At 47.1% G+C, this 50,239-nt stretch carries 55 protein-coding genes, 6 tRNA genes and 1 other RNA gene (1 of these 62 running past the window's edge); 50 read left to right on the top strand and 12 right to left on the bottom strand.

Features of this window, described 5'->3' with window-relative positions; genetic code table 11:
- The 3 genes from GWI56_RS16415 to GWI56_RS16405 form a co-directional block, all read right to left on the bottom strand.
- Window positions 1–76 (bottom strand) — tRNA-Asn (locus GWI56_RS16415).
- A gap of 57 nt (window positions 77–133) precedes the next feature.
- Window positions 134–209, bottom strand: a tRNA-Asn gene (locus GWI56_RS16410).
- Between the two features lie 745 nt (window positions 210–954).
- Window positions 955–1,698, bottom strand: a complete 744-nt coding sequence (locus GWI56_RS16405; RefSeq protein ID WP_198573511.1) for a helix-turn-helix transcriptional regulator — start codon at window positions 1,696–1,698, stop codon at window positions 955–957.
- A gap of 289 nt (window positions 1,699–1,987) precedes the next feature.
- Between GWI56_RS16405 and GWI56_RS16400 the strand changes: the two genes are divergently transcribed.
- From GWI56_RS16400 to GWI56_RS16275, 26 genes are all read left to right on the top strand, one after another.
- Entirely contained in the window at window positions 1,988–2,215 is a 228-nt protein-coding gene (locus GWI56_RS16400; RefSeq protein ID WP_041411143.1) for a hypothetical protein, read from the top strand.
- Complete coding sequence (locus GWI56_RS16395; RefSeq protein ID WP_198573510.1) at window positions 2,208–4,424, top strand: DNA-binding protein; 2,217 nt, start codon at window positions 2,208–2,210, stop codon at window positions 4,422–4,424. Before GWI56_RS16400 ends, GWI56_RS16395 begins: the two co-directional genes overlap by 8 nt.
- A 60-nt stretch (window positions 4,425–4,484) precedes the next feature.
- Complete coding sequence (locus GWI56_RS16390; protein WP_012089134.1) at window positions 4,485–5,207, top strand: AAA family ATPase; 723 nt, start codon at window positions 4,485–4,487, stop codon at window positions 5,205–5,207.
- Between the two features lie 5 nt (window positions 5,208–5,212).
- Window positions 5,213–5,749 (top strand): hypothetical protein, encoded by a 537-nt coding sequence (locus GWI56_RS16385; RefSeq protein WP_076500566.1) that lies wholly within the window; start codon window positions 5,213–5,215, stop codon window positions 5,747–5,749.
- A complete protein-coding gene (locus tag GWI56_RS16380; RefSeq protein WP_131524989.1) occupies window positions 5,746–6,261 on the top strand; it encodes a hypothetical protein in 516 nt (171 codons plus the stop codon). The genes GWI56_RS16385 and GWI56_RS16380 overlap by 4 nt, the downstream gene beginning before the upstream one ends.
- A 1-nt stretch (window position 6,262) precedes the next feature.
- Window positions 6,263–6,475, top strand: coding sequence for a hypothetical protein (locus tag GWI56_RS16375; RefSeq protein WP_063884365.1), 213 nt, complete (start codon window positions 6,263–6,265; stop codon window positions 6,473–6,475).
- A 1-nt stretch (window position 6,476) separates the two neighbouring features.
- Entirely contained in the window at window positions 6,477–7,112 is a 636-nt protein-coding gene (locus GWI56_RS16370) for a DUF3164 family protein (protein WP_198573509.1), read from the top strand.
- A 19-nt stretch (window positions 7,113–7,131) separates the two neighbouring features.
- Window positions 7,132–7,431 carry a hypothetical protein gene (locus GWI56_RS16365; RefSeq protein ID WP_198573508.1) on the top strand — a complete coding sequence of 100 codons (300 nt, stop codon included), beginning with the start codon at window positions 7,132–7,134 and terminating at the stop codon, window positions 7,429–7,431.
- 11 nt (window positions 7,432–7,442) lie between these two features.
- Window positions 7,443–7,515: hammerhead ribozyme type II (locus tag GWI56_RS16360), an RNA gene on the top strand.
- A gap of 16 nt (window positions 7,516–7,531) precedes the next feature.
- Window positions 7,532–7,753 (top strand): hypothetical protein, encoded by a 222-nt coding sequence (locus GWI56_RS16355; protein ID WP_131524992.1) that lies wholly within the window; start codon window positions 7,532–7,534, stop codon window positions 7,751–7,753.
- The gene (locus GWI56_RS16350; protein WP_198573507.1) at window positions 7,747–8,358 is read left to right on the top strand and encodes a regulatory protein GemA; all 612 of its coding nucleotides are present in this window, start codon (window positions 7,747–7,749) and stop codon (window positions 8,356–8,358) included. Before GWI56_RS16355 ends, GWI56_RS16350 begins: the two co-directional genes overlap by 7 nt.
- The gene (locus GWI56_RS16345; protein ID WP_198573506.1) at window positions 8,351–8,806 is read left to right on the top strand and encodes a Mor transcription activator family protein; all 456 of its coding nucleotides are present in this window, start codon (window positions 8,351–8,353) and stop codon (window positions 8,804–8,806) included. Before GWI56_RS16350 ends, GWI56_RS16345 begins: the two co-directional genes overlap by 8 nt.
- Window positions 8,807–8,887: 81 nt before the next feature.
- Window positions 8,888–9,139, top strand: a complete 252-nt coding sequence (locus GWI56_RS16340) for a hypothetical protein (RefSeq protein ID WP_198573505.1) — start codon at window positions 8,888–8,890, stop codon at window positions 9,137–9,139.
- 49 nt (window positions 9,140–9,188) lie between these two features.
- A complete protein-coding gene (locus tag GWI56_RS16335) occupies window positions 9,189–9,746 on the top strand; it encodes a hypothetical protein (protein WP_198573504.1) in 558 nt (185 codons plus the stop codon).
- 35 nt (window positions 9,747–9,781) lie between these two features.
- Window positions 9,782–11,110: a P-loop NTPase fold protein gene (locus GWI56_RS16330; RefSeq protein WP_198573503.1), complete on the top strand. Its 1,329-nt coding sequence runs from the start codon at window positions 9,782–9,784 to the stop codon at window positions 11,108–11,110.
- Window positions 11,111–11,192: 82 nt separating this feature from the next.
- Window positions 11,193–11,504 carry a hypothetical protein gene (locus tag GWI56_RS16325; protein ID WP_198573502.1) on the top strand — a complete coding sequence of 104 codons (312 nt, stop codon included), beginning with the start codon at window positions 11,193–11,195 and terminating at the stop codon, window positions 11,502–11,504.
- Complete coding sequence (locus tag GWI56_RS16320) at window positions 11,494–12,096, top strand: lysozyme (protein WP_198573501.1); 603 nt, start codon at window positions 11,494–11,496, stop codon at window positions 12,094–12,096. The genes GWI56_RS16325 and GWI56_RS16320 overlap by 11 nt, the downstream gene beginning before the upstream one ends.
- Window positions 12,074–12,619 (top strand): hypothetical protein, encoded by a 546-nt coding sequence (locus tag GWI56_RS16315; protein WP_198573500.1) that lies wholly within the window; start codon window positions 12,074–12,076, stop codon window positions 12,617–12,619. Before GWI56_RS16320 ends, GWI56_RS16315 begins: the two co-directional genes overlap by 23 nt.
- A 135-nt stretch (window positions 12,620–12,754) precedes the next feature.
- The gene (locus tag GWI56_RS16310; protein ID WP_168825182.1) at window positions 12,755–12,979 is read left to right on the top strand and encodes a hypothetical protein; all 225 of its coding nucleotides are present in this window, start codon (window positions 12,755–12,757) and stop codon (window positions 12,977–12,979) included.
- Window positions 12,976–13,314 carry a DUF2730 domain-containing protein gene (locus GWI56_RS16305; protein WP_012197073.1) on the top strand — a complete coding sequence of 113 codons (339 nt, stop codon included), beginning with the start codon at window positions 12,976–12,978 and terminating at the stop codon, window positions 13,312–13,314. The genes GWI56_RS16310 and GWI56_RS16305 overlap by 4 nt, the downstream gene beginning before the upstream one ends.
- A complete protein-coding gene (locus tag GWI56_RS16300) occupies window positions 13,314–13,610 on the top strand; it encodes an ArsR family transcriptional regulator (RefSeq protein ID WP_198573499.1) in 297 nt (98 codons plus the stop codon). The genes GWI56_RS16305 and GWI56_RS16300 overlap by 1 nt, the downstream gene beginning before the upstream one ends.
- A gap of 2 nt (window positions 13,611–13,612) precedes the next feature.
- Window positions 13,613–13,867, top strand: a complete 255-nt coding sequence (locus tag GWI56_RS16295) for a hypothetical protein (protein WP_198573498.1) — start codon at window positions 13,613–13,615, stop codon at window positions 13,865–13,867.
- Window positions 13,857–14,426, top strand: coding sequence for a DUF3486 family protein (locus GWI56_RS16290; RefSeq protein ID WP_006087223.1), 570 nt, complete (start codon window positions 13,857–13,859; stop codon window positions 14,424–14,426). The genes GWI56_RS16295 and GWI56_RS16290 overlap by 11 nt, the downstream gene beginning before the upstream one ends.
- Window positions 14,426–16,018, top strand: coding sequence for a terminase family protein (locus tag GWI56_RS16285; protein ID WP_198573497.1), 1,593 nt, complete (start codon window positions 14,426–14,428; stop codon window positions 16,016–16,018). Before GWI56_RS16290 ends, GWI56_RS16285 begins: the two co-directional genes overlap by 1 nt.
- Entirely contained in the window at window positions 16,018–17,619 is a 1,602-nt protein-coding gene (locus tag GWI56_RS16280; protein WP_198573496.1) for a DUF935 domain-containing protein, read from the top strand. The genes GWI56_RS16285 and GWI56_RS16280 overlap by 1 nt, the downstream gene beginning before the upstream one ends.
- The gene (locus tag GWI56_RS16275) at window positions 17,612–18,946 is read left to right on the top strand and encodes a phage minor head protein (protein WP_198573495.1); all 1,335 of its coding nucleotides are present in this window, start codon (window positions 17,612–17,614) and stop codon (window positions 18,944–18,946) included. Before GWI56_RS16280 ends, GWI56_RS16275 begins: the two co-directional genes overlap by 8 nt.
- A gap of 25 nt (window positions 18,947–18,971) precedes the next feature.
- Here the strand turns inward: GWI56_RS16275 and GWI56_RS16270 are convergent.
- Window positions 18,972–19,046: transfer RNA gene (locus GWI56_RS16270), tRNA-OTHER, on the bottom strand.
- A 55-nt stretch (window positions 19,047–19,101) separates the two neighbouring features.
- Here GWI56_RS16270 and GWI56_RS16265 point away from each other — a divergent pair.
- From GWI56_RS16265 to uvrB, 19 genes are all read left to right on the top strand, one after another.
- Window positions 19,102–19,554 carry a phage virion morphogenesis protein gene (locus GWI56_RS16265; RefSeq protein WP_198573494.1) on the top strand — a complete coding sequence of 151 codons (453 nt, stop codon included), beginning with the start codon at window positions 19,102–19,104 and terminating at the stop codon, window positions 19,552–19,554.
- A gap of 212 nt (window positions 19,555–19,766) precedes the next feature.
- Window positions 19,767–20,444: a hypothetical protein gene (locus GWI56_RS16260; RefSeq protein ID WP_198573493.1), complete on the top strand. Its 678-nt coding sequence runs from the start codon at window positions 19,767–19,769 to the stop codon at window positions 20,442–20,444.
- Between the two features lie 8 nt (window positions 20,445–20,452).
- Window positions 20,453–22,465: an AAA family ATPase gene (locus GWI56_RS16255; RefSeq protein ID WP_198573492.1), complete on the top strand. Its 2,013-nt coding sequence runs from the start codon at window positions 20,453–20,455 to the stop codon at window positions 22,463–22,465.
- Between the two features lie 79 nt (window positions 22,466–22,544).
- Window positions 22,545–23,702, top strand: a complete 1,158-nt coding sequence (locus GWI56_RS16250; RefSeq protein WP_198573491.1) for a phage protease — start codon at window positions 22,545–22,547, stop codon at window positions 23,700–23,702.
- Window positions 23,702–24,622, top strand: coding sequence for a Mu-like prophage major head subunit gpT family protein (locus GWI56_RS16245; RefSeq protein ID WP_198573490.1), 921 nt, complete (start codon window positions 23,702–23,704; stop codon window positions 24,620–24,622). The genes GWI56_RS16250 and GWI56_RS16245 overlap by 1 nt, the downstream gene beginning before the upstream one ends.
- 82 nt (window positions 24,623–24,704) lie before the next feature.
- Window positions 24,705–25,229, top strand: coding sequence for an HI1506-related protein (locus GWI56_RS16240; protein WP_198573489.1), 525 nt, complete (start codon window positions 24,705–24,707; stop codon window positions 25,227–25,229).
- A gap of 2 nt (window positions 25,230–25,231) precedes the next feature.
- Window positions 25,232–25,687, top strand: a complete 456-nt coding sequence (locus tag GWI56_RS16235) for a DUF1320 domain-containing protein (RefSeq protein WP_198573488.1) — start codon at window positions 25,232–25,234, stop codon at window positions 25,685–25,687.
- Window positions 25,687–26,127 (top strand): hypothetical protein, encoded by a 441-nt coding sequence (locus GWI56_RS16230; protein ID WP_173497609.1) that lies wholly within the window; start codon window positions 25,687–25,689, stop codon window positions 26,125–26,127. The genes GWI56_RS16235 and GWI56_RS16230 overlap by 1 nt, the downstream gene beginning before the upstream one ends.
- A 20-nt stretch (window positions 26,128–26,147) precedes the next feature.
- The gene (locus GWI56_RS16225) at window positions 26,148–26,894 is read left to right on the top strand and encodes a hypothetical protein (protein ID WP_076500516.1); all 747 of its coding nucleotides are present in this window, start codon (window positions 26,148–26,150) and stop codon (window positions 26,892–26,894) included.
- Between the two features lie 111 nt (window positions 26,895–27,005).
- The gene (locus GWI56_RS16220) at window positions 27,006–30,932 is read left to right on the top strand and encodes a tape measure protein (RefSeq protein WP_198573487.1); all 3,927 of its coding nucleotides are present in this window, start codon (window positions 27,006–27,008) and stop codon (window positions 30,930–30,932) included.
- The gene (locus tag GWI56_RS16215; protein ID WP_131525971.1) at window positions 30,929–31,294 is read left to right on the top strand and encodes a hypothetical protein; all 366 of its coding nucleotides are present in this window, start codon (window positions 30,929–30,931) and stop codon (window positions 31,292–31,294) included. Before GWI56_RS16220 ends, GWI56_RS16215 begins: the two co-directional genes overlap by 4 nt.
- Before the next feature lie 12 nt (window positions 31,295–31,306).
- Window positions 31,307–33,802: a hypothetical protein gene (locus GWI56_RS16210; RefSeq protein WP_198573486.1), complete on the top strand. Its 2,496-nt coding sequence runs from the start codon at window positions 31,307–31,309 to the stop codon at window positions 33,800–33,802.
- A gap of 12 nt (window positions 33,803–33,814) precedes the next feature.
- On the top strand, window positions 33,815–34,759 hold the full coding sequence (locus GWI56_RS16205; protein WP_198573485.1) for a hypothetical protein: 945 nt from the start codon (window positions 33,815–33,817) through the stop codon (window positions 34,757–34,759).
- Entirely contained in the window at window positions 34,752–35,057 is a 306-nt protein-coding gene (locus GWI56_RS16200) for a hypothetical protein (protein ID WP_198573484.1), read from the top strand. The genes GWI56_RS16205 and GWI56_RS16200 overlap by 8 nt, the downstream gene beginning before the upstream one ends.
- Window positions 35,054–36,841, top strand: coding sequence for a hypothetical protein (locus GWI56_RS16195; RefSeq protein WP_198573483.1), 1,788 nt, complete (start codon window positions 35,054–35,056; stop codon window positions 36,839–36,841). The genes GWI56_RS16200 and GWI56_RS16195 overlap by 4 nt, the downstream gene beginning before the upstream one ends.
- Entirely contained in the window at window positions 36,838–37,059 is a 222-nt protein-coding gene (locus GWI56_RS16190) for a hypothetical protein (protein ID WP_198573482.1), read from the top strand. Before GWI56_RS16195 ends, GWI56_RS16190 begins: the two co-directional genes overlap by 4 nt.
- A gap of 145 nt (window positions 37,060–37,204) precedes the next feature.
- On the top strand, window positions 37,205–37,966 hold the full coding sequence (locus tag GWI56_RS16185; RefSeq protein ID WP_173244974.1) for a DNA adenine methylase: 762 nt from the start codon (window positions 37,205–37,207) through the stop codon (window positions 37,964–37,966).
- 263 nt (window positions 37,967–38,229) lie between these two features.
- The gene (locus tag GWI56_RS16180) at window positions 38,230–38,382 is read left to right on the top strand and encodes a hypothetical protein (protein ID WP_158497640.1); all 153 of its coding nucleotides are present in this window, start codon (window positions 38,230–38,232) and stop codon (window positions 38,380–38,382) included.
- Between the two features lie 305 nt (window positions 38,383–38,687).
- Complete coding sequence (uvrB, locus tag GWI56_RS16175) at window positions 38,688–40,694, top strand: excinuclease ABC subunit UvrB (protein ID WP_105252447.1); 2,007 nt, start codon at window positions 38,688–38,690, stop codon at window positions 40,692–40,694.
- 77 nt (window positions 40,695–40,771) lie between these two features.
- On the opposite strand, the gene rrtA is transcribed toward uvrB, so the two are convergent.
- Both rrtA and queC read right to left on the bottom strand, forming a co-directional pair.
- Complete coding sequence (gene rrtA, locus GWI56_RS16170) at window positions 40,772–41,368, bottom strand: rhombosortase (protein WP_105252448.1); 597 nt, start codon at window positions 41,366–41,368, stop codon at window positions 40,772–40,774.
- Entirely contained in the window at window positions 41,365–42,087 is a 723-nt protein-coding gene (queC, locus tag GWI56_RS16165) for a 7-cyano-7-deazaguanine synthase QueC (protein ID WP_198573481.1), read from the bottom strand. The genes rrtA and queC overlap by 4 nt, the downstream gene beginning before the upstream one ends.
- 171 nt (window positions 42,088–42,258) lie before the next feature.
- Here queC and queE point away from each other — a divergent pair, with 171 nt between their 5' ends.
- Window positions 42,259–42,927, top strand: coding sequence for a 7-carboxy-7-deazaguanine synthase QueE (gene queE, locus GWI56_RS16160; RefSeq protein WP_198573480.1), 669 nt, complete (start codon window positions 42,259–42,261; stop codon window positions 42,925–42,927).
- 112 nt (window positions 42,928–43,039) lie between these two features.
- Here the strand turns inward: queE and GWI56_RS16155 are convergent, their stop codons facing one another.
- The 4 genes from GWI56_RS16155 to GWI56_RS16140 all read right to left on the bottom strand — a co-directional run bounded on the left by GWI56_RS16155 (window position 43,040) and on the right by GWI56_RS16140 (window position 44,881).
- Window positions 43,040–44,185, bottom strand: a complete 1,146-nt coding sequence (locus GWI56_RS16155) for a PLP-dependent cysteine synthase family protein (protein ID WP_198573479.1) — start codon at window positions 44,183–44,185, stop codon at window positions 43,040–43,042.
- A gap of 228 nt (window positions 44,186–44,413) precedes the next feature.
- Window positions 44,414–44,498, bottom strand: a tRNA-Tyr gene (locus tag GWI56_RS16150).
- 142 nt (window positions 44,499–44,640) lie between these two features.
- Window positions 44,641–44,725 (bottom strand) — tRNA-Tyr (locus GWI56_RS16145).
- 71 nt (window positions 44,726–44,796) lie between these two features.
- A tRNA-Tyr gene (locus tag GWI56_RS16140) sits at window positions 44,797–44,881 on the bottom strand.
- Window positions 44,882–45,006: 125 nt separating this feature from the next.
- On the opposite strand from GWI56_RS16140, the gene GWI56_RS16135 reads away from it, so the two are divergent.
- The 3 genes from GWI56_RS16135 to GWI56_RS16125 all read left to right on the top strand — a co-directional run bounded on the left by GWI56_RS16135 (window position 45,007) and on the right by GWI56_RS16125 (window position 48,419).
- Window positions 45,007–45,495 carry a VC2046/SO_2500 family protein gene (locus GWI56_RS16135; protein ID WP_198573478.1) on the top strand — a complete coding sequence of 163 codons (489 nt, stop codon included), beginning with the start codon at window positions 45,007–45,009 and terminating at the stop codon, window positions 45,493–45,495.
- Between the two features lie 208 nt (window positions 45,496–45,703).
- Window positions 45,704–45,991 carry a DUF406 family protein gene (locus GWI56_RS16130; protein WP_113939682.1) on the top strand — a complete coding sequence of 96 codons (288 nt, stop codon included), beginning with the start codon at window positions 45,704–45,706 and terminating at the stop codon, window positions 45,989–45,991.
- A gap of 244 nt (window positions 45,992–46,235) precedes the next feature.
- On the top strand, window positions 46,236–48,419 hold the full coding sequence (locus GWI56_RS16125) for a GGDEF domain-containing phosphodiesterase (protein ID WP_198573477.1): 2,184 nt from the start codon (window positions 46,236–46,238) through the stop codon (window positions 48,417–48,419).
- A gap of 171 nt (window positions 48,420–48,590) precedes the next feature.
- On the opposite strand, the gene GWI56_RS16120 is transcribed toward GWI56_RS16125, so the two are convergent.
- Window positions 48,591–49,109 carry a YchJ family protein gene (locus tag GWI56_RS16120; protein WP_198573476.1) on the bottom strand — a complete coding sequence of 173 codons (519 nt, stop codon included), beginning with the start codon at window positions 49,107–49,109 and terminating at the stop codon, window positions 48,591–48,593.
- A gap of 104 nt (window positions 49,110–49,213) precedes the next feature.
- Entirely contained in the window at window positions 49,214–49,789 is a 576-nt protein-coding gene (locus GWI56_RS16115) for a nuclear transport factor 2 family protein (RefSeq protein WP_198573475.1), read from the bottom strand.
- Window positions 49,790–49,907: 118 nt separating this feature from the next.
- Here GWI56_RS16115 and smrA point away from each other — a divergent pair, with 118 nt between their 5' ends.
- Window positions 49,908–50,239, top strand: partial view of a DNA endonuclease SmrA gene (gene smrA / locus GWI56_RS16110; RefSeq protein ID WP_198573474.1) — the 5' portion only. 259 nt of this gene lie beyond the right edge of the window; the window shows 332 of its 591 coding nt (coding positions 1–332); its start codon is at window positions 49,908–49,910; its stop codon lies beyond the right edge, outside the window.

The following is a 50,239-nucleotide window of genomic DNA, read 5'->3' as shown; positions in this document are numbered from 1 at the left end:
TGGCTCCCCTGACTGGACTTGAACCAGTGACATACGGATTAACAGTCCGCCGTTCTACCGACTGAACTACAGGGGAATTGTTTACAACTTATCTTACTGCTTGTTCTAACTCATTTTTATCATGTGCTTAAAGTGGCTCCCCTGACTGGACTTGAACCAGTGACATACGGATTAACAGTCCGCCGTTCTACCGACTGAACTACAGGGGAATCGTTTCACACAATCGTAGCGACTCGTTGAGAACGGAGCGCATAGTAAAACGCTCTGTTGGATGAGTCAACTCGAGTTACTAAAAAAAGTGTAATTATGCTGTTAAGTGCTCATCTAATGTGCATCGTGGTGCAGAATTCGACATTTTTCGTGAAAAACCACTTAACAATTCGCAATATAGCCATAATTGAGTCCATCGTTTTTAAGCGGTGATTCTATGAAATTGAAATCATTCGCTAAATAATCGACACTGTTTTTGGTACTTGGTCGAGTACTTAAGACTCAAACCGCTCAAAAAGGATCTCAGGTGGGGTAATGTGAATTTACTCAGTTCTTTATACCGATAGAAAACGTGGGTTATCTTTTCGCCGTTAAAGTCTGTTTTTCTGTTTTAACAAGTTTGCTGTTGTTGATGGAGGTGTTAATTGAGGCTTTATCGAATTAGCGTGAGCTGTTTTTCAAATGAAGTGATGCACTTCACTATAAGTTGTGGCACCAGATGCGCGACTACAGCTCGCGTTAATTACATGTAACCAGTCAAATGGATTGACAATAAGTGAGAACAGCCGAGATTAGTTGAAACTAGGCGGGAGGCCTTGGTGTACAAGAGTTGTACGAGTGGTGAGTTAAGTCGGAAGTGATTCACTAGGATTGATAAAAACAAAGCTGGCGCCAAAATGGTTCGCCAGCTTTGAAAAAGAATCACAGCTCATCAAGATTGATAAACTCGGAACTTTTAAAGATTTAATCGAGGTTTTTACCCATCCAAACGACTTTGCCAATAATTTGCAGCATTGGCAGTTCGCCTGCAGAGACAATCTGAGATTTATACTCCTTGTTGTCACTGAGTATCTCTATGCCGCCATCAAACAGTTTCTGTAAGCGCTTGGCGTAAAGATCGTCGCCCAGGCGTAATACGAAGATACAGCCGTCTTCTAGCGTCGTTTTGCTGATATCAACCAGTAGGCTATCCCCGCTGTGTATGGCGGGCTCCATCGAATTGCCTTTGGCATAGACGACTTTGAGATTCTCGGGCTTTAAACTACGATATTTAAGCCAGTTTTTTCTAAACGGCAGCCGTCTGCGTACACCTGTTTCATCATTAAACGCACCATGCCCAGTGCTTACCACCACGTCATAGCCTTCAATCAAGAAATACTCTTCATTGAATTGGTCTTGGTGGACGTAAACAACACCTTCCTGGGAAATTTCATCGCGTTGGCGATTCGGGTATTTAGGGCCATTGCCAGTTGCAAGCCAACGAATGCTCACGCCAGCCTCTTCTGCTATACGTATTGCCGTATCTAACTTAGGTTCTCCACCTTTGATTAGATTACGTAGGGTGCCTTCAGATACGCCAATTTTAATGGCGAACTCTCTAATACTGTTTTTCCCAATTGCTTCCGAAATACGGTCAGCAAGAGTGCCGACTTCAGTTGTGGAAGTCGGATCTAAAGTTGGATCTGAATGTAAGGCTTCCGACTTCATTATTTTCCTCGAACCAAAATCTATTTAACGCTCAAGAGAGCAATAGTTATTACTTAAAAACTACCGAATTAGTAATGGTTTACTGAATATGCAACCGAAACTACATCAATCTTTTGCGCACTAAAATAACTTTATTGCGTAATTTTCTGCGCAAAAAAGCAAAAAGCTGTTGATTTGTGCCTAACTCGGATCTATATTCGCAATACGTTACGCAGTGCGTAACGTATTGTAGTTAAACTGCGTTCGTTCGCAATGCGAACGTAATCAAAATATTAGCACGGTAATTCTTATGAAGATAGAAAGCGCTCGTCATATACATGCAGCCTTGCTCGCAAATGGACAAAGCTGCCGTGCGTGGGCGATTACGCATGGATATAACCCAAGGACGGTTCAGAAGTGCGTTCAATGGTTTGCACCCAATACAGGTCGTAAACCTAAACGCTTAAAAGCCATCAAGATCATGGCTGCTTTATCTGAATACCTTGGTGTTGATTTAGTGGGAGAGCACCATGACTAAGGAATGGTTTAGCACTGTAGAAATTGCAGAGCTATTGGATGTCGGGGATAGACGCGTCCGTGATAGGGCAAAACATGAAAACTGGCAAAAGCAAAGGCGACAAGGGCTAGGTGGTGGATTTGAATATCACCTAAATAGTTTACCCCTTGAGGCTCGTCAGAAGCTGGCAAAACAGGAAGCGGAGAAGATAGCAAAATCTCCAACGTCCTTGATGCGTGCGGGATCTGCTGTTGCCAAACTGCAAATGCCTGCAGTGAGTCAAACAGAAAAAGCCAAGAGCATTCAGCAGTTTATAAACCTACCTGATAAAGCGCAAAAGCGGGCTGATGCAAAGATGCTGATCGTCAATGCTAAGGCTAAATTTTGCATGCCTTACCTTGAGGTTCGCAAGCTCGTTGATGGTGAAAAAGCATTCTGCAAAGCATATGCCCAGCGTTCGATTGCACTACCGGACTGGGTATTCTCAATTATTAGCAGCGTTTCTATTGTAACGATCCGCCGTTGGGAAAAGATTTTAGCAAAAGATGGCGTTAGCGCACTCGCTGGTAAATATAAAGTTGAGCGTCCTTGTCTACTGAATGACGAGCCCGACTTAGCTGACTTCCTAAAAGGGCTGATCACTGCTAAACCGCATCTGGCAGGCAAGGCAAAGCAGCTTAAAAAGCTAGCCGAGATCTATGCGATAAAAACCGACATGCCTTGGCAGATCCCAAGCATCTCCAGCATTCGCCGCTGGGTGAATAAATGGATAAGCCAGAATCAAGCGGCTTTTACATTCACCACAAACCCTAAAAAATTCAACGATAAATACCGCACTGCGGTTGAGCAAACCTATCCATGGATGGCTGCGCCAAACGATGTATGGGAATTTGACTCAACCCCAGTCGATGCCATGTTGAAAGAAGGGCGACACACCATTATTGCGGTGATCGACTGCTTCACACGTCGCGTCAAACTGCTTGTTTCGCCCACTTCATCAAGCGAAGGCATTTGCCTTTTAATGCGTAAAACCTTGCTGGCTTGGGGAGTTCCAAACCAAGGCGGCTTAATGCGTACCGATAACGGCAGCGATTATGTCAGCCAGCGAACCACGAGCATCTATCACTTACTCGACTTAGAACAAAGCCGAGCTAACCCATACTCAGGTTGGGAAAAGCCCTTTATCGAACGTTTCTTTAAGACGCTCAGCCATGATCTTATTGAGTTACTGCCTGGCTACATTGGCCATAACGTCAATGATCGCGAGGCTATCGAGGCTCGGAAAGAATTTGCGGTACGCCTTAAAGAGCGCAACAAGAAAGAGAACGAAAAGGCTGATTACGATCTCCGTATGACGCAACCGGAATTACAGCAACTGCTTGATAATTGGGTTGATGCCTATTATCACCTCCGCGCACACGATGGCTTAAAGGGTAAAACACCCAATGAAGTCTATCGCGCAGCTCAATATCAAGTGCGGGCAGTCGAACATCCTGAAGCCTTAGATCTCCTGCTTAACCACGTTGGCGAGTACACCATCCTTAAAGGCTTTATTAAAGCTGGAGGATTGCGTTATACGGCTCCTGAAATGTTGGATCATGAGTGGAAAGGGCAACGAGTCCGTGTATTTCTCGATCCAACAGACGTCGCTCGTGCGTTTATTTACCCGATCAATAATTGGGAAACACGAATTGAAGCGGTTGATAGCCGTCTTTTAGGTCAAGAGATCAGCCCTGCGGCTTATCGTCAAACCAAAAAAGAAGAAGCCAAGTCACTGCGTAGTTTCAGGGCCGAAATGAAGCAACTCGCTAAAACGTTCAACATAGGCGAGATCCATCAAACCGTCATTGAACACTATGCCAAGCAGGCTAAGTCACTAGTCGAGTTTCCAACCCAGCCAATAGCCCACCAAAACCCCAGTTTAATGGCATTAACTGAGGCTGCAGAGCAGCTCGTTAAAACCAATAAGCCTGCTTATAGCGACCAACAAATTGAGCATTTACGCCAGAAGCGTAAAGCGATTGAAGAACGTAAAAACACCATTAATCAACAGCATGCAACCTTAGTGCGTAATGAGCACGAAAAGGCACGTTTGCTTGCCGCTGAATCTCTCAACCGTGAATTAACGCCAAAGGAGGATGCATTCCTAAAGGATTACAAAAAGCACAACAAGTTAGGGGCAAAACGCATTGATGAAATCATGGGCCATAAGCGCAGAGCGACCAACTGAGCACTTATGACCCACAACGGCCATGAAGGCCATAAAACTAAAGCAAATGGAGTATACAAAATGAAAGCAGTGATCGCACCTGTAAAAAATGTTCTGACAGCCCAAGACGCCTTCGACAACCTTTGTACCCGAGGCATAGGTGTACCAGGTCTCGGTTTGTACCACGGCCCAAGTGGCTTTGGTAAAACAACTGCAACCACTTATCTGTTTAACCAAGTGAACGGTATCTATGTTCGAGCCATGGCCACAGACAGTGCCAGTACGCTAATGAACCGTATTGTGGGCGAACTCGGATCGAGCGGCATGTGGCGCATTAATAAGATGGTCGATTTCACTATCGAGCAAATGAGCATGTACGAACGCCCGCTGTTTATCGATGAAGCCGACTACCTCATGTCGGACGTTCGTATGCTTGAAACGGTGCGCGATCTCTACGACAACACAGAAGTCCCTGTGATCCTCATTGGTATGGACCAAATCGCCCGCCGTATCAGCACACGCAAACAGTTCTTCAACCGTATTTCAGAGTGGGTTGAGTTTCGACCAGCCGACTTAGATGACGTCATGGTGATGGCAGATTCCCTCTTAGACAACGATATCAAAGTCGAACCAGAACTCCTTGATGAACTGCGTAAAGCCAGCAGTGGTGAGGCTCGTCGCATTGTCATTGGGCTTAATCAAATCGAACGTCTCGCCAAAATGAACGAACTTGATTACGTCACAGCAGAACACTGGGGGGCACAGCCATTCCATGGTGTTCGACGTCCAAGCCTTGTGGGTTAAGCGTTATGGCACAAGTCAAACGCTCAACCCCGTTAAGGCACAGCGCATGGTTGTTTATGTGCTGTTGTCGCAATCGAAAAGTCAGCTTTAGTGCTGAACAAGTTGCCGATGCATCGGGAATGCCCAAGTGCCTCGCAAATCGCTTTTTACGTGATTTGTATCGAGAAGGGCGCTTAACACTCGAATGGAAAGGGCGTACAGGGCTGACCAACCGCTACTGGTTAAACGATGACAGCCCGTTAAAGCGCCAGTCTCAGTTCGCCAAGATTAAAGCGAATCAGCGGATCTGGAACAGCTGCCGCATCATGCGCAATTTCTCGATTGAAGAAATCATGGTCACAGCTAGGGTGGCGCGCTCAACGGTAAAGCGTTACCTCAATGCCCTACAACGGGCAGGCTTGATCCGCATCAGAGCTATCGAAGAGGAAATGATCATTTATCACCTCAACGTTGACTGTGGCGCTTTAGCACCAGAGCTAATCGATGACGGTATTTATGCACCAACCAAATCGAAGTTTTATCCCTATAGGGAGGCGCTATGAACAAGGACAATTGGTTCCAAGTGCTTGAGTTAAAAGTAAGTGAGAGCAGCCAAGCGCAGATTGCCAGAGAGCTAGGTGTCAGTCCGACCATGCTTAATCAGGTCCTGCTGAACAAATACAAAGGCAATATCGACACCATTAAAAATCGTGTCGAAGGGCGCTACTTACGTCACCACGTACAGTGCCCCGTTGCAGGACAAATCAGCGTTGATACCTGCAAAGACAATCAAGAACGGCCTTTTAGCTCTACCAACCCACAACGCGTCCGGCTCTATCGCGCCTGTCGCGGTGGCTGCCCACATTCGCAGTTAAAGCAGTCGGCAGTAACACAGAGGATCGATGTGCAATCGGCGACAGACAGTCGTTACAACGTAGAGGAACAGCTCGCGTTTTGTCGCCGACTCGCCCAGGGCGATCAACTACAGCATATCGAACTACTCGAAAGAGAATTGCAAAAGGTGGCTAACCGCCTAAATAGCGCCCTTTGGGATAACAAATGGAAAGGTAAATAACATGCAAACAAAAGCTATCAATGTGATTGCCGCCTTAAGGCTTCGTGGGATGAAGGTCGTTAGCCAGCATCGCGGTGTTATCCAAATTGACGTTCCAAGCCGTGATTTTAAACGCATGGCAGTTGAGATTATCGAGAACATAAAAGGCATTCGTCGCCGTTGTATGGCGGTGCAATTTCATGGCGTAACCGTACGCTGGAATGAGGACAAATAAGATGAACACACAAGAACAAACCCACAACCAAACCGCTATTCCGCAGGGCTACCGCAAAAACGCGGTAGGCGATTTGGTACATGAAGACCGTATTAAGGCAGTGGACAAACTGCGCGATGAAGTGGTGCTAGCTATTGTCGGTTCTGCCAAGGAACTGCGTGAACAGATGCTTAATTTCAAACTGATGACGATGGCGCAAATTGATGGCTTTGCCGAACTATCAGCCAGTGAATATGGCGTTAAGGTTGGTGGTAGTAAGGGCAATATTTTACTTACTAGCTTTGATGGCAAGTACCAAGTACGCCGTGCTGTAGGTGAACACCGCGTATTTGATGAACGCATTCAAACCGCTAAAACCTTGATTGATGATTGCATTAAAAGCTGGAGCGGTGGCGCGGATACCCGCCTGATGGCCATGGTTGAACATGCGTTTCGGGTAAACCAACAAGGTCGTATCGACGTTAACCAAGTACTCAGCCTGCGCCAGCTGGATATCGACGATGCCAACTGGAAACGGGCCATGGACGCCATAGCCGACGCGATTCAAATCACAGGTACTAGCCAGTACCTGCGTTTATATGAGCGTCAACCCAACGGCAAATACACCCAACTACCAATGGATATCAGCACCCTTTAGGGTGGGCAAGGAGCACATCATGACACTCAGCACACAATCGGGCATTCAACACCTATTCGATGACAACCAAGCCGCACTCGATCGGGTGGCGTTTCAATTACGCCAAGCGACCTTACTTGAAGCCAGCTTTGACAATATGCGCAGCGAACTCAGTGGCCTAGCCGCTGAAAGGCCGCATTACTGTTTGATGATGTGCGCTGCGCTGCTCAATGCGCTCAAGGAGTTAAGCCAAGAGTTTGCAGGCGAACGCCGCGCTGTGATCGGTTTCTTTATGGAAAAGTCACTCAACAACTTAGGGCTACTAGCAACAGCGGGTTAGAGCCCAAGACCCAGCGAAACACTGGCGGCCTAGGTCGCTAGTGTCTATCCAGCGTAGTGGCTGGGTACTGATGAGCAGCTAACAAAAAGAGCAAAGATGAATGACACCCTATGCTAAACGCTTACTCAAATATGCCATTGCGAACTGCCCAGTTAGGCCCGTTCGTAAGGGGAAAACTAAGGCAGAACTGCTCGCCGATCGTGAGCTTTGGGCTGTTAACTTTTTAAATGCAGCAACACCGAATTGGCAGCAGCTTAAGAGTCAGCCTAAAGCCATCAAGATAGTATCCAGTGCGACAACCGATGAGGATGACGAATGTTAGAAACTAATCAAAAAGCCCCTGTGCATGGTAATTCGCAGGCGCACCCAGTCGCTCAACACAAGAAGCGCCTTATCACTTTAATCAATGTGGCTAAGGGATCATTGCAGCTCGATGAAGCCATCTACCGCGCCATGCTGAAAAATGCCACGGGTAAAGATTCCCTGCGGGCAATGAACTTGCCCGAGCTTGAACAGGCGTTAGAAGTGTTTAAACAAAAGGGCTTTAAACCCACGTTAAACACCCATAAAAAGCGCCGTTTAAGTCCTGCTGCGGGTAAAAGTAAATTGGCCAGCATAGATAAAATACGTGCCATTTGGATCACCATGGGCCACCACTTAGTGATCCAAGATAACAGCGAGTCGGCACTCGATGCCTATGTGCGCCGTATGACGCTACGTAGTAAAAGTGAAGGCGTGGATGCCACCGCTTGGATTACAGAACAGCAAGCCTACAAAGTATTAGAAAGCCTGAAAAACTGGCACAAGCGGGTGTTGATTGAGCGCATTACCGTCCGTGGTGAGCGGCTAAAGATGAATGAAGCAGGTACACGCCCCGCAAACTATGAAGTGATCGTCGCGCAATACGAGGGGCATGGCCATGAGTAAGCACATCCTAAACGCGGTTAGCATTCCCGAAAACCAGTTGGATTTATTGTCCACCAGCGCCGCCGAGCTGGAACAAGCCCTCAAAACCTTAGCCACGCTTAAGCCTGATGAGCGTGAGGACTTCATTCGTCGCTGGCCCTCAACCCTGCAAAGCTTGTGTGATGTGATGCGCCAAACCCTAAAACAATACGATATTGATAACGCGGATAATGTCAGCGAAGCCTTAGCCACTAGCCTAAGCGCCTACCTAGGCGGGCGCGATATCTACATCCCCAATGGCGAACGCCTCAAGGATGCGCTGCGGGATATCCGCATTTGGCGCGAGTTTAAGGGCAATAACCTAGAGCAGTTGAGCCGTGACTATGGACTCACCGAGCGCCGGATCAGTCAGATAGTGGCAGAGCAAAGGGCGGCTTTTGTTGCTAGGAAGCAAAGGCGGTTGTTTTGATAGTTGAAAAATATTCTTTTAGAGGGTAGTTTTTAATCACTTGTTCTAACAAGTCAGTTTATCTTAGATAAGGATATCTTTATGAGAAGTAAAGAATATATGGAAGGCTTTAAAGCCAATTCATATAGTGAAAACCCCTATGATACCAATACACATGAGTTCGATGAGTTTGAACGTGGAAGAACACAACGTATCAAGCGTACTGGGGCAGGTGCTTTTCCGTTAAGTTATTTTGATGATGTTTTAGAGCCAAGCGAGTTTGATAATGTTAAGCGCCTCGTAATGCCCGAAATCACCACGAATTATCGTTATAAAAATATAAAAAGAAAGTAGCAGTATTAAATAGCATCAATCTCAGGGACAACATTTTAAAGGATTAAGAATGAAAAAGATTGCGCTGGTTCTCATAGGCTTTGCTTTCGCATATCTATTTTTCCCGATTAAGGTTACTGGTTCTCTTTATGTTGTAACTCAAGGTGCTGATGTCATTCCCATTCCTAACACTCTAATCAAGGTCTACTCCCTTAAAGAATTTCGAGAAGCGCTCTATCAAAAGCAACATTTTGCCAATCAACAATGTATGGGCTTACCTGATAAATCTGAGGTTGAATTGGCGTACCTGAGCGGCGGCCCAAACCGAGAAAGCGCCAAAGCTAACTACGAACTGATCGTCTCGTGCGAGACCATAACCCTAATCAAAGAGATCCAAATACCACTAGTTGAAACCATTCAAACCAATAAGGACGGTGAGTTTAGTTTGAGTCGTTCACGCTTGGATGATCTGGTATTAGTGGCAGAGAGTAAGCGCAAAGTGGGGACCGAAACCGAGGAATATCTGTGGTTGCGGATGATCCCAAAAGAGGGGCTGCTGTCGCAAAAGCTTGAGATAAACAATGGTAATTTGGTGAACATTAGTGATATCAGAAATATTCAACTTTAGTTTAAAAATAATTATGAATAAATATAAGGTAAAACATGAAGATAATTGCGCCAGAGTTACAAATAAACGATGATACTGGGTTTGACCCTGCCATAGATATTTTTAAACGCTCCGAGTTTGGAGGACGATTAGCTAATTTAATTGAAAACGCTGGAGGTAACCCCGTAATTGCTTTGGACGCTGGTTGGGGACAGGGAAAAAGTACCTTTATAAAAATGTGGAGGGGTTATCTCTCTGCTAAGCGTGATAGCAAAATAAAAACAATTTATTTCGATGCCTTTGAAAATGATTATCAAAAAGACCCATTTTTGGCTTTGGCATCGGAAATGTACCAACTGATCTCACAAGGAGATGAGCCTAGGAAGATTGAATTTAAAGATAAAGCGATAAAAGCGGGAAAATCACTCCTGAGGGGAGGATTAAAATTATCCGTAAGAGCTGCTACTGCAGGTTTAGTCGATGGAGGTGTTTTTGATGCTGTCGAGAAAGAGGTATCAAATCTAGTCGCGGATCAAGTTGATGAGCTTGTTAAGGATAGATTTGAACATGCGCATAAAGATAAGTTGGCACTGAAGGAGTTTAAGAGTTATTTGGAAAGGTTTGCAGAAGAGCAAGGCAATGGTAACCCCTTAGTATTCATCATTGATGAGTTAGACCGTTGTAGACCTGACTTTGCTCTTGAATTACTTGAACAGGTTAAGCATCTGTTTTCAGTTAAAGGAATTACCTTTTTACTTGTCACCAATAGAGTGCAGTTAGAGCAGTCTATCATGGCTAAATATGGGGATAACGATCCTGTTAACTACCTGCACAAATTTATCAATGTATGGTTAACTCTGCCTAGAGCTGCAGAAGAATATAATGATAATGGTTATCAATATTTAAACTATGCCATTAAAAAAATGTCAGGGGATAGTAGAAAAACTAGCCTCAGAGAGTGCGAGGGGGTGTTAGTTGACATAGTCCAATATTATCAACCATCCTTTAGAGAAATCGAGAGAATTCTTTCTTATTTTTCATTGTTGTACAATATGTTAGAACGTGGTCAGTATAATAGTGACTATCAATATTTAATGGCTATGGCCTGTTACCTTAAAGTATGCAAACCTATTGCGCTTAGGTATGAAAATAATAATTTAAATTATGAGCGGATAGCTGAAGTAGCAAAGTTTGATGACATTGTAAAAACTGGAAAATATTCCAAATTAGAGTATATAACGAACCTAATTAAATTTGACTTTGGCGATGAGGACCTAAGGACAAAAATGATTGAGGCACTTTTAATACCTAAAGATCCTTTCAACAGAATTATCCCAAATCGTCTGTTGTTGATAAACCAGTGGCTAACAAACATGTCAGTATAGCCACTAATCCCGAAACCTTTCCAATCCGCTCCATCCCCTTAAGCCGAGACAATGAACCCATGTTCACTGTCTCGGTTTTTTTATGGCCTTTGTCACCCACAATACTTCTCGTAAATGCCAGAGTCGCAGCGGCGTTAACAGTATGCCGATTGCGAATGCGCAGCCCAAACGCATACAAAACCGAGTCTATCGCCAGTGCGCCAAAGACGGTTTTAATGCCCGTATCAAGGCGGAGTTATCAGGCAATGTACCTACCGTCGTGCCTTTGTATAGCAACAGTCTCACCCGTCAAAGCTACTTTGAACAAGGCTGGCATGCCGTCACTCACCTCCATGTTTTAAAAGCCCGCGAGCAACGCAAGGCACAAGCTATGGCGGTGCATAATGAACAGTAAACTCAAGGCGATTTTACTGGCCGCTGGCTTAAGTTCGGCAGCAATCACTGGCGCACAGCTTACCGATAAATGGGAAGGCAATAGCCTGAGCGTCTATATCGATGCGGTTGGCGTGCTGACAGCCTGTCGTGGCCATACGAGCAAAGACTTGAGGCTTGGGCAAACCTTTACCGAGCAGCAATGCATGGAGATTTTTGCCAAGGATATCGCCAAGGAAGATAAGCAGTTGCTCAGCCTCACCGCGCCTGTAACGCTCACCCACAGCGAGCACGCCGCCTATTTATCGTTTTTGCACTGGGCGGGATACGGCAACTTTGCCAGCTCAACCTTGCGTAAAAAGCTGTTAGCTGGCGACAGAGTGGGCGCGTGCAAAGAGCTGACCCAAGCCTGCTCAACTAATAAGCAAACGGGCGAACGCATCTGCAATGGCTGGACGTATGGCACTGACGTATTCGGTAACAAGGTGCGTCTGAATGGGCTGATTAAACGCCGCGCTGAAGAGCAAGCGCTATGCCTTAAACAGCTGGGCTTAAGCGAACGGGGCCTCTCGCAATCAAAGGGGGCGCGCAATGAATCCATCACAAATCATTAGCACTGTGCAGTGGCTATTTTTGTCACTGGCATTAGTCACCATTGGGCTGATGTACCACCAACAGCAGAGCACTAAGAGCCAGCTCACCCAAGCGTTAACTGACAATGCTGCCCTAAAACAGAGTGCAGACACTCTAGCGGTATGGCTACAAGACGCCAACGTTGAACGCATTGCCCTAAAAGACGAAGGCGAAACCCTCGCCCTACAGGTGCAAACCGTTGAGCAGCAAAAGGCCGCGTTAGCCAACCGCAATCAAGATCTTAACCATCAACTCACCCAGTTACTTGAGGACGCCCAGGATGAACAAACACAAACATGGCGTGTGGCTAGTGTGCCTAACGATGTTGTGCGCGTGTTCGACAACGCCGCCTGCTGTGCGTTACGTGCCCATTTACAAGACCCAATATGTGTTGCCGCCCGAAGTACTGATGCGCGAGTGCAACGTCACTCAGGTTCCACTACAGGTATTGCAGTGCCTGCAAACCCAACAGGTGGTGTGCCTTCGCAACCCTCCGCTCAGTAATCAAGAGTTTGCGGGGCTAATGCTCTCGCTACTCACTGACCTTGGGCAATGCAACCTCGACTGGCAAGCCCTGCACGATTGGCGCCAACGCCATCAAACAGACCAAACAAAATAAGCCAAATATTAGGGATAGGCATGGACGAAACCGACTGGGCTAGCAATATGGAAACCCGCGAGCGAGCTGCCTGTGTTGATGCAGTTCGGGATGCCGCCAGGCACAAACAACACCGCCAAGGCAATGGCATCTGTATTGATTGCTTAGAGCCAAATGAGCCACAGCGGCTTAACGAGTTGCGCTGTATCAGTTGCCAAGAAGATGAAGATAAGCGCCAGAAGATGCGCTATGGGAAGCGTTTATGATCGAATCGCTATTTGAATATTTCGGTAAGTATTGGGGCTTCATTGGCAGCGTCATTAGCGTTTTCTGTGCACTGCTGATGGCGTGGTTTAGCACGCGATTTACCCCACGGATTGAGCATGAAAAAGTGATCCAAAAGGTGGCTGAAATCGACAAGCGCCTTAGCGAAACTGAAATGCAATTGGAGTACATGCCGACCCGTGACGAACTGCATGCGCTCGATAAAACCCTCACAGGTTTAGGTGAGCGCTTTGGCGCAATGGAACAAGGCATTAGGCGCTTAGAAACCAAGACCGACATGCTTCTCGAAAACGAACTGAAAGGAGGCCACCAATAATGGCGATGCAGCAAATTATCAATGAGCACCAACGCCTTGTGGTGCTTCGATTACTGACAGAGGCGGGAGCCTTCGCACTCAATGAGTCCATCTTACAAGATGGCTTAAATGCCTACGGCCTCGACATTAGCCGCGATGCCTTGCTGTTGCAGCTCGCTTGGCTTAACGAGCAAGGGCTGATTAAAACCGAACTGGTTGGCAAAGTGACCACGGCCACCCTAACTGGTCGTGGCCAAGATGTGGCGACAGGCCGCGCGGTAGTGCCAGGGGTTAAACGCCCACGGGCGGGAGAGTAGCCATGGCAAGAGCAATCCTAAATCGTGGCGAGCTTGCAGGCATCCGCTTAGTGGCGGATTTGTTTGTGATCCGTGAACTCGAAAAGAACGTGCTTGCTAAAAACGAGCACGTTAAGCCGCATATCAAAGCGCTAGACCAGCGCCTTAAAAAGGCGGTTCCCAAGGTGTTTGCGACAGAGGCCGAACTACAGAAGCAGATCCACTTAGTTCGTGCGCAGTGGCTGCGAGAATGGGAGGGGTTAGAAGATGGCGAGTGAAACCCGAGGCCGACGCTCTAAAGTCGATTTGCTGCCCGATCCTATTCGCAAGAAGCTCGATGCGGGGCTGCGTAATGGTTCGATTCAGCAGATTGATTTGCTCGATGAAATCAATGCGCTGATTAAAGCCGCAGGGCTACCAGAAGAACAGCAGCTTTCCCGCGCAGGCATTAACCGCTATGCCACCAAGATGGAGGCCGTGGGGAAAAGTTTGCGGGAAATGCGTGAGATCACCCAAGTGTGGACGGCAGAGCTGGGTGACAAGCCCACGGGTGAAGTGACTAAACTCATTCTCGAAATGGCGCGTTCGCAGCTGTTTAAAGCCCTATTAAACCAAGATGAAACGGGCGAAGGTGCCGACGTTGGCATGATTAAAGACGCCATGTTAGCGGTGCAGCGTTTGGAGTCTGCTGCCATGGCCAGCCATAAGCGCGAGAAAGAGATCCGCACCGCGTTCGCGGCCGAAGCGGCTAATGCCGCCGAGAAGGTCGCGAAAACCGCTGGCTTAACCAGTGATGCCGTTGCCTTGCTTAAGCGTGAAATACTGGGGATTGCCTGATGAACAGCATCATTAAACCCGTCTTTGATCCTGTGCTTGAGGCCAGTTATCTCAGCATCTTTGATCCTAAAGAGGTGCTGCTCGGTTATCAGAAACGCTGGATAGCCGACGAGTCACCGCTGAAAATTGCCGAAAAGTCGCGCCGAACTGGACTCACTTGGGCCGAAGCTGCCGATGCTTCTTTAACTGCAGGCGCTGCCCGTGGCCAAGGCGGGACTAACCATTTTTATGTGGGCAGTAACAAGGAGATGGCGCGGGAATTTATCGACGCTGCGGCCATGTGGGCCAAAGTATTTGATAAGGCCGCAGGCGAAATCCAAGAAGAAGTGTTTGTTGATGAAGGCCAAGACGGTAAAGAGATCCTGACCTTTGCCATTTATTTTGCCTCAGGTTTTAAGGTGCAGGCGCTATCGAGTAATCCCTCGAACCTGCGCGGTATGCAAGGCAATGTGACTATAGACGAAGCGGCGTTCCACGAGCGCTTGGCCGAAGTACTAAAAGCGGCATTGGCGCTGACCATGTGGGGCGCGAAGGTACGCTTGATCTCCACTCATAATGGCATTGATAACCAGTTCAATGAGCTGATTAATGATTCCCGTGCGGGTAAAAAAGATTACTCCATTCACCGTGTCACCTTAGATGATGCCTGTAATGAGGGGCTGTATAAGCGTATTTGCCAAGTGCGCGGCATCGAATGGAGCCAAGCGGCCGAGGATGACTGGAAAGCAAAATTACTCAAAGCCACCGCCACCGAAGAGGACGCGTTAGAAGAATACTTCTGCGTGCCAAAGTCTGGCGGTGGTGCCTATCTTAACCGCGCGTTAATCGAAGCCCGCATGGCCAGCGTGACAGATAGTGGCCCCGTTGTTCGCCTTAAAAAAGACGACGCTTTTGGACAATGGCCAGAGGGTTTACGGGCGGCGGAGATCCTTAAGTGGTGTGAGGATGAACTCAAGCCGGTTCTCGATAGCTTAGACCCTGCACGCCCCCATTGCTTTGGTGAAGACTTTGCCCGTAGTGGTGACTTAACTGTGATTGACGTGGGGGAAATCGCTCAAGATCTTCACATCAAAACCAAGTTACAGGTCGAGCTTAAAAACATTCCCTTTCGCCAGCAAGAGCAGATCCTGTTTTACATTGTGGACCGCTTACCACGGCTGAGGGGCGGCGCGATGGATGCGCGCGGGAATGGCCAAGCGTTAGCGGAATACGCCCAGGATAAATACGGTAGTGAAGTGATCGCCTGTGTGATGCTATCTGAGTCCTTTTACCGCGAGCAAATGCCACGTTTTAAAAGTCACTTTGAAGATGGGCTTATCACTATTCCAAGGGACGATGACACCAGTACTGATCTGCGGGCCTTGAGCATTAACCGTCGAGGTACACCATGCCTTGGCGATGTGCGAACAGGTCAAGAAAAAGAACGCCACGGTGATGCCGCAATCAGCCTGTTCTTGATGGTATACGCCTCCACCTTAGACGGTGCCCCCATAGAGTTCACCCCCATTCCTAGGAGTGATCACCGTAATCCGAATGCCCATGCAAGTGCCCATGAGGATGATGATCATCAAACGCAGCGAGGTTGCTGGTAATGCAAGAAAAAATAACTGAATCACGTATTTTGGACGCCAGTGGTCGGCCGTTTAAGCAGCGTGAAGCCAAAGCACTGCAGACCGACGATGTGCGTTTAATTGGCCTGCAACGCACCTTTAGCCAGCACCCGAGTAGTGGCTTAACGCCCGCCAGTGCGGCCAATATTTTGCAGGCCGCCGAGCAAGGCGATCTCATTGCCCAATGTGAACTGGCCGAAGATATCGAAGAGAAAGACGGCCACCTTTATGCCGAGTTAGACAAGCGCAAACGGGCGTTGATCGGCGTGGACTACTATTTAGTGCCACCCCGTAACCCGACGCCACAGGAAAAGGCCGACACTGAATATCTGCAAGAAATGCTCGAAGAAGGTAACTGGATAAAGACGCTCATTAAGTCAATGAGCGATGCCATCCTCAAGGGCTTTAGCATGCACGAATTAGCCTGGACGCGTGAGTTAGGCGAATGGTTTATTGAAGTGCCAGAGTATCGCGATCCGTCTTGGTTTATGACTCACCCTGAGCGGCGCAACGAACTGCGGCTGCGTGATGCCACGGTCAATGGCGCTGACCTGTGGCCCTTTGGTTGGATCAAACATATTCATCCAGCCAAGTCTGGCTATGTTAGCCGCAGTGGTTTAGTGCGTCAGTTAATCTGGCCGTTCATTTTTAAAAATTACAGTGTGCGCGACTTAGCCGAGTTCCTTGAGATCTACGGTTTGCCGCTGCGGATTGGTCAGTATCCAGCGGGTGCCAGCGATGAGGAAAAGCGCGCCCTGTTAAATGCAGTGATGAGCATTGGCCATAACGCGGGTGGCATTATGCCCAAGGGCATGGTGATGGATTTCGAGAGTGCCGCCACAGGTCAAGCCGATCCCTTTGATTTGATGATTAGCTGGGCTGAAAAGACCATGAGCAAGGTGATTTTAGGCGGTACCTTGACCAGCCAAGCCGACGGTAAAAGCTCAACCAATGCGCTCGGTAATGTGCATAACGAAGTGCGCCAAGAGCTGCGTGATGCTGACCTTAGCCTGATTGCCGAAACCTTAACCCGCGACTTAGTGGCCCCCTTGTATGCGCTCAACTGCAAGAGTTATCAAAGCCACCGTCGTCATCCACGTTTAGTCTTTGATACCACAGAGGCCGAAGACTTACGGGCCTTAGCGTATCCGCTGCGTGCATTCGTCAGCATGGGCATGCAGATCCCACAAAACTGGCTGCATGAAAAGACCCGTATCCCTAAGCCCGCGAATGGCGAAGCCGTGCTGGTGATCCAGCAAGAAGACCCCAATGCCAGCGCTGCTAACCAGACGGCATTGGCTGCGCTCTCTGCGCAAGAGGGGGCCGCTAAGCAGTCAGATGCCCCGTTGAGTGAACCGAGCCAAACCGCCTTAGATAAAGCCTTGGATGCACTCACTCAAGGGCAAATGAGCGAAGCCTATATGGCGATGGTAGAGCCATTACTGGCACAACTGCAGAGCGAGCCGGAGCAGCTGCGGGCGCAACTGGAACAGGACTATCCCGCCATGGATACCGAGCAGCTTACCGAAACCTTAGCGCGGTTAATGTTTGTGGCCGAACTGTGGGGCATGGCCAATGCCTAAACCAAGAGTGCCTAAAACCGTTGATTTAAGCATTGCCATTAACCAAGACCCCGCAGATGCGGTGGCTTATTTTCGTGCCAAAGGCTTTGCCATCAGTGACGATTGGCAAGACGTGTGGACCCGCGCCCACGCCCGTGCCTTTACGGTGGCCAAGGCGGCACAGATGGATGTGCTCACGGCGATCCGTAATGAAGTGGATGCAGCCCTAAGCCAAGGGTTAACCGCTAAGCAGTTTCAGGCAAACCTTAAACCGCAGCTTGAAAAGCTCGGATGGTGGGGTAAAAAGGAAGTCGATGGCCGCGAGGTACAGCTGGGGAGTCCCTACCGCTTAAACACTATCTATCGTCAAAACCTGCAAACCGCTTACATGGCTGGGCGCTATCGGCGCATGTTATCGCGCACTAAAACCCACCCCTATTGGCAGTATGTGGCGATAGATGACGGCCAAACACGGCCAGCCCATGCGCGGCTTAGGGGTAAAGTGTTCCGCTTTGACGATCCAATATGGGACATCATCTATCCGCCCAATGGTTGGGGCTGTCGTTGCCGCGTTCGGGCGTTAACTGAAGCGCAGGTTAAGGCGATGGGGATCACTGTCGAAAATGGCGAAGGTTATATCCAGCGCTTTGATACTGAGACTGTCGCGCGCGGAACGGGTGAAGTATTGACCGTGCCCCATGCGCGTATCGATCTGCCCGATGGCAGCAGCATGAGCCCCGATTTAGGCTGGGCCTATAGTCCAGGCGAAGCCGCCTTTGGTACCGATGTGGCCGTCGCCAAAAAGCTGGGCACTATTCAATCCCTCGATACCCGCGCGCAGTTTATTCAAGCACTCAATAATAGCCCACTGCGCCACGCCCAGTTTGCCCAATGGACGGATGAAGTCCTTGCCGCCAATCCAGGGCAGAAACGACGACCAGGCTTAGGCGTACAGGCTTTAGGTTTTATGACGCCCTCGATTCAAACCGCAGTGACAGCGCGTTTAGGGCGAGAACCTACGGCCTTACTGGCCATAGGAGAAAAGCAATTAGTGCATGCAGATAGTGCAAGGCACATTGCCGAGGGTGTTGCGTTAAGTCGTGATGAGTATCAGCAATTACCGCAGATGTTGGCAGAACCCGAGGCCGTGCTTTGGGATAGCAAGAACCAGAATCTGTTGTATGTCTATCCCGCTGCGGATGATGCAAGCAGTAAGGTCAAAGTGATTATTAACAGTGCGTGGAAGATGAAACGCCAACAGGCAATGGATGCAGTGATCAACGTCTATAAGACGGATCGAGCGAACCTGCTGCAACCAGAATATGAAGTGATTGAAGGTCGTCTGTAAGTGAGTTTGGTATAAGTGAAGTGTGGTGGCGTGGTGGGAGTCGAACCCACATACACCCTGAATGATCAGAGTCTGCTTTACCAGTTAAGAGTACACGCCACCCTGTGTTCAAGCATATCACCATTCCTCCACGTTGACAGTGCTAAGGATAAAAAATGAACAAGGTAGAGATCGTCTTAAGTGACTCCCCAGTGCTGCAAGTGTTGGGGAGTTTGCTGGATAAGCTCGATGACTTAAGCGAACCGATGAACGATATTGCTGCCGTTCTGGAGTCCGCTACAGAGGGTGCCTTTGAGGCCGAGGCCGATCCAGTTACAGGTCAAGCCTGGGCCTCTTTAAGTGATGCCTACCTTAAGGCCAACCCTAAACGCCAGGGCGGTAAGATATTACAAGCCAGTGCTGGCGGGCTAGCTGCCAGCGTAACTGCCGACAGCGGCGACTTTTGGGCGGCGATTGGTAGCAATAAAATCTATGCCGCCATTCACCAGTTTGGTGGCACCGACGATATGCCCGCAGGCCCAGCGGGTATTCCGACACGACCATACCTCGGCGTAAGCCGTGAGGATGAGCAGTCTATGTTAGGGATCTTGGGTGGCTATCTTCTTTAAATTTGCTTTAAATGTTAAAACGCCTTAGCGGCGATTTAAGCGACTTAACGATTAAGTTGCTATCACGATTCATCTCGAAATGGGTTAAACGCTTTAACAAAGATTTAAACGGTTTTTAAACGGAAATCGAGTATATTTGAGTCTTTAGATATGTTGCAGTTTTAGTTGTAAATCAATAGACTCGAAGCATTCACGTCATGGAGGTCGTATGAATGTATGAGTTAATTCTAAAGTGGGGGGTTGAGAATTTATCGAAGTTTTCTGCTATTAAAGGTGAGCATGAACTCTCTTTAATTAAAGAGGCTATATCTACGAAAAATTCGCTAGCGATTCGAAAATATAGCGATACAGTGGCAAATTTCAATATTCTTGTGGATTCGATATCTGAAATTGAAAAATGCTTAGAACACGAACGTGCAAGTAATGACAAATCAGTCGATGATGAAAAAGAGTTTCGAGCATTTTTACATGATTTCAATACTAGAGTTCGTTCCCCTATAGTGAGTCGCCTCTCGGTATTGATGCATAAGTTTGACTATAGTAATGAGCTGATTTCTGCATATTCTCATGCTTTTTTTAAGTTATTCAGTGATACAACACTATCTGAACTTTGTAAAACACATGAGATTACATCTAAAGGTGGAGTGTTTAGATTATTTAAGGCCATTCTAAAAATGTACATGTATGTAATTTCATCTGTGATTAGAGTTTGCTCATTGGATTTGAGGTTCTGGATAACTGATTATTCGTATATTATGTTCGCAGATCAATGGTCTAAACGGGATGTCGTTAAGTCTAAAAAATATTTATTCACAGATAAAAAATTCTACTTATCACTAGAATCGAAAGAAGGCCTCGAACGATTCTGGTTAGATTTCAATAGTATTTAGGGATGAAAATGAAATTAATTAAAGCAAAAGTTACAAATTATCGCAGTGTTGTTGATTCAGGATGGATAGAATTCGAACGCTTAAAGACAATTCTTGTTGGTCCCAATGAGTCAGGGAAGACTGTCATACTTAGAGCATTGCAGTTATTAAACCGTCCAGATAATGTTCAACCTCCAAAAATATTGAGTGACTACCCAAGGTCACTTTACGCTGATAGAGAAAAAGATAGTGATTCTCAAGTTGTTGTTGGTATCTTTTCTGTAGAAGATGAAGAACTCATTGATTTGAGTGAAGATTTTAGAAATGCTAAGTTTCGCGTTAATGCATATATGAGTGGAGAACGAAGATACTGGATTGAAAATGTGAAGGATAGAGTTCGGTATACAGATATAGAGTCAGATTTTACAAGAATACTTGCTCACATGGACGCTACGGCTAAAACTCAAAATCCAGGAGTGGCTGATGTAAACTTACCTTCTCAATTATATTCTAAAGTAGCTATTAGAATAAAAAGCTCATATCTTGATTCTAGTAATGGGCTTTCTGATCTTGTTAATTTCTTAAAAGGCAATATTACTTTTGTTGATGAGGATAACCATCGAGAATTACAGAGATATGAGAGTTTGGTTTCAAAGCTTAATTATAACAATGAATGGATTAAAGCTCTGAATTTATTTGCTTCTAAAGTTCCTACTTTTGTACTTTTTAGTAATTATTTTCGCGTACGTCCCGTTATTCACTTAGAACATTTAGCCGCTCGTATAGATGCAAATAACCTTGACGATGAATATTATGATTATGGCAATAATTGCTTGCTGAAATTATTGGGGTTCACTGCTAGAGAGTTAGCTGAACTCGGCAGGCAATCAGCTATTAATATGACGCACTCAGCACAAACTCAAGAATTACACGATAGACTGAGTGAGCGTCAATACAAACTCAATGCTGCTAGTGTCAAACTCTCGACGAGTATTCAGGAAATCTGGAATCCAGATGAAACTCGAAGTGAAGCTAGTAAAGTAAAACTATTTGCCGATGGCCAATTTTTGAAAGTGATGGTTGAAGATGAAATAGGCGTCGAAGTAGAGTTAGACCAACGTTCTGAAGGCTTCCAATGGATGGTGTCTTTCTTCATTGTATTTTTCTCGGAAGCGGTAGATAAACACAAAAATGCTATTTTATTATTAGATGAACCCGGCATGAGCTTGCATGCGATCAAACAGCGTGAATATAGAAAAACACTTACTAAACTTGCAGAAAATAACCAAACGATTTTTACTACTCACTCACCATTTCTTGTTGGGCCGAATGAGTTAGATATTGTTAGGGTTGTAGAAATGGGTTCAAGGCGAGAGGGAACGAAAGTTCATTCAGTTATCACTTCTTCTGACCCTGCTGCTATGTTGCCATTACAAGAAGCTTTAGGTTACGACTTAGCCCACAGCTTGTTTTCTCACAATAGAAATTTAATCTTGGAAGGATTAACTGACTACTGGTATTTTGATTCTGTAGCACAGTTATTGGCTGAAGATGGGCTTGTAACTTGGAAAGGCAATATTTCTTTGGTATTTTCCAATACCGCTAGTAAAGTCGTCTATTACGCAACAATTTTACATGCCCATAATTTAAAGGTTGCAGCTCTATTAGATTCAGATAACGCTGGAGACCAAGCCGCACAGCAAGAGTCTCTGGTGCACACATTGGGGAATAAATCTATTTTGCGAACGAAAGATTTTTGTGGGATAGAACATGCGGAAATTGAAGACCTACTCAGAGATACTCTTCCTCTAATTATCAAAGATACATGTAGCTTAGATATTGTGGATGAAGTAGCCCAACAACCATCTTTACCGATTATGTTAATCATTAAGAAGGTTAACAAAGGTAAGGGAATATCTAAATATGATTTGGCAAAGAACTTTATTCGTTGGACGAGAGAGCATTCATCGAGTGATCTTAGCTCCAATGAATTGAAGCAATGGATAAGTTTGATAGAGAAAGTTAATGCAGTTTTAAAATAATCCCGAAACCTTTCCAATCCGCTAGCGAGCAGAGCGAGATCATCATAGGCACTCCAATGTTATTGAGAGTGCCTTTTTTATGTCTGCAACCACCACAGCTTTGGGTTTTGCCGCCTTAAGCAGCCAGTTAAACGTCAATTCAGAAGCCGCCTTTGTGGTTGGTGAAGATGGTTACATTCAGGCGCTGCCTGATGGCCACTTTGCTGCCGTAGATGGTCGCCCTGATGATGTGGCTGGTGGCAAGTGGTTGATGGATAGCGTTGCGTTCGCGGCCCTGCAAGCAAATACCCCCCATAAAGCCGGTGATCTGGTTATTGACTACGAACACCAAACCTTAAACAAAGAAGTCAACGGCCAGCCTGCACCCGCTGCGGGTTGGTTCAACATCGATGACGTGCAATATCGACAAGGGCAGGGCTTGTTCATTAAGCCGCGCTTTACCGATAACGCCATCGCTTATCTCACTGCCAAAGAATACAAGTACTTCAGCCTAGTGTTCGGTTATGACACCAGCACTGGCCGCCCGCAATTTATCCACTCAGCCGCGTTAACTAACCGCCCTGGTGTCGATGGCATGTTGCCACTCGCATCATTGGCTGCACTGGCTGCACTTAATACAAGCCTCAATCCACACGAACCTATCCAATCTACCGACACGGAGGAACTCCATGTGAACCCATTACTTAAAAAAATCTTAGCTGCCTTGGGCGTTGAAATTCCCGATGACGTGACAGCTTTAACCGCTGAGCAAGAGGTCGCGGCGCTATCTGCACTTAATACGCTAACCACGGCAGCAAATAGCGCTGATGGCTTAAAGCAACAGCTTACCGCGCTGAGTGCTACATCACCCTCGGTTGATCTAAGCCAGTATGTTCCAGCGGCCACGGTCGCTGCCCTGCGTGCGCAGCTGGTTGCGCTAACTGCTGAAAACGGCGTGCTTACCGTTGAGCAAACCGTGAAGGCGGCAATAGACGAAGGCAAAGCCTTTGAGTGTGAACGTGATTACCTAACCAAGTTAGGCCAGCAATCCATGGCGGCACTTACAGCCAATTTGGGTGAGCGTGTGGCTATTGCCGCATTAACGGCCAAGCAAACCACCACAGTTCCCGATCCTATCAAGGACAAGGAAACCAAACTCGCGGCACTGACTGCCGACCAAATCAAAATGGCCGATTCTTGGGGCATGTCACACGCTGACTTTGCTAAAGCTATCGCCGCTGATCAGGAGCACAAATAATGGCTGCTATTAACGCCCCAGTATTACAAGCCTTGCGCACTATGGTGCGTAGCGAGTTTCAAAATGCTTTAGCTAAGACTGAGCCACTGTATTTAAAAATTGCCTCAGTCGTGCCAAGCAATACTAAGTCCAATACCTACGGCTGGTTAGGTTCAATGCCGACCATGCGCGAATGGATTGGTGCGCGGGTGATCAACTCCATCAAAGAGCATGGTTATTCAATCACTAACCGTACCTTTGAAACCACCATAGGTATTAGTCGTGATGATGTGGAAGATGACACTTTAGGGATTTACAAACCTATGGTGCAGGCATTGGCGCAGGAAGGTGAAGAGTTTCCTGACGATCTGGTGTTCGAGCTATTAGCCGAAGGCTTTGGCACTTTGTGTTATGACGGGCAGAACTTTTTTGATACTGACCACCCCGTTAACGAGAAGCACGATGGTACGGGGGCTGACGTGTCGGTGGCCAACATGGTGGTTGATGGCGCTTATACGGGGGAACCTTGGTTTTTGCTCGATACCACGCGCCCATTAAAGCCACTCATCTTTCAAGAGCGTCGCAAGCTGGATTTAAACACCCTGTTTAATCCAACCGACCCAGCAGTTTGGACCAATAACGAGTTCCAGTTCGGCACCGATATGCGCTGTGAGGCGGGCTTTGGCTTCTGGCAAATGGCCTTCGCCAACAAGCGAACTCTCAATGCCACCAACCTATGGAGCGCTTACAAAGCCATGCAAGCTTTTACCAGCGATGGCGGTAAGAAGCTCAAGATACGCCCCAATTTGTTGGTGATCCCATCTTCTCTTGAAGACGTCGCACTCAAGTTAATGACCCGTGAGCGCATTGATGAAGGTGGCGTGACCGTGGATAACGAACTGAAAGGCAAGTTCGAGATCCTTGTGGTGCCACAGCTTTAGGTGTTCACCACTTAAGTTTGAGCAGCGAATCGCAGGCATAAGGATGCGCCTGCACCCCAACATCGAGTGAGGTAACAATGAAATGGCGAATCCTTCTAAGAACATTCAAGTCCTGTTGGTTATCTGTCTTGCGCACACTGGCTATCGCCGTGCGGGCATGGCGCTTAACAAAGGCGAAAACCTTATACCGCTGGCCGAGCTGTCGGATGAGCAAGTCGCAGCGTTTGAAGCTGACCAGCGCCTTAAGGTATCCGTGCGTGATATGGCACCAGCGTCGGGGAGTGTGGACATTCCAGACGGTGATCAGACATTAGGCACCGATATCACAGGCACGCTCACTGGTGTGAAAGAGCCCAATGGTGAAGAGAAAGTCTTAAACCAACTGACAGTAGATGAACTGTTAGATCAGCTCACGGTAAAAGATCTTAAGGCGCTAGCAAAAGACTTGGAGATCACCGGCTTTAACGCGATGAATAAACCTGACTTAGTCAATGCTATTCGGGCGGTAAGAGTCACAGTGCCAGATGCGAGTGAAACAGCTACCCCAAGCACTGAAACGGAAAGCACTGAACCATCTGGCACCGTCACCAACGCAGCAGGTGAATAGCTATGGCCGACTTAGCCATCACAAGAGCCATGTACGCCACCCCTGACAACATGCTGAGTCGCTTTGGTACGCAGGACTTAATGCTGCTTACCGAACGTGAAGACAGTGTGCCAGGGGAAATCAATTTCGCCTTGCTTGAGCAGGCGCTGAGTGATGCGTCTGCCGAGATTGATGGCTATATCGTGGGACGTTACACCTTGCCGTTAACCACGGTTCCCGCCGTGCTTGAGCGTAACTGCTGCGATATTGCCCGTTACTTCCTGTATGGCGATAAAGCCCCTGAACAAGTCGAGAAACGCTATACCGCTGCAGTGAAGTTTTTAACCGCCGTGAGCAAAGGCGATATCAGTTTGGGGCTGGCCGATACGGGTGAAGTCGCTAGCCAAAGTGAGCTAGTGGTCAGTATCGAAAGCGCAGGCAGCGTGTTTGGCCGTGCATCGTCTAAGGGGTTTATCTGATGTTTGAGATTAAAGATAACTACCTTGCTGCAGGTGATGCGCTGACTCAAATACTTGAGCCATTAGTGACGAGCCAGAAGCTGAAAAAGGTCTATCAAGCCAATGAGCTAAGCGAAGTGGATGAGCGCAGCCAAATCACTCCCGCCGCCCATGTGCTGTATATGGGCGATACGCTGGCGGATACCGCACAAGGCGGCAACACCAGCCAAATTAAGCAGACTTGGCTTGTGGTATTGGCTTGCCGTTTATCTATCCACGAAGGCCAAGCAGGTGAGCTATTAGTCAGCCTGTTAAACGCGATTGTGGGTAAGTCGATTGCGGTGGATGGTCAGATGCTTGGCCCCTTTGTGCGCGTTAACAGTCCCGTTAAACCCCGTTTCACTAAAAGCCACGGTTATTACCCCGTGGCGTTAAGTGTGATTTTGAGATTCAAACCTTAACAACCTAAGAGGAACTCACCATGAGTGGATTATTAGTCGCAGGCAACTTCTTTGTTGACCGCTTAAATGCCCAAGGGCAATCAACGGGGATCATTGGTCCCATCAACACCACTAAGCTCGCCATTAAAACCGATGCCGATGAAAAGGTACGTCCAAGTAAAAAGAAAGACAGCTACGGCCAAGCCTTAAGCGTGGTGAAAATTGCCAAGCCTGTTGAGGTGGAATGGTCCTTCGACGATCAACCTGCCGAACTGATTGCCATGGCACTGTTGGGTGATACCCAAGTGCTGAACACGGGCAGCGGCAACTTAACCGATGAAGCCGTGACCTTACCAACCAATCAACGTTGGATACAGCTACCTGAAAGTAACTTTGCCGCCCTCGGTTTTGTGGTGAAGAAAGACGCTACCACCTTAGTGCTGGGCACTGACTATGAGGTGAACTATGCCCTAGGGCTAGTGCGTGCCGTAAAAGGCGGCGCAATTGAAGCGGGCGGCGCAGTGACGGTGACAGGCCAACATAACGCCATTTCCGGCACGCTAGTTCGTGGTGGCATTAGTGCCCAAACCCGCGCGCGGCTCTTCGGTGAAGGTAAAAACCTCGAAACAGGCAAGCCGATTAAGCTCGAAATTTTCGACGCCAGCTTATCGCCAACAGCGGCGCTCGATTTTGCCGCCAGCGAGTTTGTGAGCGCCACCCTTGCAGGTAAAGCCCAGTTAGTCGCGGGTAAGGATCATCCGTTCGAGTACCTAGAGCTGGATGCGTAAGCGGTTTTGCTTAACCCAAGGGCATGGCCGTACTCAATTGCCATGCCCTTTAATCCCACTTTAAAGACGATTTAAATCCCTGTTAAAAGCATTAACGAGACTAACAACGACATGGCTGATAAAACCTTAGAACTCGCCCTGCGGATCGTGGCAGAAGCCACGGGCAAGCAACACATTGCGGCTTTAGTCGATGAGCTTAAGCGCATCGGCACTGAGTCGGATGCGGCGAATCCTAAGACGCAGGCGCTCGCTGATGAACTCGATGGCGTGAGTGATGCCAGCCAAGCGGGTGCGAATCAAGTTGATGAACTCAAAAATAGCCTTGATCCGTTAAGCGACCAGTTAGACCAAGTGGCCCAAAGCGGCCGTAATACCAGCAACCAAACAGAGCAGCTCACTAATGACCTCAAGCCTTTAGCTACAGGGCTTGATGACGTTGGCGATAGCAGCCAATCGACCAGCCAAAAGGCCAATACCTTAGCCAATAAGCTCGATGAGCTGGCTAACCAGCAAGACCTGATCAACACCTTTAAGCGGTCACGCAATGAGCTTGAACAACAAGAGCTTGCTGTCACTGCCGCCGCCTTAGCACTGCAGGACTTAAAGCAACGTGCCAGCCAAACGGATGCGCCTTTTGTGCAGCTGGCACGCTCTATTGATGTGGCCGAAAAAGAGCTGGAGCAAATGCAGCGCGAGTTAGCGCATCAATCATCCAGCCACACTAAGCTGCAAAATGCTCTGTCGAAATCGGGCATTGACTACAACAACCTGACCACAGCGCAGCGCAAGTTAAGCGCCGAATTTGATGGCACTGGCCGCAATGTCGATAAGTTTGCTAATCAGTTAGATAAGGGCAATGCCAGCGCCCGTGATCATGCCAGTTCCCTGCGTGGCGTGATCGGCCAAGTGACCGCTTTAGCGGGTGCCTATTTGGGCTTTGACCGCGTGGCTCAAGCGTTGAAGGATGTCTTTGCCACGGGCGATCAATTTGAACGTCTTGGCGTGCAAATGAATGCCGTGATGGGCGGTTTTGAATCTGGCAAACAAGCCACCGCTTGGGTAAAGCAATTCGCCATCGATGTGCCACTGCAACTGAACGAAGTTAATCAAGCGTTTGTGAAGGCCAAAGCCTTTGGCCTCGATCCTATGAACGGCACCATGAAGGCGATTGTGGATCAAGCCTTTAAACTGGGTGGCGGTTTTCAAGAGGTCGAGGGGATCACCTTGGCACTCGGCCAAGCCTGGGCAAAACAAAAGCTACAGGGTGAGGAGATCCTGCAGTTGATTGAGCGCGGCGTGCCCGTATGGGACATGCTGGCTAAGGTCACGGGAAAGAACACCACCGAACTGCAAAAACTCAGTGAGCAAGGCAAGCTTGGCCGCGATGTGATCCAAGGCTTGATTGATGAAATGGGCCGAGCCGCAAATGGCAGCGCAGCGGCGCAGATGGCTTTGCTCAGTGGCCAAGTATCAAACCTCAAAGACAACCTTTCATCCTTCTATGATCTCGTGGCTCAGTCCGGTGCACTTGATTGGCTTAAGGGCCAGATCAGTGAGTTGAATCTTGAGTTTGCCGCCATGGCCGCTGATGGCCGTTTAAAGGAATGGGCGCAGCAAGTCAGCAACACGATCGTAAGCATAGGCTCAGCGGTGCAAGATGGCGCGGCTATGCTGTACCACTTCCGTGATGAAATTGGTTTTGTGGCTAAGGCATTTCTCGCGTTAAAAGTCGGTAGCTATTTTAGTGATGTGATCACGGGAGCCAATGCCGCCATCGGCGTGATGCGTCTTTACACTGGCGCGATCATGGGTACCACTGCGGCGAGTGAGGGCGCGGCCTTAGCTGCTGGCAAACTTAAAACCGCCTTGGCAGCAGCGGCTAAAGCGGGTTTGTACTTAGCACTGATTAGCGAGTTGATCGAGGTTGCTCGGGTATACCAAGAGTTATTGATTGCTGAAGAAGCACTGGAAAAATCTAAACGCGCTGCCGCGTCTAGCGCCAAACAGTTGGAGTACTCACTTAAGGATCTCAGCGAGCAAACGGGCGTTGCCTTTACCACTATGGCCGAGTTCAACAAGGCGGTAGACGAAGGCAAACTGATTTATGACGACGCCACGGGTAAGTGGAAGAACGCCGCTAAAGCCATGGAAGAAGTCAAACAGGCCGCCGTTGACGTCGCTGAGCCGATTAAATTAACAGTTGAAGAAGCGCTGCGCCTGACCTTTACCTTAAGCGAACAGACTAAAACGCTCGATGGCGTTAAAGGTGGTATGGGCGGTTTCATTCGCCAAATTGACGCCGCCTTAGTGCCGTTAAAGGCGGCGGGTGATCAATACGAAGGCCACGTTAAGTTACTCACAATACTGCGCGCCAAGTTTGAGGAGCAGCAAACCTATCTTGATGCCACGGCTAAGGGTACAGAGGCATTGGAGCAAGCCTATAAGGACTTAGGGCTGACCAGTAGCCATGCCTTAGAGCAGGTGAATACGAAAGCCGAAGCGGCCTTTAATCTGATTAAGAATAACCGTGAACCGATTGAGCAACAAAAGGATGCGTTTTTAGCCTGGGCGAAAGCGGCATTAACGGCCGCCGAAGCAACGGGCGCTGCGGTACCCGAAACCTTGAAAGCGCAAGCCGCCACCCTTGGGCTAACCAAGGAACTGAGCGAGCTGACAGCAAAGCAATACGGCTATACAGACAGCGTGAAGGAACTGTCACCCGAGCAAGCCAAGCTAAGCCGCGCAGTGGCAGAAACTGAAGCCCGTTTGAAGCAATGCCGCGATGTGATGAACAGCTCGACGGTATCGAGTAAAGCCAAAGCAAAAGCCCAGCAAGATCTGATTAGTTTACAGGGCAAATTAAGTGACCAAACTAAGCAGCTCAGTGAGGTTCAGGCACTCGAAGCTGCTAATTATGAACAGATAAAAAGTAAGTATGCCGCTGTATCTGACGAGATGTTAAGGCTCGAACAAGCCTATAAAGACGGCGGCATCACGGCGGAAGAATACCTGCGACAAAAAGAACGCTTAGTTGAAGTGCTCAGAATATTGCAACGCTTAATGGGCGGCTTGGAAGATGGTGAACAAGAGACTGACGAACAGGTAAAAAAGACCACTAAAACCTTAATTGAGCAACGCGAAGAACTGGAGGAATTAGAGAAGAGCACTGGCCGCGCCACTGAGTATGTAAACCTATTTGCAGGTGCCTATGCCCACTTAAACAAACAGTTCAATTTTAACGAAGATAGCACCGAAAAACTTAACGCCCGCGTTAATGAGCTGACTAAAAGCATCATGAACAATATGCGGGTGAATACTGGCTTTTGGGGTGTACTGGCGCAGCTCAGTAACCAAGCTTTTATCCGCGAAAAGCAGATCATTAATGAAACCTTACAGATCCGTAAATGGACTGAAGAACTCGAAAGCTCAAGCATTAGCCTCGATCGTGTCAATCAAATTAGCCGCGAGGCAAAGTGGAATATACGCGAGCTAGGTGACGAAGAACTTAAGCCACTGCAAGCGGCCATTGATGCTACCCGCGATCGTATTCTCGGCCTGCGTGACGATATCAACGCGACCTTGGACAGTCTCAAAGATGAGATGGATCAGCTCAACAATAACCAAGCCGCTATCGAGAAGCGCCGCTATGAACAGCAACAAGCTGAGCTTAAGGCGCAGCTCGATGCTGCCCGCACAGCCCAGGATAAAGAGTCTATCGCCAGTGCCCAAGAAGCACTGCAACTGAGTCAGCAAATTTACAGCACTAAGCTGAAACAAATCGAGGCCGAATCGGCAGAACGTAACGCACAGGCGATCGAGCGTGCATCAAGCAGTGCAAGCACCGCGACGAATTCCACTCGCAGTCCTTCAAGCCAAACCACTTCGCCATCGGTGAGCAATCAGAACACAGGCGGCAGCGTGCAGGTGTATCGGCTAGAGCTAGCGATGCCCTCGGGCAATGTAGTGAAGGCCGATGTGCTTGATGAGTTTAAGCAGTTGTTTTTGCGCGAACTAGAACAGATTAAGGCCACCTCATGATCACCTTAGACACGCTTCAATTACCGCACTTTATTTGGCTTAACCGCTTTGGTTATACGCCCTTTGTGAGCAGCACTGAGTTTGCACTCGATGGATCACAGCATGTTGAAGTGGCCGCCAAACAAGCGGGCCGTTCCATTATGCTCTTTAGTGATGGCGAATCCTTAAGTTTGTTTGAAGCCCTTGAAAGCCACGCCAATACAAAAGGGGCGGCCAGTTTCAATCTGGATATTAACGGAACTGTTTTTAGCGTGATTTGGGATTACCGCGATCAACCGATTAGTGGTGCACCAGACATTAACTACAGCGATAGCGCCCCCGATGCTGTCGATGCCATCACCCTCAAGTTAATCACTGTTTAAAGGCTGTTTAATATGGCAACTTCTCCGACTCCGATTTCTCGCGACAGCTTAAAAATCTTTAAGCCTGAACTGTTAGGTTCAAGCAATGAAGCTGGCGGCCAGCGCACGAACAACGTAGTGCAATCAGGGCAGATTAATGAACTGTTTGATGCTATCTCTGATATTGATCATGCTCAATCGAGTATTGATATCGTTAAGTGCTTCCCCACGCTTTACACAAATGACACTAACAAACTTAAGCAAGCCCATGTGTTTGTGAGTGAGCCACCAGTCGATCCGCTGGTGAACGTGTTTATGATTGAATCGCCTGCGCTGGATGATGAGTCTCGCATGACAGATATGAAAGAGATCATTGAGTCGTCGGTCACAGCAGGGGAATTAATTCGCGAAGGTGGCCCAGGGTTCCTTGTTAATCAGAACTCATTTTCCTCAGATTACCTGCAATCGACTTATCGATTTAATGATCGCGATTACTGGAAAACCACCTATTTAGCCGTGGGCCAAGTGATTTGTATTACCGTGGAATATACTGGGGTGGAAAATGCCGATTGGCCCCGTAAAACTCACTTTTGCAAAGTAACCAAGACCAATAATGTTAATGGCCAAGTCGGTACCGTCACTTTCGATCCACCCATTCCTTTTGCCACCCCTTGGCCATCGCTGTTGGTTAATGGACAAAGCAAGTGTACTAAGCTGCGCTTATCAAATACCGCATCACCGCTTAAGTTTCATGGCGTAACCAAATTAACGGCTGTGGCCAATGGCGTTAATTTAGCCGTGGGGGCGACGCAGTTGTCATTACTGCCATCCATTACCACTGTGTTACCCAAGCCAGGCAATACCATTGTCGGCGGTAGTGAAAACGGGGATGCCACTGTAAGCCAAGTGATCCGCAAAGTGATCACCCAACCTTCAAGTGCAGGCACCTATAGCTATACTTTTACCACCACGGATTTATTAACCGATGAAAACGGATTAGTTGCCGTTTCAACGTTACCCACGGCCACGTTCGGCGGTTATACCAGCTACATTCAATCCGTGACAATTGGCTCAGGTAATATCACGGTAACGCTCACCTCAAGTACAAGATTTAATGATGCGTCAACCGTGAGCCTATTTTATGTTTCATCCTATAAATACAGCATCTATTCAAGCGCCAACCCGTTCCCCGCCAACAAGCAACTGACAGTGGGCAGTATTAAAGGCCGAGCTGTTTTTGCTGATACAAACTATGCTGCCCAAGATGTGTATGAGAGAGTGAGTGCCGAGGGCACTACAGGCAAGCTATATGATGGTACAGAACACCTCGCAACGATTAACTACTTAACAGGTGCGGTGATTAAGCAAGTCGTTAGCCGTGGCGAGTTTACGTTTACCTTTGCCGGATTAGTCGAATCGAGCGCGGCGGCTGCTGCAGGTGATACGGTCGCTAAGTTCACCTTGTCCGTGCCAAATCCCTTATTAGAAAGCTTTTATGTGCAGGTTGAACGCATCTCTGACCGAGCGCTGATTAGTGCCTCAGCCAATGCTCAAGGGGTGGTTTCGGGCACTGGCATTAATGGCAGCATTAGCAGTGGCATTGTGGAACTGATCTTTAGCGCCCCAGTGGATTTAACCACATTGCGCTATGACATTAGCGACCAAGTGCGCCAACTGCCACCTGCCGAGATTTATGGCCTTAACCCACTGCGTATTCCTTATGATGGCATTGTGAATATGTTCCGCCAGTGGGGTACAGTGGCGCTGTCACACTCACTAGTGCAGCAAGTCACCGCCACGGCTGGTACCGTGTATAACATTCGTCAAAACGCAGCATTTAGCGACATTACAGATGCGAATGGCGCCAGCCTATGGACCAGCGAAAACACCCATTTCACCGTAAATAAAGCGGCAGGCACTGTCACCATTAATAGCGCCTTTACTGGTTTTGCTGCGCCTTTTGTGCTGACCGATGTCATTAGCGAGCTTGCGTTAGTTTCAAGCTTTACCCCAAGCAACATAGTGCTGGCAAAACCTTTATCCCGCGAATATCCCATAGGGGCCACTGTGGCCAGTGTGCAGATTTTAGGTGATTTACAGGCGCGTGTTGGCCAAGTACGGGATATGACCGCCTGGTCAAATAACTGGGATGTTGATGGTGCTCAAGCCACGGGTAATTTCAATGCCGTTGACTATCCGGTAGAGGTTAAAAATAACACTGCAGTAAACGAAGATTGGGTAATGATTATGACCAGTGAAACCGCGTTTCGCTGCGTAGGTCGCCGCCTCGGACAAATTGCGACTGGTGATACTCTCAATGATTTTGCCCCTATCAACCCCGTGACCAATACCCCTTATTTTGTGCTCAGAAAAGGCGCATGGGGTGGTGGTTGGCAAACGGGTGAGGCGGTGCGCTTTGCCACTTTTGCGTCATCAAAACCCATCATGTTGCTGCGCAATGTGCAGGTTGGCCACAGCCAAATCACTACAGATAAAGCCGTATTGTCATTATTTGGCAACGAATCGTAATAAGGAGTTTATATGGGATTACCTGTAACTGTTTATCGAAATACGGATGCGGGAGCACCTGCAATTCCTACCAAACCAAGCGGTTGGATTACTGTACTGAAAAAGTGTTTAGTCGAGGGGTATGGTGAAAAACAACCACTTGGTTGGACACTTGACTTTGAAGATGCTGCAAACAATAAAGTTGTCTTTAAAAACAACGTTGCCGATGGTGGTTCTGGTGGGGCTGTTCAGTTTCAACCCCATTCAGGCAGTGATGCTATTAATGCCGCATTGCGTATAACGTGTGCAAATTCAATTACAGCAATAGACGCTTTTTTTAAAAAGGTAGGTTATCGCGTAATGATGACCTCTAATAGTCTGGGAACTGTCAGTGGGTGGATGGTTGTTGGCACCAGTAAAGGTTTTTGGTTGATACAAGAATCAGGCGAGCCTCTTAACAACTCATACAACACAGCTTTGTTCGGGTATCGTGAGTATTTTTTCATTGGTGATATAGAGTCGTTTATACCAAATGATATGGGGATATTTACATTAGTAACATGTGGTGATCCTACACTTGACAGTGATAATACTGGGTACGAAATCAATATTGGTTCATCACAAAGCACACCTAAATGTGCTTTATATGAGACTAATGGTGGCTCAACTGTTTTTGGATATTTAACAGATTGGCAACCTGATTATGGTTATGCATATCAGGGCAATGCAATTGACCCTCAGCAAATTGGTGTACCAATCAATTTAGTAAAAGTGTCAATTATTCATAGCTCTTTTGGCTTAGTTACGAACCCTGCGTGCAGAGGGACTATCCCCGGATTATTTAAGACACAATTTAGTGGTTATAAAGATGCAGCATTACCAGTAATCAGAACATTCGAAGGTATTGATTATCTTCTTGTTACCGGAATGCAAAAGGCGAATACGTTTATATCACTGGGTGGTGAATGGTATGTCTAGTATCGTTATAAACGTAATCGGTGGCTTACCAACTGTAATGACACAAGCATTGCTTGAGGTTGATGTGGATACCGATGCCGAGTGTGTGATTATATTTGATAGACATTTTACAGATGGTTTCTATCAAATATTCAGTACAAACGGTGGGGCATTCAAAACCATTGTACCTGTTAAGTATGCCACGAGTAGTGAATTGATTGTGGGTATAACAGACCGTGACCGTATCTATAATGCCAAGTTCGTTGATGGTGTACAGGCCGAATTAATAGACGGCAACATTGTGAATATTAGACCATGACAGCAATAACACTACGGTTTGATACGCTTTGGTTAAACACTCTATTCCCAATAAAAATTCGCTTTAATGATGAACCCATACCAGAAGTGCCTGAGGTACCGATTAGTGCCGGTACCATTGGCATGATGTGTGGCATCGGCATGTTTACAGGGCCGAGTGTTGCGCAGCAGCTAACCATTAAAGAAGCCACCCAAAGCCATGCCACACAATTAACGTCACAATGGCAAGTTGGCCATGTAACGCAAATCGTGACGGCCAAGTGGCAAGCTAAGGCATTAATGGGCATTACCACCTCAGTGGTATGGCGCTGGAATAACCTAGTGCCATGTAAAGCTGATTTGCTTTGGTTGGTGCCACAGTTACATGGTGTGCAAGCTTCTAGCCTATGGCTATTGCCTGATTTAGTGCCGTCACGGGTTGAAATGCTATGGCGGCAGCCAGAGGCTACCACGCAGATTATCGCACTGGGTTTAAGGCAAGGTGAGTTAGTCGCGACTGAGGTTAAGCTTGCCCACTCGAATATTCGTGCTGCAGGCGATATGAAAGGAATAGCATGGGGGCCACATGCTGCGCGGTGGGTGTGCTCGAGTAAGTATCGACCACCCAAAGGCAAGATCACCATTAACTTTAGCGATCCTTGGGTAAATGCAGCCAGCCCGATTGTGCTCAACTTTACCCCTTCACCAAACATTTGTTACTGGGATGATGGCGGCGGCTTGATAGGCACAAATCCATCGTTACCCACCATTGATTTTAAGATCCCCATCGAACCGCAAATCAGAAGGAGTTACCTCATGCAGCCTCAAATCAGTTGTGTTCGTGTGAGTGACGGCGTTGCTGTGGTACTCAAATCAGTATCCATTTCTCAGTCCCGTTCACAATGGGCCAGTAGCGGAAGCTTAGCGTTTTCATCCCGTATTGATGCCGAGCGTGCCGCAAATGAATTATTGAAAATAAGCATTAACGGCTATGACTTTTACCTGCTTTGTGAGTCTCCAAGCGAGTCCAAAGCTTTTGGCAAAACCAGTTATAGCGCGACAGGTCGAGGTCGTTTAGCCACACTCGCCAGCCCGAACCGAAAGGCCATCAACTATGTGAACGTAGTAGCCCGCAGCTTTATTGGTTTGATGGCCGATATTGTGGCCAATACTGGGTGGACTGTCGCCAGTAAAATTAGTGATTACTCTGTACCTGCAAACGCCTTTAGTTATGCCTCTAAAACTCCCGCTGAAGCCATTAACATGATGGCAAATAGCATTGGGGCCATGCTCGATGTGAATGATGAAACTCAGACTATAACGGTGATCCCTCAGTGGCCAGTCGTGCCTTGGAATACCGCAAGCGCAATTCCCGATGTGATTTTGCACGATGGAGTGATCCTCGAATTTAACGAGCGTATCGACATTCGTCCCGATGCTAATGCGGTGTTTGTGCGTGGTGAACAGCAAGGCGTGGCGGCGAAAGTGAAACGTTTCGGGACCGCTGGTGACAACTTTGCTGCTGATATAGTGGATAAGTTAATCACTGATAATCAAGCTGCGAGAATGCGCGCAACGGCCGAATTAGCCAACGCAGGTAATAAGGTGCAAAACAGCATTCGCGCTAAGGTCATGGCGGATTTACCACCAATGCGCCCAGGCATGTTAATTGGGGTTCGTAAAGGTGCCGAGGTGTTTAAGTCAGTGTGTGAAAGCTTCAGCATAAGCGGCAGCGTTAATGAGTCAACGGGGATGGTTACTGTGAATCAGACCGTGACGCTATTGCGTAATGAGGTGGCAGCATGAGCAACATCTATCAACGCTTAGCGAACTTAAACCCTAAGCACCAGCGCAGTGTTGCCACTGTGATTAGCGTGACAAATGGCACTACGACAGTACAGCACGCCGATGGCAGTTATCAGACCGTTTTGGGTGACTCAGTTGCCAGCGGGAAAGTGTATATCGTTGATGGTCAGATCCAAGGCCAAGCCGCCGACCTGACTTATGTTGAATTAGAGATTTAATAAAAGAGAGCGGTCTAGCAATGCTACCAACACTGCTAGACCATCAACACACAGGATAACACCCTGTGAGCCAACCAAGGCTCCCTCACCGCGTCGACACGGCGAACCGAGCCTAGCATAAAAAATCCTAAAAAAGGAGGCTCACATGCCAAAACCAATTATCCCTTGGATGGGTGGTAAGCGTAGATTAGTTAAGCAGATTTTACCGATATTCCCTGAGCATCATACTTATGTAGAACCCTTCTGCGGCGGTGCTGCAATGTTCTTTAGCAAGGATGAGGCGAGGGTGGAAGTGGTCAACGATATGAATGGCGATCTCGTCAATCTTTATCGAGTGATTAAACACCATTTAGAAGAGTTTATAAGGCACTTTAAATGGGCTTTAATTAGCCGTGAAGAGTTTTTATGGCAGAAGAATACTAACCCTGAAACACTAACCGATATTCAGCGAGCGAGTCGCTTCTACTATCTTCAAAAGCTGGCGTTTGGCGGGAAAGTATCAGGTCAGAATTTTGGGTGTTCAGCGTCTCGACCCGCTGGTTTGAACTTGTTAAGGATTGAGGAAGATCTCAGCGTTGCTCACTTACGCTTGGCAAGAACCTATATCGAGCGGTTGGACTGGGCTGAGTGCGTAAGGCGATACGATAAGCCAGAAACCTTGTTCTATTTAGACCCGCCTTACTGGAGTACCGCAGGTTATGGTGTCGATTTTGGACTAGAGCAATATGCCTTGATGGCCGAGCTTGCGAAGACAATCAAAGGCAAGATGGTGATCAGTGTGAATGACATACCAGAGATGCGCGAGGCATTCGCTGGACTACAAATGAAGACGCTTGGAATACGTTACACGGTAGGAGGCTCAAAACGCTCTGGAGAGCAGCAAGAACTGCTCATTTGGAACTGGTAGACCAACGTATTAACTAAGTAGAAAAGACTCAATAGCCCTCGATTTAGGGGGCTTATTGAGAAGTTTATCAAATTGAGTGAACCCATATTTATCAGACTAAGTGAACCAACGAGTAATTGATTAATCACTAATTTTCAATTTAGGTGAATTCGTTTATCAAATCTCGTGGCGCGCTACATTACAGTTAGTGAAATTGATACAAGTAGCAACATTTATCAAATGTAATTAAATTACTAAATGCCGAGAGACGGTTGTTAAGACACATGACAGCCTCCAATCCCGCGTGGTTTCTAGGTTATTTCGACTTATCAACAAAATCTGTGGATAACCCTGTGAGTTGTCCTGAAAAATGGCCGCCAAAGCCTTGGGGTATGGGCGGCGGACTTAAAATGCACTATTTTGGGGTTCAAAAATAAATTTAAGTATTATCAAATGCATACTAAAAGCAAGTGGTTTTTGTTGAGGGTGAAAACAAGGTTGCAATTTTGTAATCGAACGAAATTGATTTCTTGTGTATTAAATTGGCATTTTTGCTTAGTTTGCGGGTGTTTTGTGAGCAAAAAACGCTGAAAACGCCTTAGTTTAAAAGTTTCATGTTTCTTCCTTTAAATTGTCATCTTGCGGTTTTAGATCGTATTGATATGACGACAGGAAGGATAACTGTGGAGCTTAGTCGGTGACTTGATTAGAATGGGGCGACTCACTAAAAGGATATGTGCGCGTGTCAGAATCTGTTTTTCAGCTTGAATCGCAATTCGCCCCCGCAGGCGACCAACCTACAGCGATTGCCAAATTAGTCGATGGACTCGAAGCGGGTCTGGCCTGCCAAACCTTACTCGGGGTGACGGGCTCAGGTAAAACCTTCACGATTGCCAATGTGATCCAAAAGTTAGGTCGGCCCACGATTATCATGGCGCCTAATAAAACCTTGGCGGCGCAGCTTTATGGTGAGATGAAAGAGTTCTTTCCCCATAATGCGGTCGAGTATTTCGTTTCTTACTACGATTACTACCAGCCCGAAGCCTATGTACCTGCATCAAATACCTTTATCGAAAAGGACGCTTCGGTTAATGCTCACATTGAGCAGATGCGCTTATCTGCCACTAAGGCGCTGTTAGAGCGTAAAGATGTGGTGCTGATTGCTTCGGTGTCTGCTATTTATGGCTTGGGCGATCCCGATTCCTATTTGAAAATGTTGCTGCATCTACGCCAAGGCGATGTGATGGGGCAGCGTGACATCTTAATTCGTCTCAGCGAATTGCAGTACAAGCGCAATGATATTGAGCTACAACGTGGTACTTATCGTGTGCGCGGTGAAGTGATTGATATTTTCCCCGCCGATTCTGAGCGTAATGCCATTCGAGTCGAGTTGTTCGACGATGAGATTGAACGCTTAAGTGAGTTTGACCCGTTAACGGGCCATATTATTAAACGTATCGCCCGTACGACGGTTTATCCTAAAACACACTATGTCACGCCGCGGGAAAAAATCATCGCTGCCACTGAGTTTATTAAAGAAGAATTGCGTGAGCGTAAACAATATCTACTCGATAACAACAAGTTAATTGAAGCCCAGCGTATCCATGAGCGGGTGCAATACGATGTGGAAATGATGGTGGAGTTGGGTTACTGCTCTGGCATCGAAAACTACTCGCGCTATTTGTCTGGCCGCGCACCGGGGGAAGGGCCACCAACCTTGCTCGACTATTTGCCTGCCGACGGCTTATTAATTATCGATGAATCCCATGTGACTGTGCCGCAAATCGGCGCTATGTACAAAGGTGACCGTTCCCGTAAAACCACACTTGTGGAATACGGTTTCCGCTTACCGTCCGCCTTGGATAACCGGCCGCTCAAGTTTGAAGAGTTTGAGCAATTGATGCCGCAAACTATCTATGTGTCGGCAACACCGAGTGCCTACGAGCTGGAAAAGAGCGAAGGTGAGATTGCTGAGCAGGTCGTGCGGCCAACGGGATTGCTCGATCCTGAATTAGAAGTGCGCCCCGTTGGGACCCAAGTGGACGATTTATTGTCTGAAATCGCCAAGCGAGTGGCCGTCAATGAGCGGGTGTTAGTGACGACGCTGACTAAGCGTATGTCGGAGGATTTGACTGAATACCTCGACGAACATGGCGTAAAAGTGCGTTATCTGCATTCGGACATTGACACTGTCGAACGGGTTGAGATCATCCGCGATCTGCGTTTAGGTAAGTTTGATGTGTTGGTTGGGATCAACTTATTACGTGAAGGCTTAGATATGCCTGAAGTGTCATTGGTGTGTATTTTAGATGCCGATAAAGAGGGCTTCTTGCGCTCTGAACGCTCGCTCATCCAAACGATTGGCCGCGCGGCGCGTAACGTCAATGGTAAAGTGATCCTCTATGCCGATCGCATCACCAATTCGATGGAGAAAGCGATAGGTGAAACTGACCGACGTCGTGAACGTCAGCGGGCGCACAACTTAAAACACGGTATCACGCCTAAGGGCGTCGTTAAACGGATCACCGATGTGATGGATGTGGATGATGGCCGCGACAGTAAAGCTGTGTATGGCAAAGTGGCTGAGCCTAAGTCCCATTACCATAAAGCCGATGCGGCAGAGTTGAGCCATCAAATCGATCAGCTTGAGAAGAAGATGCATGCACATGCGCGCAACTTAGAGTTTGAACAAGCGGCGGCAATGCGTGATGAAGTCAAGCACCTGCGGGACCTGTTAATCAAAGCCTAGATTTATTCTTGCGCTCTGCATTAAAAAAAGCCGTCCAGCAATCATGCTGCGACGGCTTTTTAATATCTTGACTTGGGTTAAGCTGGGACTTTTGATGGGCTCATTTTTAGCTTGATAAACACCGCTAAAGCGCAAATCAACCCGCAGATTAAGCCGACCAAATGCGCCTCAGTTGCTACGCGCGCACCTATCATGGCGGTGACATCACTGCTGGCACCATAAAGCTGTTCGTAACCAACCTTGATGATAACGCCAACGAGCAGCAGATAGCCTGAGCGCAGCTTACGGACAATATCCTGCACTGCGCCGTAGGCGAACAAGCCATGCAACATACCGCTTAAGCCGACATAACCGAGCAATTGCGGATAGCCTAAATACAAGCCTATACCTTCAAGTAAACATAACACGAAAAATAGTGCACTTAAGCCTTTGAGATGATAATGAAAATGGTGCAAAAATAGCACCACCCACAGCCCTGCAAGGTTCATCAATAGATGCCATTGATTCGTGTGCAGTAAATTTCCTGTGATTAATCGCCACCATTCACCCTCACTAATTGCACTGCGGCGATAGGCGAGTAGGTTATCGACAGTGGGGCTTGCTAAGCCTGCTGCATACAAACCCGCACAGATCAGACTCACCATCAGCGCGACCCAATAGGGACTGCGTGTCATGCTTTAGGCTCGCTGGCGTCAAGCTCAGCCATGATCGCTGCTTTATTCTGTAGATAGTCATCTAATCCACGTTTGCGAAGATGACAGGCAGGGCAATCACCACAGCCATCGCCAATCACGCCGTTATAGCAGGTGAGAGTATGGTGGCGAACCAGATCAAGTTGCCGATATTTATCCGCCAGTGCCCAGGTTTGTGCCTTATTGAGCCACATTAAAGGCGTGATGATTTTTAGTTGCTTATCCATGCCTTGAACTAAGGCGGATTCCATCGCTTTGACAAAATTGTTACGACAATCTGGATAGCCAGAAAAATCCGTTTCACAAACCCCTGTGATAATCGCCTGCGCCCCTAATTGATAGGCATAAATACCTGCAAGCGTTAAAAATAAAATATTACGGCCGGGCACGAAGGTATTGGGTAAGCCATTTTCCATCAACTCGTGTGAAACGGGTATCGCATCACGGGTGAGGGCTGAAATAGCTAACTCATTGAGTAAGGTAACATCCATGACTTTATGGCTGGTGATCTTCAGGCGTTTTGCTAAGGATTTGGCGACTTCAATTTCTTCGCGGTGACGTTGACCGTAGTCAAAAGTGATCCCATGTACTTCATCGTACTGGGTTAGGGCTTGGATAAGACAGGTTGTCGAATCTTGTCCGCCACTGAATACCACCACTGCTTTGGACACCACTGTTTTTGACACTAAGCTCGTTGACATAAAGGATTTCACTTCACCGTAGAACAGGTATAAATAGGGCGTTAGTGTAACTCAGGCCTTAGGGCTTGCAAACTCTGACTATAGGGTCGAAATGGGCTTTCTCGGCGCAAAGACTTGCAGCTCAAGCTAAAATCCACTATAAATGCCGCCCCAGAAAAGTGGAACGTCAGTATGAATTACCCTGTCAACGAAGTATTTGAAACCATTCAAGGTGAAGGTGTCTTTACCGGAGTGCCTGCCATATTTGTCCGCCTACAAGGTTGTCCCGTGGGATGTGCTTGGTGCGATACGAAACAGACATGGGATGTGCTTGAAGCCAATAAGGTGTCGCCAGAGCAAGTGATTACCGTGGACGGCACCATTGGTCGCTGGGCTGATCATACGGCGCAAAGTCTTATCGCTGCTTTTCACGCTAAAGGTTTTACTGCGCGGCATATCGTGATCACCGGCGGAGAGCCTTGTATGTACGATTTACGCGAATTAACCGAGACCTTGCACAATCAAGGCTTTGCGACTCAAATCGAAACCAGTGGCACCTTCGAAATCAACTGTGCCGATGACACTTGGGTGACAGTATCACCCAAGGTGAACATGAAAGGGGGCTATCAGGTATTAGCACAGGCGCTGAACCGCGCCAATGAGATTAAGCATCCTATCGCTACTGAAAATCACATCGATGAACTTGATGAGTTACTGCAAGACATCGATATTTCAGCGAAAACGATTTGCCTTCAGCCGATTAGTCAAAAGCCTAGAGCGACAGAACTGGCGATGAAAGTGTGTATCGCCCGTAATTGGCGCTTATCGATCCAGACCCATAAGTATTTGAATATCGATTAATGCTAATCTGCAAAGCATAAAAAACGCCTCACAATTGTGGGGCGTTTTTTATGGTGGATGTTTTGTGGATTCTAAACCTATCGACTTAAGATAAGGTGTTTAATACAGTTGCTTAATCAAGTTCACTTAACTGGCCGAAATGATTAAATGCTGCAAGTTGGCGCTGATAGGGCGCAATATCGCCGATGTTAGCTGTAATCCAATCTGTATCGTAATAAGTATCAAGGTAACGCTCACCCGAGTCACAAATGAGGGTTACTATTGAGCCTTGCTCTCCACGCGCTTGCATTTGTACAGCCAGTTGCAATGCACCGTACAGGTTGGTTCCTGTGGATGCGCCGGTTTTACGGCCAATCAATTGTTCTAACCAATGAATCGTCGCCACTGATGCGGCGTCGGGAATTTGCAGCATAGTATCTACAACACCTGGAATAAACGATGGCTCGACTCTCGGTCGACCTATGCCTTCAATCTTACTGCCATTGCAACAGGTTAAGCTGGCATCGCCGCTCTGATAGAAATCAAAAAAAACGGAGTTTTGCGGGTCGACCACGCAAAGTTGTGTTGCCAACCTCTGATAGCGAATGTAGCGGCCTATGGTCGCCGATGTGCCGCCAGTGCCTGGGCTCATCACTATCCACCGCGGGATAGTGTGTGGCTCGCGCTCCATCTGATTGAAGATAGAGTTGGCTATGTTGTTATTACCGCGCCAGTCGGTTGCACGCTCGGCGTAGGTGAATTGATCCATATAATGGCCGCTTAGCTCTGCGGCAAGGCGCGCCGATTCGGCGTAAATCTCACTGGAATGATCGACGAAATGACATTGACCACCATAGAAAGTGATCTGCTCAATCTTCTTTTTAGCCGTGCTTTTGGGCATCACGGCAATAAAAGGTAAACCGAGTAAACGGGCAAAATAGGCTTCAGAAATCGCTGTGCTGCCCGATGAGGATTCGATAATCGGCGTGCCTTGCTTAATCCAGCCGTTACACAGGGCATAGAGGAAGAGTGAGCGGGCGAGGCGATGCTTTAAGCTGCCTGTTGGGTGGGTACTTTCATCTTTGAGATAAATATCTATGCCATCGAGCATAGGTAATTCAAGCTTAATCAAGTGGGTATCGGCGCTGCGCTGAAAATCCGCTTCAATCTTGCCTATCGCGTGGGCTTCCCATGTGGGGCAGAGTCTGTGAGCGCTGTGAGAATCCACTGGTGGTTGAATCGTGTTAGAAATCATAGTAGTCACATCGAAAGGGATCATTTTCAGAGCATATCACAGGGACGGGCAAAGCGGTTTTATTGGATGAGCTTGAAGTCATTCGCTTAAAGTAGAGCACAGCGTAATTGAAATCAAAAAATGTTGTTAACCAAAAGGTTTACTTAACATAGAAATACTAAGAATTTAATTAGATTAAGCTGAAATAATTAGAATAAGTTTGAACAGACTAAGCGGAAGTGGAACAAGAAGAATATGCGAGGGTGAAAGAAATGGTGGAGGGAGAAGGATTCGAACCTTCGAAGGCTGAGCCGTCAGATTTACAGTCTGATCCCTTTGGCCACTCGGGAACCCCTCCACAAACTTTCTTTTTAGCTTTACAACTGACTTTTAAAATTGCCTTTCAAAACATCATCAATAACGGACTTGTTTATCAGGACTAAACTAAACATTGGCCATATTTAGTTTTTGAAAATGATTCTCTGCGTTAGAGATAAAGATGGTGGAGGGAGAAGGATTCGAACCTTCGAAGGCTGAGCCGTCAGATTTACAGTCTGATCCCTTTGGCCACTCGGGAACCCCTCCACGAATACCTTTAACGCTTTTGTAAAACTCTACATCATTTTCGAACAACACGATAAAACTTGCAGTGCAAATGGTGGAGGGAGAAGGATTCGAACCTTCGAAGGCTGAGCCGTCAGATTTACAGTCTGATCCCTTTGGCCACTCGGGAACCCCTCCTCAATTGCGGCCGCCATAGTAGTCAGAAACCTTTTCCATGTAAATACCCAATTTAAAAATATTCCTAAAGTTATGTATCAAATGGTCGATTAACTAACAACGAATTGTTTTGACGATGTTTTTTTATGCAAATTGATGTTCCTTTAGTCAACGAAGCCCAAATTGGCACCCGCTTAAACGCGGCCATAGAAAACGACAGACGGGGCGAATTCGCCCTGTTGCTGTCGTTACTGTCGGTTGACGCTCGGGACATGGCGCAATTCCAATGGCAAAATGAACTCGATATGGCACAAAAATTACAGCGTCAGTTCGAATTGCCACCGCAGCAAAGTTTAATGGCGGATTTATCGTCTGTTGAACCAGTGGTTGATAACAGCAGTATTTTTATGGCTCAAGGTCCACGTGCGTTTCAATTACAACAAGCATTGCGACCGGAAGCCTTAGTTATCCGTGGCGGCGAGTCAGTCGCAATGGCAGAAGCGTTAAGTAACTGTGACCATGTCACTCAGCTGAGGCAAAGGGGCCAACTAACCGCGCCCAAAGTCGAGATCATGCACTTTGCTGATCAATTGGCAATCCAACGTAATCTTGTGTCTTTGCTCGCCTCAGCCTAAGGCCGTCTTCCCGCAAGTGGTCTTCAATACCCATCAAGTCAATCTGATCCATTTCGATAAATAAGCGTGAGCTAAAGCCAGTTATCTTGAAGCTTAATTACCTATAATTCGCATTAACCTATCGAGTTAAAATTTACCACGTTAAAAATTTAACGAGCATATTTTAGTTATGCCGTTAATCAGTCGCTCTATACATTAAGGAATACAGATGAAAGGCATAATAGAAGCACAGAGCCCGACAGTGAATGACACTTGCACCGATTGCGGCAGCTTTGTCGATATCGGCGCCGTTATTGATGAACACGATACGTTATTGACGTTAAATTTTGTTGGCGATAGCGCTCAAGCGGATGCCGAAAGCATGGCAACACGCGCTCAAACTCGATTTGCTGAAGTGCAAACTGAATTTGTGACTAAGACTGAAGGCGTCGACTTACTGCTGACCTTCAATGTCAGCGCGGAAAAAATGATTTTTCAATTGGAAAACGGCCTGTAATTTTTAAAGCAGCACTTTAGTTTTTAGTCGGTTATGGATATCCGGAAATCGCGCTAATTGCCTAAAAATGCTGCTATTGTTAACCAAATTGTAATAAATTGTGCCACATGTTGCTGTGCTTACAACAGTTAGTGTAATATGCCTCCAAATAAGAATAATTCAATCAGCTTAATTCCACATTTTGAGGTAAGTTTGCTAACAGCAAAGACCTTTAGCCCAACACGAAGTTTTGTAGGGAACCAGCGTGAAGCGACGTCAGCATCAGCATTTATTGGAGTCTTTGGTACAGTCAACTGCAAAACAGCAGGGCGATTTCACAAAGACGGCAGAGTTAACCACAGAGTTGTTGTGCCAGAATTTAGCGGTTTCTTTGGTATCAGTGTGGACTTTTTCATCTGATCAACAAACCCAATCACTCGTCGCACAATTTGGTTCTATGATGTTGCAAGACATTCATAGACCTAAGTTATTACAAGATTGTCCCCGGTATGTACACGAGCTCAAAACTCTGCGCCATATCGATGCAGGCAATGCCCTGACCGATCCACGTTTAAGTGAATTGGCTGAGTGCTATTTTATCCCGCGGCAAATCAACTCGAGTCTTGACATCGCCATTCGTATCAATGGCCATCTCGAAGGTGTGCTCTGCATCGAGCGGGCACAATTGACTCCCCACTGGCATGACAGTGAAATTCACCTCGCGTGCCAGATGGCCGACCAATTAGCCCTGACCTTAGCGACAAAACACAGCTACGATAAAGAAGAAAGCTTGAGTTTATTTCGCTGTGCCACTGAACAATCGCGACAAATCAGTATGTTAATTAATCTGCATACTGAAAAAGTCGAGTATGTGAATCAGGCGCACAGTGAAATCACTGGCATGCCCCGTGAACAGATTATCGGCGCGAATATCCGTGAGTTGGCTTTTTTCAAGCAGCATGCCCAATTAGCCGAGCAAACCCTAGCGCAAATCTTTAGGGGCGAAATTGCCAAAGGCGAAGTGCAGTTTAGTCGTGCCGATGGCAGTCGTTATTGGCTGACATACGTGCTGAGTCAGTTCATTACCGATCGCGGCAATCATTATGCCTTGGTCTCGTGTGAAGAAAATACCGACGAGCATAACTATAAGTCAGAGCTTGAACGGCTTGCTTGGCGTTGTGGATTAACGGGACTCCATAACCGTACTCATTTTAATCGAGTCCTTGAACGTACCACGAAGGGACTGTTGTTATTAGTTGATTTAGTGGGATTTAAGCGTTTTAACGATACCTATGGCCATGAAAATGGCGATAGCTTGTTGATAGAAATTGCCCGCCGTTTGAAACATTTTTCTGAGATTAATAAGGCCACCGAAATTGCCCGCGTCGGCAGCGATGAATTTGCCGTGCTGTTGACCGATGATAATGCGGTTTACGATCTCGATTATTTTAGTACTCGCCTGTATCAACATCTTGCTATGCCTATTTTAATCGGCCGCGAGCAAGTCGAACCTAAGCCTGCTTTAGCTGTGGTTGATATTGCCTCTGTGGCGAGTTTGTTTGCCCCATTAACCTGTGCCGATATTGCAGTGCAGTATGCTAAAAAGAAAAAAGGCACTGCAATCCAAGTATTTAACAGCACGTTATTGAGTGCATTTAAAGAGGATGCGCAGATAGAACGTGATTTACACAGTGCGATCCGTGGCCGTCAGTTTGAGCTTTATTATCAGCCACTGAGGGATCTTGAGCAGAATACCTATATTGGCGCCGAAGCCTTAATCCGTTGGCACCATCCTAAAAGAGGCGTGTTATTTCCAGCTTCCTTTATTGATATTGCAGAGCAGTCGGGGATGATTAATTCTATCGGCAGTTGGGTTTTAGAGGCCGCTTGTCGACAGTTAAACCTATGGCAGCATCATAATGCAGATATGACAATGCATGTGAATGTGTCGGCCCGCCAGTTCTTCAGTGGTAATTTATTTGAGCAAGTGTGGCAGTTGTTGACGCGTTATCGCTTGAAACCTAAGACTTTAATCTTAGAGATCACTGAGACTGAATTGATGGGTGATATTCGTCACGCGACCTTGTTATGCCAAGAATTAGCGGAATTAGGCGTAGGGCTCGCGATTGACGATTTTGGGACGGGTTACTGCTCTATGCGTTATTTGAAGCAGTTTCCGATCAGTAAACTTAAGATTGATCGTTCGTTTATTTCAGATCTTACCGTCAGCCGCGAAAGTCGCGAAATTGTGTCAGCCATTATTGCTATGGCGAATGCATTGAATATATCTCTGACGGCAGAAGGGGTTGAAACCCTTGAGCAAGAAGCATTTTTAGCGAAAAGTTTTTGTCATCAGGCGCAGGGTTATCTCTATAGCCCTGCATTACGGGAGCCTGAGTTTGCACAATTTATCTTGTCGGCTAAAAGCGCTTCAGTCATAACCCACTAAAGTTACACATAATCCACTAAGTCACAATTATTTCAAATGTGCTGCTCACGATAAAAAAAAAGGCAACCTAGGTTTGTAATCTAGGTTGCCTTTATTATTCATCTCTGTGCTTGTTCAATCAGCACTATAAACCTTCACCGTCATTCTCCAGTGCAGTTCAGCACTGTATACCTATCGAGATTTTAAGCAGCATTGTTTGAATTTTTTGCCACTATGGCAAATACAGAGATCATTTCTACCGGGTAATTTAGCCGTCATTTGCTGACCTTGGCTGTAATACCAGCGACTTGCTTGGTAGATAAATTCTGATCGCTCATAGATAGCATCAATTTCACCATCGAGCTTATACCAAGCTTTAAAAGTAACAGTGCCATGTCGTTGTTCAGCTATCGCCGCTTGAGCATTGTGGATTGGTGTTTCAGTGCTGCTCTGTACATCTAATCCTAACCAATGTGGGTGAGGACCAGCATTGAGGCTCGTGAGAGTAAGGCCATTTAGATAGTCTGGATGATGTGTTTTTAAAATGTAATCAAAATTTTTCAATACAAATGCGCAGTAGCGTGAGCGCATAAGTTGTTCAGGTGTACGGGCAATCACTTGCCCAGAGTCTACATGCGTATGCAGTGGACCACAGCAATCTTGATAGCTTAGCCCACTGCCACAGGGACAGGTTTGCTTAGTTGTAGTCATGTTGGCTAAACCTTTAATTTAATTGTATTTGTTTAAATTTATTCGGTTTCTATCTAAATGCGTTAGATGTTAGACAGCCCATTTAAACGTAATTGGCATTAACATTAGGGTAATTTTTTACCCGCAGGTAAAGGCGGAAATTGGCGACCATAATACAAGTTAGGCACTGGTTTCGCATTCAGATAATAGCTAGGTTCTGCGCGGTTATTGGTATCTAAGCTCACTTTCCATTGGGTGGATGAGACTTTTTCTGTACCAATAGCAAATTTGCCCGCAAATTCACTCACAGGTTCGCCAGTTTCTTGTGCTGGGTAAAATCGAACCAAATAATAGCCTGTATCTATGGCACCATTACCGATAATTTTGCGTTTAGTAATGCGGAAATCCACGTCAATAGTGGCTTTTTTGGCGCGGATTTTATCGAAAAACTTTTTGTAAATGGCGATAATATTGTCTCGTCCATAGTAAATTTCTTTACTTTGACTCTCAGATAAGTAGCTAGCGTCATCAGCGTAAATCTCACGGGTCACCTCAGGGGACAATTGATTAAAAGCGCTAATAAACAAAGGGTAATTAGCGTTGATCAATTGATCATCAGTGGATTTTGTATGAGTTTTAGCTGGATTGGCTAAGCTTGGTAGTGACAATAAGCACATCAGGACTAGCGGCAAAAATTTCATTACTTTATTCTAATCTGGCAATCATGGCGTCACTATAATGGAGGCGCCCGCTGAACTAAAGCCTTGAATGTTTACAAAGTGTGTTTCTGTACAAGAGTGTGAAGTAAAGGAGCTTGCCATGCTGGATGATGAATCAGCACTGTTTTTTGAGGAAATGGCTGGAGTCGTGCCACTAAAAGGCGATATGCCAGTGGTAAATTTAGCACCGAAAGCGTTGACGGCTGAGCAAATACACAGACGCGATGCTTTACAACGGGAAGCCTTCCTAGCGTGTATGCCACTGGATTTAAAAGCGTTTCCACAGCAAGCGCCAGATGACATTGTGAGCTTTAAGCGTGAGGGGGTACAGGGCGGCGTTTTTAAACGACTCCGAATGGGGCAATACAGCATCAAGATGGAGCTTGATGTGCATGCTTATCGGTTAAACCAAGCTCGTGATGCCGTCCTTAA

The organism is Shewanella sp. DW31 (genome assembly GCF_015767295.1).
GTDB classification, from domain to species: Bacteria; Pseudomonadota; Gammaproteobacteria; order Enterobacterales; family Shewanellaceae; genus Shewanella; species Shewanella oncorhynchi.
This window is presented reverse-complemented; position numbering and strand designations above follow the sequence as displayed.

Excerpts from the sequence above, each read along its gene's own strand:
- GWI56_RS16405 (WP_198573511.1), bottom strand. The coding sequence starts at position 1,698 with ATGAAGTCGGAAGCCTTACATTCAGATCCAACTTTAGATCCGACTTCC.
- GWI56_RS16400 (WP_041411143.1), top strand. The coding sequence starts at position 1,988 with ATGAAGATAGAAAGCGCTCGTCATATACATGCAGCCTTGCTCGCAAAT.
- GWI56_RS16395 (WP_198573510.1), top strand. The coding sequence starts at position 2,208 with ATGACTAAGGAATGGTTTAGCACTGTAGAAATTGCAGAGCTATTGGAT.
- GWI56_RS16390 (WP_012089134.1), top strand. The coding sequence starts at position 4,485 with ATGAAAGCAGTGATCGCACCTGTAAAAAATGTTCTGACAGCCCAAGAC.
- GWI56_RS16385 (WP_076500566.1), top strand. The coding sequence starts at position 5,213 with ATGGCACAAGTCAAACGCTCAACCCCGTTAAGGCACAGCGCATGGTTG.
- GWI56_RS16380 (WP_131524989.1), top strand. The coding sequence starts at position 5,746 with ATGAACAAGGACAATTGGTTCCAAGTGCTTGAGTTAAAAGTAAGTGAG.
- GWI56_RS16375 (WP_063884365.1), top strand. The coding sequence starts at position 6,263 with ATGCAAACAAAAGCTATCAATGTGATTGCCGCCTTAAGGCTTCGTGGG.
- GWI56_RS16370 (WP_198573509.1), top strand. The coding sequence starts at position 6,477 with ATGAACACACAAGAACAAACCCACAACCAAACCGCTATTCCGCAGGGC.
- GWI56_RS16365 (WP_198573508.1), top strand. The coding sequence starts at position 7,132 with ATGACACTCAGCACACAATCGGGCATTCAACACCTATTCGATGACAAC.
- GWI56_RS16355 (WP_131524992.1), top strand. The coding sequence starts at position 7,532 with ATGACACCCTATGCTAAACGCTTACTCAAATATGCCATTGCGAACTGC.
- GWI56_RS16350 (WP_198573507.1), top strand. The coding sequence starts at position 7,747 with ATGTTAGAAACTAATCAAAAAGCCCCTGTGCATGGTAATTCGCAGGCG.
- GWI56_RS16345 (WP_198573506.1), top strand. The coding sequence starts at position 8,351 with ATGAGTAAGCACATCCTAAACGCGGTTAGCATTCCCGAAAACCAGTTG.
- GWI56_RS16340 (WP_198573505.1), top strand. The coding sequence starts at position 8,888 with ATGAGAAGTAAAGAATATATGGAAGGCTTTAAAGCCAATTCATATAGT.
- GWI56_RS16335 (WP_198573504.1), top strand. The coding sequence starts at position 9,189 with ATGAAAAAGATTGCGCTGGTTCTCATAGGCTTTGCTTTCGCATATCTA.
- GWI56_RS16330 (WP_198573503.1), top strand. The coding sequence starts at position 9,782 with ATGAAGATAATTGCGCCAGAGTTACAAATAAACGATGATACTGGGTTT.
- GWI56_RS16325 (WP_198573502.1), top strand. The coding sequence starts at position 11,193 with ATGGCCTTTGTCACCCACAATACTTCTCGTAAATGCCAGAGTCGCAGC.
- GWI56_RS16320 (WP_198573501.1), top strand. The coding sequence starts at position 11,494 with ATGAACAGTAAACTCAAGGCGATTTTACTGGCCGCTGGCTTAAGTTCG.
- GWI56_RS16315 (WP_198573500.1), top strand. The coding sequence starts at position 12,074 with ATGAATCCATCACAAATCATTAGCACTGTGCAGTGGCTATTTTTGTCA.
- GWI56_RS16310 (WP_168825182.1), top strand. The coding sequence starts at position 12,755 with ATGGACGAAACCGACTGGGCTAGCAATATGGAAACCCGCGAGCGAGCT.
- GWI56_RS16305 (WP_012197073.1), top strand. The coding sequence starts at position 12,976 with ATGATCGAATCGCTATTTGAATATTTCGGTAAGTATTGGGGCTTCATT.
- GWI56_RS16300 (WP_198573499.1), top strand. The coding sequence starts at position 13,314 with ATGGCGATGCAGCAAATTATCAATGAGCACCAACGCCTTGTGGTGCTT.
- GWI56_RS16295 (WP_198573498.1), top strand. The coding sequence starts at position 13,613 with ATGGCAAGAGCAATCCTAAATCGTGGCGAGCTTGCAGGCATCCGCTTA.
- GWI56_RS16290 (WP_006087223.1), top strand. The coding sequence starts at position 13,857 with ATGGCGAGTGAAACCCGAGGCCGACGCTCTAAAGTCGATTTGCTGCCC.
- GWI56_RS16285 (WP_198573497.1), top strand. The coding sequence starts at position 14,426 with ATGAACAGCATCATTAAACCCGTCTTTGATCCTGTGCTTGAGGCCAGT.
- GWI56_RS16280 (WP_198573496.1), top strand. The coding sequence starts at position 16,018 with ATGCAAGAAAAAATAACTGAATCACGTATTTTGGACGCCAGTGGTCGG.
- GWI56_RS16275 (WP_198573495.1), top strand. The coding sequence starts at position 17,612 with ATGCCTAAACCAAGAGTGCCTAAAACCGTTGATTTAAGCATTGCCATT.
- GWI56_RS16265 (WP_198573494.1), top strand. The coding sequence starts at position 19,102 with ATGAACAAGGTAGAGATCGTCTTAAGTGACTCCCCAGTGCTGCAAGTG.
- GWI56_RS16260 (WP_198573493.1), top strand. The coding sequence starts at position 19,767 with ATGTATGAGTTAATTCTAAAGTGGGGGGTTGAGAATTTATCGAAGTTT.
- GWI56_RS16255 (WP_198573492.1), top strand. The coding sequence starts at position 20,453 with ATGAAATTAATTAAAGCAAAAGTTACAAATTATCGCAGTGTTGTTGAT.
- GWI56_RS16250 (WP_198573491.1), top strand. The coding sequence starts at position 22,545 with ATGTCTGCAACCACCACAGCTTTGGGTTTTGCCGCCTTAAGCAGCCAG.
- GWI56_RS16245 (WP_198573490.1), top strand. The coding sequence starts at position 23,702 with ATGGCTGCTATTAACGCCCCAGTATTACAAGCCTTGCGCACTATGGTG.
- GWI56_RS16240 (WP_198573489.1), top strand. The coding sequence starts at position 24,705 with ATGGCGAATCCTTCTAAGAACATTCAAGTCCTGTTGGTTATCTGTCTT.
- GWI56_RS16235 (WP_198573488.1), top strand. The coding sequence starts at position 25,232 with ATGGCCGACTTAGCCATCACAAGAGCCATGTACGCCACCCCTGACAAC.
- GWI56_RS16230 (WP_173497609.1), top strand. The coding sequence starts at position 25,687 with ATGTTTGAGATTAAAGATAACTACCTTGCTGCAGGTGATGCGCTGACT.
- GWI56_RS16225 (WP_076500516.1), top strand. The coding sequence starts at position 26,148 with ATGAGTGGATTATTAGTCGCAGGCAACTTCTTTGTTGACCGCTTAAAT.
- GWI56_RS16220 (WP_198573487.1), top strand. The coding sequence starts at position 27,006 with ATGGCTGATAAAACCTTAGAACTCGCCCTGCGGATCGTGGCAGAAGCC.
- GWI56_RS16215 (WP_131525971.1), top strand. The coding sequence starts at position 30,929 with ATGATCACCTTAGACACGCTTCAATTACCGCACTTTATTTGGCTTAAC.
- GWI56_RS16210 (WP_198573486.1), top strand. The coding sequence starts at position 31,307 with ATGGCAACTTCTCCGACTCCGATTTCTCGCGACAGCTTAAAAATCTTT.
- GWI56_RS16205 (WP_198573485.1), top strand. The coding sequence starts at position 33,815 with ATGGGATTACCTGTAACTGTTTATCGAAATACGGATGCGGGAGCACCT.
- GWI56_RS16200 (WP_198573484.1), top strand. The coding sequence starts at position 34,752 with ATGTCTAGTATCGTTATAAACGTAATCGGTGGCTTACCAACTGTAATG.
- GWI56_RS16195 (WP_198573483.1), top strand. The coding sequence starts at position 35,054 with ATGACAGCAATAACACTACGGTTTGATACGCTTTGGTTAAACACTCTA.
- GWI56_RS16190 (WP_198573482.1), top strand. The coding sequence starts at position 36,838 with ATGAGCAACATCTATCAACGCTTAGCGAACTTAAACCCTAAGCACCAG.
- GWI56_RS16185 (WP_173244974.1), top strand. The coding sequence starts at position 37,205 with ATGCCAAAACCAATTATCCCTTGGATGGGTGGTAAGCGTAGATTAGTT.
- GWI56_RS16180 (WP_158497640.1), top strand. The coding sequence starts at position 38,230 with ATGACAGCCTCCAATCCCGCGTGGTTTCTAGGTTATTTCGACTTATCA.
- rrtA (WP_105252448.1), bottom strand. The coding sequence starts at position 41,368 with ATGACACGCAGTCCCTATTGGGTCGCGCTGATGGTGAGTCTGATCTGT.
- queC (WP_198573481.1), bottom strand. The coding sequence starts at position 42,087 with ATGTCAACGAGCTTAGTGTCAAAAACAGTGGTGTCCAAAGCAGTGGTG.
- queE (WP_198573480.1), top strand. The coding sequence starts at position 42,259 with ATGAATTACCCTGTCAACGAAGTATTTGAAACCATTCAAGGTGAAGGT.
- GWI56_RS16155 (WP_198573479.1), bottom strand. The coding sequence starts at position 44,185 with ATGATCCCTTTCGATGTGACTACTATGATTTCTAACACGATTCAACCA.
- GWI56_RS16135 (WP_198573478.1), top strand. The coding sequence starts at position 45,007 with ATGCAAATTGATGTTCCTTTAGTCAACGAAGCCCAAATTGGCACCCGC.
- GWI56_RS16130 (WP_113939682.1), top strand. The coding sequence starts at position 45,704 with ATGAAAGGCATAATAGAAGCACAGAGCCCGACAGTGAATGACACTTGC.
- GWI56_RS16120 (WP_198573476.1), bottom strand. The coding sequence starts at position 49,109 with ATGACTACAACTAAGCAAACCTGTCCCTGTGGCAGTGGGCTAAGCTAT.
- GWI56_RS16115 (WP_198573475.1), bottom strand. The coding sequence starts at position 49,789 with ATGAAATTTTTGCCGCTAGTCCTGATGTGCTTATTGTCACTACCAAGC.